Genomic DNA, 47,984 nt, shown 5'->3' with positions numbered 1-47,984 from the left:
GCGAGCTCACCGGCCTGGGCGATCCCTCCGATCCCGGTGACGGCGACCGGAAGGGTCCGGGTCAGTGCGTGACAGCCCCGGCTCGTGGTGGCCATCCGCTCCTGGCCTTCCCCGATCCGGGCCAGGGCTGCCACTGTCGCCGGGGCGCTACCGCGCCGCTCGGCCAGCGCGGGCACACCCGCGAGCCAGCCGTCCGGCCACGCCGCATTGCCGGGGGAAGCCCAGCGGCGCCGCATGGTCTCCCTCTCAATGCCCTGCAGGTACGCCCACCGGCTGTAGGCGTGCAGGACCACTCCCGGCGCGTAACAGATTCCTTTGTGGTTTCCGCGCACCTGTGCGCGGATGATGCCCTCGGCGGTGAAGCAGGCCAGTTGTGTGCTGACGCCGGCTCGCAGCGGACCGCCGGCCGGCAGCCTGCCCCTGGCCCCTCCCAGTGTGTCCCCGAGCGCCAGGCCGAGCATCATCCCGCGCACCCGGGATTCTCTTCTCAGGTGCTCCCTCCGGAGCTCCTTTTCGTGGGGCAAGGCAGCGCGCCTCTCGTCTCGGGAACAGCGGTGGGTGTGCGGGTGATGATGGTGTCGGGGCGGGCCCGTGGACGAGGGCGAGTCAGGACGCGAGCAGTACTGGAGCAGTACTGGTCGCGCTCGCCGACCACCGTAGCGTCAGTCTCGAAGCGGGCTGATGCGGTCTCACCTGCAGATCAGCTCCGCCGCATGAACCGCTCAGACAGCTGAGAGCTGTCGAAATTCGTGCTCGGCGAGCGGGAATCGCGAGGAGAATACGGCGGACTGTACCGCCCCCTCAAGCGCGGCGACCAGGAACTCGGTGCAGTTCATCGAGTAGTGCTCCCAGCGGTCGCCGCGGGCTTCGTTGACCATGACCGTCCATTCGCCGGGGCTCTGGTCGGCCCGAACGCGCCAGTAGAGGCACTCACCGTTGTCGGTGGTGGCCCAGGGGATCACTCGACTCCGCTCATCCGCCAGTTCATCCGGCTTCCTCTCGAACTCCCAGAGCCCGTCCAACGCTTCGGTCTGCTGGTCCGCCCACCCGATGAGGTCGTAGTTGTCGTTCGGGCAGCCCGGCTCAAGCAGGTAGAGGTAGTCGTCCCAGTTGCTTCCACCGAAGACGCGGATCAGTTCCTTGTAGTCAGCGGGGAGGACGACGCCGAGATGTCCTTCCGCCCTATCCCAGTCCGTGTTCGTGGGCTCGGGCAGCGGTGTGATCAACCGCTTGAGGCGCTCCAGAGCAGACTCCTGCAAGTCACTCCGCTCCTCGCGTGGCCTGCTCCCAGGCGTCACGGACTGCCGCGGGGATACGGCCTCGGAGGGGGACGTCGTAGCCGTTGGCGCGGGCCCACTCCCGGATGCTGTTGGTGTCGACCGATCGGCCGACGGGGACTGACAGAGGTGTTCCGCTGTCCCGGCGGGAGGGCGTGAATGTTGGCCCCCCGTACAGGACGTCCTGAGGAAAGAGGGGGACTTGGAGCTCGCCGCCGAGGACCGCAGTGAGGAAGTCGGTGAGGGTGCCGTCGAAGGTGTACCACTCATGACCGCGAGCCTCGTTGATGGCGATGCGCCAGGCGTCGGGCTCGGACTCGGGTTCTGTGATCCAGAAGAGGTAGTTCCCGTTGTCGGTGGCTCCCGCGATGAGGAGGTGCTGCGGGTCGTAGGGCACGGGATAGGTGCCCTGGTCCCAGTCGCGCTGGAGTTGCTCCTGGACGCTCGTGGCCAAGGGGCCGGTCAGGCTGCCTGATGGGTCGTAGACGTGGATGAAGTTGCAGAAGCTGCCAGGGCCGTATGCGGCCACGAGCTCTTTGTAGTCCTGCGGTAGCGAACGGCCCAGAGTGCTTTCCACTGCGGTCCAGTCCACTGCAGGAGGGGCTACGGGAGGCGGGGAGAGGCGGGTGAGGTCGTCGATGCTGCTCACAGAAGTCCTCGTCGGTGTCGCTGTTGCTGCTCGTGCGCTGGGTTGTCCAAGAGTCGATCCAGTGAGAAGCCCTTGTTGCCGTTGGCCTCTAGCTGAATGTACTTCGGTACCGAGTCTGCCTTGTCGTCGCTGTATTCGAGATAGACGTTGTAGGTGACGACTTCGCCGTTCTTCTTTACCGCGTCATATATGGCTTGCTCGTGATCCCGCATGTCGGGGCTGTTTGTGGGGTTTTGTGTGATCGTGAAGAGGTTTTCGAGTGTGTCGCCGGATCCTCCGAGCATCCGGGCCAGCATGTGTCCGCGGGCCTGGTTGTAGTCGCCTCCGAGGAAGCCGGGCGGTTGCAGCGAATTCCTCGCGTGTGTGCCTTCGTCAAGCATGTCCCGGGTGATGATCGCGTTCATTTCGTAGGGACGACCGTGTTCGTCGCGGGTGAACGTGACCCGTCCGCCCCAGGTCGGGTCGGCCGTGCACCCGGCGAGGCCGAGAGGGTCGGCCAGGGTGAAGGGGTTGGGGACGTAGGCGTAGTGGTTGACGGAAGGGGCGAGGCCCAGTGGGTCGGGGGTGGTGTAGCGGCCGAGTTCGGGATCGTAGTAGCGGTTGAGGTTGTAGTGCAGGCCCGTTTCCGGGTCGAAGTACTGGCCGGGATAGCGCAGCGGGGTGTATGCGGTGGCTGCCCGGTGTGACTGGGTGGCGCCCCAGGCGGTACTGCGGCCGTGCCAGGCGAAGGTCCCGTCGGGGGCGATGAGGTCGCTGGGGGCTCCGGTGAGATCGGTGGTGATCGCGAAGAACCGGCGGTCGATCTCTTTCTGGGTGTGATCGGCCTTGAATTCGCGTTGCGCGAGAGGGTGCAGCCCTGTGTAGTCCCAGACCAGGGTGACGCCGTTGCCGTGCTGTTCGGCGAGTTGGCCGCCGTCCCAGCAGTACGTCGTGACTTCCTCGATGCGGCCGTCGGCACTCAGCCGGTGCTTGGCTGTGCGGCGGCCGAGTGCGTCGTAGAGGTAACGCCAGGCGGCCTCGCCGGGGCCGTGAACGTGAGTGAGGCGGTCTTCGGCGTCCCAGGTGAACGTCCAGGTGAGGCTCTTGCCGCTGAGGGTGGTGACGCGTCGCTGGGTGAGACGGCCTTGGGCGTCGTACTCGTAGCGAGTGCGTCCGGCCTGGGTGACTCGGCTGCCCGAATAGGTGCGCTCTCCGGTGGTGTCCTGTCCCGGGGCGCTCGGCGGCAGGGCGCAGTGCGTCTGATCGCCTGCGGTGTTGTAGGCGTATCGCTCGCTCCATCCGTCCGCCGTGACGGCGGTGATACGGCTGGCCGCGTCGAGGGTGTAGGTGCGTCGACCGGTGTGGCTGTCCTCGATGGTGTGCGGCGTGCCGTCCGGGGTGTAGGCGAATGAGCGCTCGAACAAAGTGTTGTTCGGAGTCGTGAGTGCCTGGGCCACCACGCGGCCGACGGAGTCCCACCCCTGGGTGAGGGTGAGGCAGTCGTCGAGTGTTCGGCTGACTTCCCGCCCCAGGGCGTCGCGTTCGAAGCGAAAGGTCTGCTCGCCTGCTGCGTATGCGGTGAGTCCCCGCTCGTCGTACGTGAGGGTGCTGGTGGCGCCGGACGGGGTCTGCCGGTAGGTACGGCGTCCCAGCACGTCGTAGGTGCGAGTGAGGGCGTGGCCGTTCACCCTCTCGGTCACGACGCGTCCGGCGAGGTCGCGTTCAAGGTCGATCTGGGCGTGAGGATTGCTGATCTGGATGACTTGACCAGCGGAGTCGTAGGTGAAAGTGGAGGCAGTGCCGTCGTCGTGCTGCATGCGTACGACGCGGCCGAGCAGGTCACGCTCGTACGTCAGGGACTGTCCGGCTGCGTTGGTTCGGCGGGTCAAGCGGCCGAGCGCGTCGTGTTCGTAGGTCAGGGTGCGGCCGTCGAAGTCCGTCTCGGCTGTCAGACGGCCGGCTGCGTCGTACTGGTAGCTCCACTCCTGCCCCTGGGCATTCGCGACTGTGGTCAGCCGGAGTTCGGTGTCGTGGGTGAACCTGTAGTCGCCACCGTCGGTGGTGCGGGTGGCTTGACGTTGGTCGAAGTGTGTGGCCGTGTGTGAGGTCGTGCGCCCGGCGCGGTCGGTGTGGCTGAGCAGGTTGCCTTCGCCGTCCCAGGTCCATTCCTCGCGGGTGCCGTCGGGCAGCTCACGCCAGGTTGGCCGGCCTTCGATGGTCCAGCCCATGCGTACCGTTGCGCCGAGTGCGTCCGTGACCTCGGTGACGCGCCCGAAGTGGTCACGGACGAGGGTGGCGCGGGCGCCGTCCGGCGCTGTGATCTCCAGAGGCAGACCTGCCTCGTTGGTCTGTATTCGGGTGATGCCTCCGGCCGCGTTGCGGACAGCCGTCACGTGGCCGTGTTCGTCGACCTCGTACTCGGTACGGGCGCCGTCGGCTTCAATTACTGCGGTCCGATTGCCCCTTGCGTCGTACTCGAAATGACGCTGACGGCCGCCACGTTCGGTGACGGTCACGGGAAGATCCAGGTCGTTGAACTCTGCGGTGGTGCGGACCCCGTCAGCCGCGACGAAGCCGACGAGGTTGCCACGGTCATCGCGCTCGAAGCGGCTGGTGTTGCCCAGCGCGTCGGTCTGCTCGAGGATCCGGTCGCGTGCGTCGAACGCGTAGGTGGTGGTGTGTCCCAGTGGGTCGGTCTCCGCGACCACCTGCTGTCGGCTGTCCAGCTGGTAGACGGTCGTGGCGCCCGTCGAGTCGGTGTAGCGGGTGACCCGGTTCGCGGTGTCGTAGGTGAACGTGGACGAGAGGATCCCTGAGGGGCCGACGGTTTGAACTATGCGGCCGGCGGAGTCGTGTACGTAGCGGTACGTGGAGTCGTTCCGGTCGGTCCACGAGGTGATGCGGCTCTGCGCGTCGTAGGTGAAGCGCAGGGGCGATCCGGAGGAGTTGGTGACCTCGGTGAGGTTGCCTTCGCTGTCGTAGCCGAACTCGACGATGGCGACGGCGGCCTCGGCGCGCTCACCGGTGCGCAGGGCGAGTCCGGTGACTCGTCCGCGGTCCCGGTCGCCGGTGACCTTGACGTCGTAGCCCCCGCTGTGGCTGACGGCGAGGGGTTGTCCGGTGCCGTCGCGGTGGATGTCGATCTGGTTGCCGTTGCGGTCTTCTATCGCTGTCAGCCACAGCTGCCAGCCCTCGCCGCGCGGCTGGGCGAAGTAGCGTGTCCAGCCGGTCCGTGGATCGGTGGCCGCCAACTCCATGTGTTGGGCGCCCATTTCGGAGATGCGGCGGAGCGGGATGCGCGGGCCTTCCAGCGGCAGGATCTCGGGCACTTGCGGAGTGGGGAGCCGGTCGTAGACGAGGACCGTGCCGTCCTCGCGCGCCCACGTCGCCTGGTTGCGGATGTCGACCTCGATGCGCTCGTCCAGGGTCGAGGCCCATGAGCGGCCGAACCACGTGCCGTAGGTGTAGTCGGACAGGTGGGTGCGCTTGAGGATGAGCGGCAGCACACCTGGAAGGTCCAGGTCGGTCTGCTCCAGCAGCATCTGGCCGCTGGCCACGTCGACCGGGTCGGTGCGGCAGACACGTCTGTCCGGTTCGACACCGTGGTGGCGGGGGTCGTTGCGGGCGTTGTTCAGCAGGTCCGGTTTCTTGCCGTTCTGGCCGCCGTTCTTGCGGACGCCGGGCAGACGGGGGCCGTCCGACTCGTCCTTGGTGAGTGCTTTGAGCTTGTCGGAGAGGTCGCTCTCGTTGCGGCGGTGGTTGCGTGAGGTGTTGCGCAGTCCACCGGGCACGTTCTCCGTGAGGTGCTTGCCGACCTTCTTCAGGGCCTTCTCGGTGCCCTTGAGAGCGCCGTGCAGGACGGAGTCGAAAGCCTGGGTGAAGGGATCGCGACCCTTGGTGCGGCCGAAAGCACCCTGAGCCCGGCCCAGCGAGCCGAGGGAATCGGTGTGCATGTCCTCGCCGTGGCGGGACAGTTTGCTCGCACCGTTCTCGTACTCGTCGTGATCGATGAAGAAACGGCCGCTGCCGCCGCTGCCACCACTGCCTCCGGAACCCGAAGGGCCGTCGGCGGAGTCGAGATTCATGCCACCGGGGCCGCCCTTATGACCGCCTCCGCTGCTCCCACCGCTCCCTCCACCGCCTGCACTGCTGCCCCCACCACCGCCTGCGCCTCCGGTGCCGGGCGGGAGTTTGAAGAGGTCGTCGGCGATGTCCAGGACCGTGTCCTCGACCATCTTCTCCAGCTTGCCCGTGACCGGCTCCGTGACCCGCGCCAGGAGCTCATCGACGATGCGGTCGGCCGCCTCGTCGATGATGCGCTTGATCAGCTGGCGCATCGCGGCCGTTTCCGCAGCCCCGATGAGCGCCGACAGGCCGCCCGTGACGACCGCGAGGCCCATGCTGATGCCCAAGGAGGCGGCCATCACGCCCAGTTCGACCTCGGCCTTGGTCTTCATCCCCCAGATGATCTCGGCGACGACATCACAGGCGTCCGCGAAGAGGCGGGCGATCTCGGGCACCTTCTCCAGGTGCCCGGACTTCACCATGGCCCAGTGTTCTTGGAGGGTCTCGACCGCCGCGCCCTCGCTGGAGGCCAGGACGCGGGCGACTGCCGCGTGCGCCTCCGCGCCGTGCCCCTCGAACTTGTCGGCGAACTCCCGCATGGCATCGGCCATTTCGCGGTAGTCGTCCTCGTCCACGTTCGGCCAGTTGATCCCGATGAAGTCCAGGATCTCGTCCATCCAGCCAGGCAGGACGTAGCCCATCCCCCGTGAACTCCCCTCGAAACTGCGGTCAATTCGCGCGCATCAGTTCGATGCACGTGTTGCCATCACCCTAACCGCGGGAGTCACATTCGGATCATGGGCACGCCATGAGGGACACGAGGTCGTCGTGGGCGCCCTGAGCCTGATCGCCCGGTGGTGCAAGTGATTACGCCCTTCCCGCTCCGGTCCCTGGCTCACGACGATCTCTTCGGCGAGTGCTTCAGTACAGGCCCGCTTGAAGCCGGTGGTCGGGATGGCCGCACATGCACACGGAGCGCCCGTAGGCTCCGCCTCACTCGACGCTGACCAGTCCATCGATCAGCGTGGGATCAGTCCCGGAGCTCGGGGCTGTCCGACGTGACGGCGTCGGTTCCGCCCCCGATGCGGGTGAGGAGTGCGAGCTGCCGGTCATTTATCGGAGACCATCGGTGCATGTCGATCGTCGTACCGTCTGCGGTCTCCCCGGCACAAGCCCATCACGCGCTGGGACCGGTACACACCGAAGCGGCGTGCTGATGGTCTGGAGCTATGCGGCGTTCTCCGCCTGCACCACGTCAGCGATCTGCTGCGCGATCTCCTCGATGGAATAGTCGCTGGTGCTCACCGCGACTTTGTCTGCGAGGGAGGGGCTGTAGCGCCGGACGTCTTCTGCACTCAGGTTGTGCCAGATCGGCAGGAGTGATTGCTCCCCGGCCACGTTACGGGTGACGAGTCCGTCGAGTTCGTGGTTGGTCCAACCCTTGGCGAAGAAGGAGGCCGAGAGCACGACGATGCCGAAACGGCTCGCCCTGATCCCTTCATCGATCTTGCGGCGGAGGCTGTGGCCGATCCGCATCTGGGCTTCGTCGAGCCAGACAGTCACGCCCAGCCTGGTAAGCGCATCTCGAAGGGGGCGGGCAACAGCTTCCTTGTCCTCGGACGCGTGGGAGATGAAGACGTCCCAGGTTTGTCCGCCAAGCACGTCGCCCGCAGGCTCCTCGGGTTCATGGACCGCGACGGAGCGGGCCGGATTGCCCTGCGGGTCGCGGGCCGGAGGCAGGAAGCCCCGCGGAGGCGGCTCGACTTGGACAGACGCAGAGATACGGCCGGAATAGCCGCCAAGGTCAATGGCCACGACCCACTGTCCGTTACTGGGGATGGTGATTCGGTGAGGCGAGCGAGTGACGCTCCCGCCCAGGTACCGGTAGCTCTTCCCCGACTTGTATTTGCTGTACTCGCTGCGCGTCATCACCTGGACGTTGGCTTGGTTGCGCAGGGTGACGATGACCGTGGAACCTCTCTTGAGGTTGCCGAGGTCTTTGTAAACGTAGTCCACGGGTGCTCCTGGAGATGTGCGGTCAAGCACATCTCAGGGTAAGGACGGCCACTGACAATCGGGGTGGCCGATGACGTCTGAAGCGGGTAGAAGGAGCCCACGTTGGCTGGACGCTCATCTCTCGCCTGGCACGAGCGCTTCTTCACAGCACTCCTGGGAGCTGGCGGGGAGCCGCTACCCGTGGTCGGCTCCCAAATGGCTCCCAAAACAGGCCCGCAACGCAAATCAGGCCCGGTGCTGATCTCTCAGTACCGGGCCTGACCTGGTGTTTCTCTGTCGGGGTGGCGGGATTTGAACCCACGACCTCTTCGTCCCGAACGAAGCGCGCTGCCAAGCTGCGCTACACCCCGATATCGTCGCTTGTCCTGCTTGTCGCGGCGACGTCGTTTACTTTAGCCCACTGGTGGCTGGAGACGAAATCCGGTTTTCGCGCGGTGGCGGACGGGGTTCGGGCGGATGTGGTCGAGGGCGACCATGAGGACGGCGAGGCCGTAGAAGGCGAGGCCGAGGAGGAGGGCGTTGCCGAGGACGCTCTTGTAGCTGTGCCGGCCGACGTCCAGGAACGGGTAGAGATAGCGGCCCGGCGTGCCGGGGATGATCAGTTCTCCCCGGCCGAGGGAGAACGCCAGGTAGGCCAGGGGGTAGAGCAGCCAGGTCGGTGCCTGGCGGAGGTGGAGGCGGCCGGGGGCCGTCAGGAGCAGCCAGTCCAGCAGTGCGGCGACGGGGACTGCCGTATGCAGGATCTGGTTGCTGATCCACTGCCAGCCGGTCGGGGGTGTGGTTCCACCCGTCATGGAGAACGGGGTGGAGGCGCCGGTCAGGAGCAGGTGGTACACCAGCCCCGTGATGGTGATGTACAGCAGCGTCGCACCCGTCAGGGCGGAGGGGAGCGGGCGGCGGGCCGTCCAGGCGCGGCGGGCTGCGAGGGTGAAGACCAGGGCCAGCAGGATGTTGCTCTGGATCGTGAAGTAGCTCAGCACGTGGACCGGGCTGCCGAGGAGCAGGTCGATCGTCACGCCCGCCGCTGCTGCCAGGGCGACCAGCAGGCGGTATACGGCGGCGAGGGGGTGGTGTACGGGGGCCAGTACCGCGGAGGCGGGGACGGGTGAGGGCGCCAGTACGGGCCGACCGGGCAACGCGGGGATGTCCGGTATGTCCCTGGGTATGGGAGCGGTCATGCCCCCAAGTTAGGCAAAGGGGGCATATGCGGCGATGTGGGTGAGGCCGACCGGGTTACGCCCGAGGCGCCAGCGTCAGGAGTGTCGCCTCCGGCGGGCACGCGAACCGCACCGGTGTGTAGCGGTTGGTGCCGCAGCCCGCCGACACGTGCAGGTATGACGTACGGCCTTCCGCCGTGTGCCTGGACAGGCCCTTCACTCGCGCCGGGTCCAGGTCGCAGTTGGTGACCAGGGCACCGTAGAAGGGGATGCAGAGCTGGCCGCCGTGGGTGTGGCCGGCCAGGATCAGGGGGTAGTCGTCCGCCGTGAAGGAGTCCAGTACCCGCAGGTAGGGGGCGTGCACGACGCCCATCGAGAAGTCCGCGGCGGCGGACGGGCCGCCGGACACCTGTGTGTAGCGGTCGCGCTTGATGTGCGGGTCGTCCAGGCCCGTCAGCTCCAGGGTGACGCCCTCGATCTTCAGGGTGCCACGGGTGTTCGTGAGATTCAGCCAGCCGGCCGCGTCGAAGCCGTCCCGCAGGTCCTCCCACGGGTTGTGGACCGCGCCGACCACCGGAGGGTTGCCGTTCAGACCGTGGCGCCCCTGGACCTTCTCCAGCAGGTAGCGGGCGGGGTTGCGGGGCCGCGGGCCGTAGTAGTCGTTGGAGCCGAAGACGTACGCGCCCGGGAAGTCCATCAGGGGGCCGAGGGCGTCCAGGACCTCGGGTACGCCCTCAGGGTCGGACAGGTTGTCGCCCGTGTTGATCACGAAGTCGGGGCGCAGACCGGCCAGCGAACGCAGCCAGCGCTGCTTCTTGCGCTGCCCGCCGACCATGTGGATGTCGGAGACCTGGAGGACGCGCAGGGGACGCATGCCGGCGGGCAGGACGGGGACCGTCACCCGTCGCAGCCGGAAGGAGCGGGCCTCGAATCCCGCCGCGTACACCACACCGGCGGCACCGGCCGCCGCAATTCCCAGAGGTACTCCGTATCGAGCGCGCATGCATCCATCGTGTCAGACCGGGAAGACCCCTTGAGCCGCGCTGCCCCTTGGAGGCCCTGACCTCATCGCCCTTGAAATGGACGGGCGTCGGACGTTCCACACCTGCGACAATCAAATCCATGACCACCACGCTCAAGTCGAAGCTGCAGGAAGACCTCAACGCCGCGATCAAGGAGCGCAACGAGCTCCGCTCCTCGACGCTCCGGCTGACGCTCGCTGCGATCACCAAGGAGGAGGTCGCGGGCAAGGAGAAGCGCGAGCTCTCCGACGACGAGGTGCTGAAGGTGATCACCAAGGAGGCGAAGAAGCGCCGGGAGGCGGCCGATGCCTTCGCGCAGGGTGGCCGGGCCGAGAGCGCCGAGCGGGAGAAGGCGGAGGGCGAGGTGCTCGCCGAGTACCTGCCCAAGCAGCTCAGTGACGAGGAGCTGAACGACATCGTCGCCCAGGCCGTCGGCGAGGCCAGGGCCGCCGGCGCCGAGGGCCCGCGTGCCATGGGCGCCGTCATGAAGATCGTGAACCCGAAGGTCGCGGGCCTGGCCGAGGGCGGCCGGGTCGCCGCAGTGGTGAAGAAGCTGCTCGCGGGCTGAGCAGCGCGCGGCGCACCGGCGGGAAACGCGTTTCAGGCCCGGGCCCTCGTGGCCCGGGCCTTTGCGTCAGCCGTGCCGCCCCCCGTTCCCGTTGCCGTTGCTCTGGCCCTGGAACAGGTTGTCCGGGAAGGAGAAGGTGGGCGTCGGGAAGGCGCCGCCGTTCGTACCGCCGTCCGTGCCGCCGCCGGTCAGGCCGCCGATGAGGCCGCCGTCGGTGGTGCCGCCGTTGTCACCGTTCTTGCCGTCGCCGTTCCCCTTGTCCTTGGGGCTGCGGGGGAGGTCCACGAGGTTGAGGGGCTCCACCGGCTTGCCGTCCAGGGCGCCGGTCATCATGTCGCGCCAGATCGGGCCGGGGACCTTGCCGCCGTAGACCTTGTCGTACCAGGTGCCGCCGATGCTGATGTCCTTCATCTGGCGCTTGTGGGCCGGGTCGCCGACCCAGACCGCGCCCGCCATGTTCGGGGTGAAGCCCACGAACCAGGCCGCGTACCGGTTGTCCGTCGTACCGGTCTTGCCGGCGCTCGGGCGGTTGTCGAGGCCGGCTTCCTTGCCCGTACCGTCCTCGACCACGCCCTTGAGGAGGGTGGTCACGGTGTCGGCGGTCTTCTGCGACATCGCGCGCGAGCAGGCCGTCTTCGGCACCGCGAGGGACTTCTTCTGGCTGCCGACGGTCTGGGTGATGGACTGGATGGCGACCGGCGTGCAGTACATGCCGCGCGCGGCGAAGGTGGCGTACGCGTTCGCCATCGTCAGCGGGGACACCTCCTGGGTGCCGAGCGCGATGGACGGCGCCTGCTGGATCTTCTTGCCGTCGGCCCGCTCCACGCCCATCTTGTCCGCCATCGTCGTCACCGGGCAGATGCCGATGTCGCCGATCAGCTGCACGTAGTAGGTGTTGACCGACTTCGCGGTCGCTTCCTGCATGCTGTACGGCCCGTGCTCCTCCACGCTCTCGTTCGTGAGTTTGGTGGGGTTGTTCGGGTCGTCCCTCCACTGCTTGCCGTCACAGATCGGGACCGGGCTCGGATACGCCATCTCGTACGGCGACGGGTACGTCTGGTTCGCCGGCGTGCCGCCCTCTATGGCGGCCGCGGCCACGATCGGCTTGAACGTCGAACCGGGCTGGTAGCCCGCGCCGCCGCCCATGGACTGGTTCACGGACAGGTCGATCTGCGTCTCGTGCTTGCCGAAGCCGTACGGACGGGACTGGCCCATGGCGAGGATCTTGCCGGTGCCGGGCTGGACGATGGTGGCGGCGGTGGCCACGTCGTCGGTCTTGTTGACGTGCTCCTTGATGGACGCCTGGACCGAGGACTGGGCCTGCGGGTCGAGCGTCGTACGGATCGTCAGACCGCCCTGGTTCCAGACCTTCGCCCGGGCCTCCTTGGTCTTGCCGAACATCGGGTTGGTGAGGAACACCTCGCGGACGTAGTCGCAGAAGAAGCCGGCGCCCTTGACCGCGGTGATGCAGCCGTTCTTCGGCTGGCTGGGGTTGAGGCCCAGCGGCGTCTTCTTGGCCGTGTCCGCTTCCGCCTGGGAGATGTCGCCCATGTCGGCCATGCGCTGCAGGACGACGTTGCGGCGCCTGGTGGCCTCCGTCGAGTCGTTGACCGGGTCGTACCGGCTGGGCGACTGCACGATGCCGGCCAGCAGGGCGGCCTCCTGCACGTTCAGGTCCTTGGCGTGCTTGGAGAAGTAGCGCTGGGCCGCGGCCTCGACGCCGTAGGCCTGCTCGCCGAAGAACGTGATGTTCAGGTAGTTCTCGAGGATCCTCTTCTTGCCGAGTTCCTCCTCCACCTGGATCGCGTACTTCAGCTCCTTTATCTTGCGGCCGAGGGTCTGCTGGGTGGCCTGCGCGACCTTCGTGGGGTCGTCGCCCGCCTCCTCCACGAAGACGTTCTTCACGTACTGCTGGGTGAGCGTGGAGGCGCCCTGGGCCACCCCGCTGCTCTGCACGTTCTTGTTCAGCGCGCGCAGGATGCCCTTCAGGTCGACCGCGCCGTGCTGGTAGTAGCGCGAGTCCTCGATCGCGACGATCGCCTTCTGCATGTACGGCGAGATGTCCTTGAGGCCGACCACCGTGCGGTCGCGCGAGTAGACCGTGGCGATCTGGCCGCCGTCGGCGTCGAGGATCGTGGTGCGCTGGCTCAGGGGTGGTGTCTTGAGGGTGGCGGGGAGTTCGTCGAAACTCTCCACCGAGCCCTTGGCCGCAAGTCCCAGCGCGCCGACGGCAGGCAGCGCGATGCCGGCCAGGACGGCTCCCGCGAGCACACTGACACCGAGGAACTTGGCGGCCTGCTGCGTGGGGGACAGGCCACCGCCCGAGCGCTTCTTTGGCATGAGGGCAGCCTACGTTCTCATTCGCCGGACACACGTATATGCCTTGGCCTAAGCTGCTCTCAACTGTCACAGCAGTAGGGCCACGTATCAATACGTCCGGCGACCCCGAATCGTTCCGGAGGTTCCCCAACTTTTTTGATGGGGGCGTGTCCGAATCCGCCTTGTGTGTCACCTGGCGTCCGTTGTGACTCAACTGAACCGTCCCGTTTTGCCGGGAGGGTCACGTATGTCACCAGCTCACTCCCCCGGGTGATCTGCCGCTTACGCATAGTCCGTTCGGGCCATTCAAGATTGGGCCCGAAGGGGGTGTTGCGCTGTGCCCACCTTCCGTAACGTCCTCAACTGGCGGCGGTGAATATGCCGCTGCCGCCGTGGGGGAGCCTCGATTCGGGAGAGGACGGCGCCGGTATGGGCTGGGTAACCGACTGGAGTGCGCAGGCCGCCTGCCGCACTACCGATCCGGATGAACTGTTCGTTCAGGGAGCAGCGCAGAACAGGGCCAAGGCGGTGTGCACCGGATGTCCGGTACGCACGGAATGTCTGGCCGACGCGCTCGACAACCGCGTCGAGTTCGGCGTGTGGGGAGGTATGACGGAGCGGGAGCGCCGCGCACTGCTGCGCAGGCGACCCACCGTCACCTCCTGGCGTCGGCTGCTCGAGACGGCACGAGTGGAGTACGAACGCGGCGTGGGGATCCTGCCGCTCGACGACGACGAGGTGTACGAGAACTACGCGGCGGTGAGCTGAGGGGACCCCTCGGCTCAGTCGACGGCAGCCTCGGGCAGCTCCGGCCGGTTGGCCGCGAGCCGGTCCCCGATGTCCCTGAGACCCGCCAGGTCGTGCACATCGCCGGGCAGCGCGGCCACTTCGGCCACCGCCACCTCGGGGTGGAGCGCGGTGAAGCGGTCACGCGTGCGCTGCTCGCGGGAGAGCAGTTGCATACGTTCGGCGTGCAACCGGAGCAGGCCTGCGGTGAGCCGCTCGACGCTCTGGGCGCCCTCGTCCTCCTGATCCGGACCGGGGGAGTGGTTCTCGGACGCGGGAGGCTCGGCGGCCCCGTCGTCAGCAGGGGATTCGGAAGCGGGGGAGCCTGAACTGCCGTACGTGTCGGGAGAGTTACGAAGTCCAGCTTTCCCGCCGTCCTGATCCACAATGCGGGGCTCCACAAGATTTTCCGCGGCGGCGAGCGCACGCTCGGCCGACAGCCGGGCGGCGCCGCTGCCGTGGACCCGGTTGAGCACCAGACCGGCCAGGGGCATGTCCTCGGCGGCCAGCCGCTCCACGAAGTACGCGGCCTCCCGCAGCGCGTCCCGCTCCGGGGCCGCCACCACGAGGAACGCCGTCCCGGGCGCCTGCAGCAGCCGGTACGTCGCATCCGCGCGCGTGCGGAACCCGCCGAAGGTCGTGTCCATCGCGGCCACGAACGTCTGGACGTCCCTGAGGAGTTGACCGCCCAGCAGCTTGCCGAGGGTGCCGGTCATCATCGACATCCCGACGTTCAGGAACTTCATGCCCGCCCGCCCGCCCAGCTTGGCGGGGGCGGTGAGCAGCCGGATCAGCCGGCCGTCGAGGAACGAGCCGAGCCGCTTGGGCGCGTCCAGGAAGTCCAGCGCCGAGCGGGACGGCGGGGTGTCGACGACGATCAGGTCCCACTCGTCCCGCGCGCGCAGCTGCCCGAGCTTCTCCATCGCCATGTACTCCTGCGTGCCCGCGAAGCCCGCAGAAAGCGACTGGTAGAAGGGGTTGTTCAGGATCGCGGCGGCTCGCTCGCCGTCCGCGTGCGCCTCGACGATCTCGTCGAAGGTGCGCTTCATGTCGAGCATCATGGCGTGCAGTTCGCCGTCGCCGTCGACGCCCTTCACCCGGCGCGGGGTGTTGTCGAGCGAGTCGATTCCCATGGACTGGGCGAGCCGGCGCGCCGGATCGATCGTCAGTACGACCACCTTGCGCCCGCGCTCGGCGGCCCTGAGGCCCAGGGCGGCCGCGGTCGTGGTCTTGCCCACCCCGCCCGAGCCGCAGCACACCACGATCCGCGTCTTCGGGTCGTCGAGCAGCGGGTCGACGTCGAGCACGCGCGCGGGGGAGAGGCGGTGGCGGGCGGCGTCCTGTGTGTGGGCCGGCTCCGGGCTCATGACATCCCCTGCTTCCGCTGCTGACGACTCGTGCTTCGCTTGCCCCGACTCATGACAGGCCCTGCTCCCGCAGCTCGGTGGCCAGCTCGTACAGCCCCGCCAGATCCATGCCCTCGGCGAGCAGCGGCAGTTCGTGCAGCGGCAGGCCCTGCTCGGCCAGCACCGCCCGCTGTTCGTGCTCCAGCGCATACCGCTCGGCGTACTCGTCGGCCTGCTGCAGCAGCGGGTCCACCAGCTTCTCCGCGTTCCCACCGCGGCGCGCACCGCCGAGGCCCGCCGCCGACAGCGACCTGGCAACAGAAGAACGCGGCACGCTGCGTACGAGTTCCAGATCCTCCGCGTCCAACACCTCGGGCCGCACCATGTTCACGATGATCCGGCCCACCGGCAGCTTCGCGGTGCGCAGTTCGGCGATGCCGTCCGCGGTCTCCTGGACGGGCATCTCCTCCAGCAGTGTCACCAGGTGCACGGCCGTCTCGGGCGACTTCAGCACCCGCATCACGGCCTGCGCCTGATTGTGTATCGGGCCGATCTTGGCGAGGCCCGCCACCTCGTCGTTGACGTTCAGGAAGCGGGTGATACGGCCGGTGGGCGGCGCGTCCATGACGACGTAGTCGTATGCGAACCGCCCGGCCTTGTCCTTGCGCCGTACCGCCTCGCACGCCTTGCCGGTCAGGAGCACGTCCCTGAGGCCCGGTGCGATGGTGGTGGCGAAGTCGATCGCGCCGAGCTTCTTCAGGGCTCTGCCCGCACCCCCCAGCTTGTAGAACATCTGGAGGTAGTCCAGAAGGGCCAGTTCGGGGTCGATGGCGAGGGCGTACACCTCCCCGCCCCCTGGAGCGACGGCGATCTTCCGCTCCTCGTAGGGCAGCGCTTCCGTCTCGAAGAGCTGCGCGATGCCCTGGCGCCCCTCGACCTCGACGAGAAGCGTCCGCTTCCCCTCGGTCGCGAGGGCCAGCGCGAGGGCGGCGGCGACCGTCGTCTTTCCGGTCCCGCCCTTGCCGCTGACGACCTGGAGCCTGCTCACGTCTTCGAGCCTAACCAGTCTCTGTGCCAACCACGCCACAGCCTGTGGACAACGCGACGGCGGGCGGTGGGCGGGCAGCGGCTAAAGTCGGCCACATGACCAAGTGGGAATACGCGACTGTGCCACTGCTCGTCCACGCGACGAAGCAGATTCTGGACACCTGGGGCGAGGACGGCTGGGAGCTCGTCCAGGTCGTGCCCGGGCCGAACAACCCCGAGCAGCTGGTGGCCTACCTGAAGCGGGAGAAGGCATGAGCGCCGTGGAGGCGAAGCTGGCCGAGCTCGGCCTGACCCTGCCCGAGGTCGTGCCGCCGCTGGCCGCGTACCAGCCGGCCGTGCAGTCCGGCTCCTACGTCTACACGGCCGGACAGCTCCCGATGGTGGAGGGCAAGCTGCCCGTCACCGGCAAGGTCGGCGCGGAGGTCACGGCCGAGGAGGCCAAGGAGCTCGCCCGCACCTGCGCGCTGAACGCCCTGGCGGCCGTCAAGTCCGTCACCGGTGACCTGGACCGCATCGCGCGCGTGGTGAAGGTCGTGGGCTTCGTCGCCTCGGCCTCGGACTTCACCGGCCAGCCCGGCGTGGTGAACGGTGCCAGCGAACTGCTCGGCGAGGTCCTCGGCGACAAGGGCGTGCACGCGCGCAGTGCGGTCGGTGTGGCCGTGCTGCCGCTGGACGCACCGGTCGAGGTCGAGATCCAGGTCGAGCTCGTCCCGTAGCGGATCACTCGCCCTCGGGTCGGTGCTCTGACCTCGGGGACCTCTCGAACATTCGCGCACCACGGGATAGCCTCCGCCCATGGCGAATGGGCAGTGGTTTCCGCAGGACTGGCCGGAACGCATCCGCGGGCTCGCTGACGGCACGCTCACCCCGGTCGTCCCCAAGCGTGCGGCCACCGTCATGCTCCTGAAGGACACAGACCGCGGCCCCGCCGTGCACATGCTGCGCAGACGCGCCTCCATGGCCTTCGCCGGAGGCGCGTACGCATATCCGGGCGGCGGCGTCGACCCCCGCGACGACGAGCACCACGTCCGCTGGGCGGGCCCCACGCGCGCGTGGTGGGCCGAGCGGCTCGGCGTCGACGAGAGGGCGGCCCAGGCGATCGTCTGCGCGGCCGTCCGCGAGACGTACGAGGAGGCGGGCGTCCTGCTCGCCGGGCAGTCCGCGGACTCCGTGGTCGGTGACACCACGGGCGAGGACTGGGAGGCCGACCGTGCGGCCGTGGCCGCCCGTGCGTACTCCTTCGCCGAGTTCCTGGACCGCCGCGGCCTGGTCCTGCGATCGGATCTCCTCGGCGCCTGGACCCGCTGGATCACCCCGGAGTTCGAATCCCGGCGCTACGACACCTGGTTCTTCGTGGCAGCCCTCCCGCACGGCCAGCGCACCCGCAACGCCTCCACGGAGGCCGACCGCACGGTGTGGATCCGGCCCGTGGACGCGGCAGCCTCGTACGACAAGGGCGAGCTGACGATGATGCCGCCCACCATCGCGACCCTGCGCCAGCTGGCCTCCTGTGCCACGGCCGCCGACGCGCTCACCGCGGCCCCCGGCCGCGACCTCACCCCCGTCCTCGCGCAGGCCCGCCTGGAGGGCGGCGAGATCGTGCTGTCCTGGCCGGGCCACGACGAGTTCACGAAACACATCCCGACCGACCGTCCCACCGACAGTCCGACCGACCTTCCTACCGGTGGAGCCTCCGCATGACGGCCGCAGCAGACCTTCCGGGCCGGGCACTGCGGAGCGCTGCCCCGGCCTACGACCGACGACTCGACGGACCGACGACGCCGACGGAAGAGAACACCGCATGACCGACGCAGCAGCCCTTCCCGGCCAGCCGCGGGGCGGGGTTCTCACCGGCCCCGCCACCGCCCGGGCCGTCAACGTCCTGGCGCCCAACGCCTCGGTGATGACCCTCGACGGCACGAACACCTGGATCGTCTCCGAGCCCGACTCCGAGCTGGCCGTCGTCGTCGACCCCGGCCCCCTGGACGAAGGCCACCTGCGCAACGTCGTCGACACCGCCGAGAAGGCCGGCAAGCGCATCGCCCTGACCCTGCTGACCCACGGCCACCCGGACCACGCGGAGGGCGCCGCCCGCTTCGCCGGGCTGACCGGCACGAAGGTGCGGGCCCTGGACCCGGCGCTGCGGCTGGGCGACGAGGGGCTCGGCGCCGGAGACGTGGTCACGGTCGGCGGCCTGGAACTGAGGGTCGTACCGACCCCCGGCCACACCTCGGACTCCCTCTGCTTCCATCTCCCGGCCGACCGGGCCGTCCTGACCGGCGACACCGTCCTGGGGCGCGGCACGACCGTCGTGGCGCACCCCGACGGCCGCCTGGGCGACTACCTGGACTCGCTACGACGGCTGCGGTCGCTGACCGTCGACGACGGCGTCCACACGGTGCTGCCGGGCCACGGCCCCGTCCTGGAGGACGCCCAGGGAGCCGTCGAGTTCTACCTCGCCCACCGTGCCCACCGCCTCGCCCAGGTCGAGACGGCCGTAGAGGACGGCTACCGCACACCGCCCGAGGTCGTCGCGCATGTGTACGCGGACGTGGACCGGTCCCTGTGGCCGGCGGCGGAACTTTCGGTGCGGGCGCAGCTGGAGTACCTGGAGGAGCACGGGCTCATCTAGTCCTTCAGCGCGGGCACGGCGCCTTTCGGACGTGGGGTCACCAAACCAGCCCGTCCGGCGTTTGTGGACGAGGCCGTTCAGGCCGATCGGGCTTCTGGGGGCGAAGCCCCCAGAAGCACCGCCGGGACCAGGCGTCAGCGGGACCGCTTCGCCAGCCGCTCCACGTCCAGCAGGATGACCGCCCGCGCCTCCAGGCGGAGCCACCCGCGCTGCGCGAAGTCGGCCAGCGCCTTGTTGACCGTCTCGCGGGACGCGCCGACCAGCTGGGCCAGCTCCTCCTGCGTCAGGTCGTGGACGACGTGGATGCCCTCCTCGGACTGCACACCGAAGCGGCGCGAGAGGTCCAGCAGCGCGCGGGCGACGCGGCCCGGGACGTCGGAGAAGACCAGGTCGGACATCGCGTCGTTGGTCTTGCGCAGCCGGCGGGCGACGGCGCGCAGCAGGGCGCCGGCCACCTCGGGGCGGGCGCTCAGCCAGGGCTGCAGATCGCCGTGGCCGAGCCCGAGGAGCTTGACCTCGGTGAGGGCGGTGGCCGTGGCGGTGCGCGGGCCCGGGTCGAAGAGCGACAGCTCGCCGATCAGCTCGCTGGGGCCGACGACGGCGAGCATGTTCTCGCGGCCGTCGGGGGAGGTGCGGTGGAGCTTCACCTTGCCCTCGGTGACGACGTACAGCCGGTCACCGGGGTCGCCCTCGTGGAAGAGCGAGTCACCGCGCGCGAGGGTGACCTCACTCATGGAGGCGCGGAGCTCCGCGGCCTGCTCGTCGTCGAGCGCCGCGAAGAGCGGGTTCCGCCGCAGAACGTCGTCCACGAGTTCTCTCCTTGTCGACCTGCTCAGGGGATCTTGCTCCCCCTTGGTACCAGGGGACCGTGCTCCCCATTTTGCCGGACGGTCCAAACAGTGTGATCTGTCACAAGGATGCCGCACACATGTCCCGAGGTAAGCGGCAGGGGTCCAATTGGGGGCCGATCTCCTGGGTCCGGGGCGGATGTCAGTGCCGGGCTTTAGGCTGGCCGGGTGTCCAAAACGCCGGTGAGAGCACAGGCCAAGGGGGCTGGGCGGGTGGTTGTACGTCGTGATTCCGCTGTGGGCGAACAGAACTCCGGTGGCGGAAAGAAACCGGCAAAAGTGACGAAAAGCGCTCCGGTGAAGAAGGCTGCCGCAGCGACGAAGACCGCAGCGAAGAAGACCGCGGTGAAAAAGGCGGCCGTGAAAAAGACCGCGGCCGTCAAGAAAGCTGCCGTCGCGCCCAAGAAGGCCGCTGCCGCGGTCGAGGGCGCCCCGCCGGCGAAGTCCGTCGCCAGGCCGCCGAAGAACGAGTCGCGCACCGCCCTGGTCCGCCGTGCCCGCCGCATCGACCGCGAGCTCGCCGAGGTGTATCCGTACGCCCACCCGGAGCTGGACTTCGAGAACCCCTTCCAGCTCGTGGTCGCCACGGTGCTGTCCGCCCAGACCACCGACCTCAGGGTCAACCAGACGACGCCCGGGCTGTTCGCCAAGTACCCGACGCCGGAGGACCTGGCCGCCGCGAACCCCGAGGAGGTCGAGGAGATCCTCCGTCCGACGGGCTTCTTCCGGGCCAAGACCAAGTCGGTCATGGGGCTGTCGAAGGCGCTGGTGGAGCAGTTCGGCGGGGAGGTCCCCGGCCGCCTAGAGGACCTGGTCAAGCTGCCCGGTGTGGGCCGCAAGACCGCCTTCGTCGTGCTCGGGAACGCCTTCGGGCGGCCGGGCATCACCGTGGACACGCACTTCCAGCGGCTGGTGCGGCGCTGGCAGTGGACGGACGAGACCGACCCGGACAAGATCGAGGCCGCCGTCGGCGGGCTCTTCCCGAAGAGCGACTGGACGATGCTCTCGCACCACGTGATCTTCCACGGCCGCCGCATCTGCCACGCCCGCAAGCCCGCCTGCGGCGCCTGCCCCATCGCTCCGCTCTGCCCGGCGTACGGCGAGGGCGAGACGGATCCGGAGAAGGCGAAGAAGCTGCTCAAGTACGAGAAGGGCGGCTTCCCCGGCCAGCGCCTCAAGCCCCCGCAGTCGTACCTGGACGCGGGCGGCAAACCGGCGCCGCCGCTGGGGGCCGGATGACGGGCGACACGGCCGGGCTCCGGGCCGGGCGGGGCGGACTCAGGAACGATCTCGGGCCTTCGCGACGTTGGACTGGGCAGGACGGGGGTGGCGATGACGCGCGCGAGTAGGGCGAGCAATACGCAGGGTGGGCCGGTGGTGCTCAGCAAGGAGGGGCTGCCCGAGTGGCTGGACCCGGTGGTGCGGGCGGTGGAGACGGTGCAGCCGCTGCAGCTGAGCCGCTTCCTGCCGCCGGAGGACGGGGCGGGGCGGCAGTCCGCCGTACTGATCCTGTTCGGCGAGGGTGCGCGCGGTCCCGAGCTGCTGCTGATGGAGCGGGCGAGTTCGCTCAGGTCGCACGCCGGGCAGCCGTCCTTCCCGGGCGGTGCCCTCGACCCCGAGGACGGCGACCCGAAGGCCGACGGGCCGCTTCGGGCCGCTCTCCGCGAGGCCGAGGAGGAGACCGGGCTCGACCCCTCCGGCGTGCAGCTCTTCGGTGTGCTGCCCAGGCTGTACATCCCGGTCAGCGGCTTCGTGGTGACCCCCGTGATGGGCTGGTGGCGCGAGCCGAGCCCGGTCGGGGTCGTCGATCCGAACGAGACGGCCCGGGTCTTCACCGTCCCCGTGGCGGATCTCACGGACCCGGACAACCGGGCCACCACCGTCCATCCCAGCGGCCACCGAGGTCCGGCATTTCTGGTCGAATCGGCCCTGGTCTGGGGCTTCACGGCCGGAATCATCGACCGTCTGTTCCACTACGCGGGCTGGGAGCGGCCCTGGGACCGGGAGAAGCAGGTCCCGCTCGACTGGCGGTCATGACAGGGTGTCTGCCGTGCTGTGTCTTCCCGGGGGACACTGTGATCGGTTGCCGCTGCGCGGCGGGCCGGCCCCCGGCCGACCTGAGGTGACCGCAGAGTGATGAGGCGAGGCTCGAACCGGTGAACGTGCTGGACATCCTGTTGCTGGTCGCCGCCGTGTGGTTCGCGATCGTGGGTTACCGCCAGGGGTTCGTCGTCGGAATCCTGTCGGTGATCGGCTTCCTGGGCGGCGGTCTCGTCGCCGTCTACGTGCTGCCGGTCATCTGGGACGCTCTGACCGACAACGCCGAGGTGAGCACGACGGCCGCCGTCGTCGCGGTGGTCGTCGTCATCGTCTGCGCCTCCGTCGGCCAGGCCTTGACCACCCATCTCGGCAACAAGCTGCGCCGCTACATCACCTGGTCCCCGGCGCGCGCCCTGGACGCCACGGGCGGCGCCCTCGTCAACGTCGTGGCGATGCTCCTCGTGGCCTGGCTGATCGGCTCGGCCCTGGCGGGTACGACGCTGCCGACGCTCGGCAAGGAGGTCCGCGGCTCCAAGGTGCTCCTCGGCGTCGCCCGGGCCCTGCCCGACCAGGCCGACACCTGGTTCGCGGACTTCTCCTCGGTCCTCGCGCAGAACGGCTTCCCGCAGGTCTTCAGCCCGTTCTCGAACGAGCCGATCAACGACGTCCGTCCCCCCGACCCGGCCCTCGCGAACAGCCCCGTCGTCACGCGCGCGAAGCGCTCCATCGTCAAGGTCATGGGCACCGCGCAGAGCTGCGGCAAGGTCCTGGAGGGCAGCGGCTTCGTCTTCGGTGACCGCCGCGTCATGACCAACGCGCATGTGGTCGGAGGCGTCGACGAGCCCACCGTCCAGATAGGCGGCGAGGGCAGGAAGTACGACGCGACGGTCGTCCTCTACGACTGGCACCGCGACATTGCCGTACTCGACGTACCCGATCTCAAGGCGCCCGCCCTGAAGTTCACCACCACGGACGCCCGCAGCGGCGACGACGCGATCATCGCGGGCTTCCCGGAGAACGGGTCGTACGACGTACGGGCCGCACGCGTGCGTGGCCGCCTCCCGGCCAACGGCCCGGACATCTACCACCGCGGCACTGTCCGCCGGGACGTCTACTCGCTGTACACGACCGTCCGCCAGGGCAACTCCGGCGGGCCGTTGCTCACACCCAAGGGCCATGTGTACGGCGTGGTGTTCGCGAAGTCCCTCGACGACGCCAATACGGGGTACGCCCTCACCGCGGACGAGATCCAGGAGGACATCGCCAAGGGGCGTACCGCGAACCAGCAGGTGGACAGCGACAGCTGCGCGCTGTGAGCCGCCGTTCGGGGGAGTGCGGCGGGTCAGCCTCGGGGATGGCGCAGGCGTACCGAGACCCAGCGGGCCCGGCGGCGCAGAATGCGCGGAATGCCCACCCTGAGGTCCGTGCCCGCCATCTGCGGTGCACCGCCTCGCTGGTGGGAGCTCAGGCCACTGGCCGAGCGGCGAGTGCGTGCTGCGTCACTGTAGTCGTGCGTCCAGCCCATACCCCGACGTCTGCCCCCGCCCCAAGGTCGATAACCGCCCCCTGAGCCCCCAATTGGCCTATGCGCCGGGCAATTGGCCGTTCGTAGGACACACGTTCAGATCCGGATACCGGGCGCATCGGCTCGGTCACCGATCGGGCTCGGGGTCTTTCAGCCAATTGACCAGTTCTGTCGAGAAAGCGACCGGATCCTCCTCGTGCGGGAAGTGCCCCAGTCCGTCGAACAGCCGCCAGCGGTACGGCGCTTCGACGTACTCGCCGGATCCGGCCGCGCTGCGTGTGCGCATCACCGGGTCGAGCGAACCGTGCAGATGGAGGGTCGGCACCCGAAGGGGGCGCTTCATGCGGCGGTTGAACTGGATGCCGTCCGGGCGGGCCATGGAGCGGACCATCCAGCGGTACGGCTCGACCGAGCAGTGCGCCGTCGACGGGATGCACATCGCGCGGCGGTACGTCTGAACCGCCTCGTCGTCCGGCAGGTTCGGCCCGGACCACTCCCGGATCAGCTCGGCGACGAGCGCGCCGTCGTCCGCGGTGAGCTGCCGCTCGGGGATCCAGGGGCGCTGGAACCCCCAGATGTAGGAGCCGGCGCGGGTCTGCTTGACGTCCGAGAGCATCGCGGAGCGCCAGCGCCGGGGGTGCGGCATGGACGCGACAGCGAGCCGCCGTACGAGCTTGGGGCGCATCACGGCCGCCGTCCACGCCAGATATCCGCCCAGGTCATGGCCGACCAGGGCGGCGTCCGGCTCGCCCAGGGAGCGGATCACGCCGGTGATGTCGAGGGCGAGGTTCGCGGGGTCGTAGCCGCGCGGGGTGCGGTCGCTGCCGCCGACGCCGCGCAGGTCCATGGCGACGGCGCGGAAGCCCGCGTCGGCCAGTGCGGTCAGCTGGTGCCGCCAGGTCCACCAGAACTGCGGGAAGCCGTGCAGCAGCAGCACCAGCGGCCCGTCGCCGGCCTCGGCGATGTGGAAGCGGGCGCCGTTGGCGGCCACGTCCCGATGGGTCACCTTCGTCCCGTCGGGCAGGGCGTCCGGCCGTACGACCGAGGTGGATTGCGCCGAAGGTGATTGCCCCGCGGAGGGGGAGGAGCCCGTCATGAGGACGAGCGTGCCACAGCCTCGATGGCCGCGGGGGCCCGGTCCTCGAGCGCCGGGGTCTCCGGCTGCTCCGGCCGCGGGTGCGGCTTGGCCTTCTGCAGCACGCCCGCCGTCTCCTTCATCGACGCCGCGACCTTCTGCGGGCCCTTGCCCTTCTTCGCCTTCTTCGCGAAGACCACGCCGATCAGCGCGAGGACGACCGCGACCAGCACGTTCGCCGCGAAGGACAGCAGGAAGCAGATCGCGAGGTTCCAGTCGCTCCAGGTCCGAATGCCGTACGCCAGCGCGAAGTTCAGCATCGGCAGCGAGAACACCAGGACCGCGGCGGCCACCGTGAACGCGCCGCCGCTCGTCGCGCCGCGCTTGACGTCCTGCTTGAGCTGCGCCTTGGCCAGCGCGATCTCGTCGTGCACGAGCGCCGACATCTCGGCCGTCGCGGAGGCGAACAGCTGGCCGATGCTGCGTTCGGCGCCGACCGGGCTGCCGTCGGGTGCGCTCATCGCGGTCTCCCTCGTCCTACTGCTTGTGTACGGTCCTTTTGTACCGTCCCGTCAGATCATGCCGGACGGTCGTCGTCCTCGCCTGCCCCGCCCGGCACTTCGGCAAGCGCGCGTCGTTCGGCGGCCTTCCGTTCGGCGGTCCGGCGGTGCTCGGCGGCCTTCTTCTCGTAGATCGCGGCCATCCGCAGGTGGTACGCGGGATCGTCCTCCTCGTAGATGTCCGGGATGCCGTCGAGGTCCTCGTCGCGCTCCTCGGCCTCGCACAGCCTGCGGTACTTGGCGTTCCGGATCTTCAGCAGCGCCGTCGCCAGGGCCGCCGCGACGAGGGAGCCCATCAGTACGGCGGCCTTGACCTCGTCCGTCAGCACGGCGTCCCCGGCGAAGGCGAGTTCGCCGATCAGCAGCGACACGGTGAAGCCGATGCCGGCCAGCGTCGCCACCGCGAACACGTCGGCCCAGGCGAGGTCCTCGCTGAGCGAGGCCCGGGTGAAACGGGCTGTCAGCCACGTACCGCCGAAGATCCCGACCGCCTTGCCGACGACGAGCCCGAGGACGACGCCCAGTGTCTCCGGCTTGGTGAACACGTCGCCGAGCGCGCCGCCCGAGATGGCGACACCGGCACTGAACAGCGCGAAGAGGGGCACGGCGAGGCCCGCCGACAGCGGCCGTACGAGGTGCTCGATGTGCTCGCCCGGGGAGTGCTCCTCGCCCTCGTGGCGGTGGCAGCGCAGCATCAGGCCCATCGCCACGCCCGCGATCGTCGCGTGGACGCCGCTGTTGTACATCAGCGCCCAGATGACGAGCGCGAGTGGGATGTACACGTACCACCCGCGCACGCCCTTCCTCAGCAGCAGCCAGAAGACGGCGAGGCCCACGACGGCGCCGCCCAGCGCGGCGAAGTCGATGGTGTTCGTGAAGAAGACCGCGATGATCAGGATCGCGAAGAGGTCGTCCACGACCGCCAGGGTGAGCAGGAAGGCACGCAGCGCGCTCGGCAGCGACGTGCCGATGACGGCGAGCACCGCCAGCGCGAACGCGATGTCGGTGGCCGTGGGCACCGCCCAGCCCCGGAGCGAGCCGCCGCCGCTCAGGTTGGTGAGGGTGTAGACGAGCGCCGGTACGGCCATCCCGCACAGAGCCGCGACGACCGGCAGCGCGGCCGCCCTGGGGTCCCGGAGATCACCGGCGACCAGCTCACGCTTGAGCTCGATGCCGGCGACGAAGAAGAACACCGCGAGGAGCCCGTCGGCGGCCCAGTGCGCGACCGACAGATGCAGGCCGAGGGCCCCGGGGCCGAAGCGGAAGTGGCTGACGCTCTCGTAGCTGTCGTGCAGCGCGGGTATGTTCGCCCAGATCAGAGCCGTGATCGCGGCTATGAGCAGCAGTACACCGCCGACGGTCTCGGTGCGCAGCGCGTCCGCGACGAAGGTCCGCTCGGGCAGCGACAGACGTCCGAGAACCTTGCGGGGGGCGGTGGTGCGGGGCGCGGTCACGGGGAGACCTCCGGTCGGTGGGCAGGGGAGTGGTTCTCGCCGACCAGACTTCCCGGCACACCTTGAGGGTCACGCTGTTTTGCTTAGTTTACCTAAAAGGGGCGCCCGGCGCGTCCGCGCGCCGGGCGCCCCTTCGGGACCGAGGGACCAGGGGACTACGCGGGTCAGTCCTCGCTGGGCGCCGCCGGGAGCTTCTCCTGGATGAGGTCCATGACCGTCGAGTCCGTCAGCGTCGTCACATCGCCGAGCTGGCGGTTCTCGGCGACGTCCCGCAGCAGGCGCCGCATGATCTTGCCGGAGCGGGTCTTCGGCAGCTCCGCCACCGGCAGGATCCGCTTCGGCTTGGCGATGGGGCCGAGGGTGGCGCCGACGTGGCCCCGCAGCTCCGCGACGAGGTTCTCGTCCTCGGCGTTCGCCGTGCCGCGCAGGATCACGAAGGCGACGATCGCCTGACCCGTCGTCTCGTCCGCCGCGCCGACGACGGCCGCCTCGGCCACCGACGGGTGCGAGACGAGCGCGGACTCGACCTCGGTGGTGGAGATGTTGTGCCCGGAGACGAGCATGACGTCGTCCACGCGGCCCAGCAGCCAGATGTCGCCGTCGTCGTCCTTCTTCGCCCCGTCACCGGCGAAGTACTTGCCCTCGAACCGCGACCAGTACGTGTCGAGGAAGCGCTGGTCGTCTCCCCAGATGGTGCGCAGCATGGACGGCCACGGCTCGGTGAGGACCAGGTAGCCACCGCCGCCGTTGGGCACCTCGTTCGCCTCGTCGTCCACGACGGTCGCGGAGATACCGGGCAGCGGTGTCTGCGCGGAGCCCGGCTTGGTCGCGGTGACACCCGGCAGCGGCGAGATCATCATCGCGCCGGTCTCGGTCTGCCACCAGGTGTCCACGATCGGCGTCCGGTCGGCGCCGATGTTCTTCCGGTACCAGATCCAGGCCTCGGGGTTGATCGGCTCACCCACTGAGCCGAGGACACGGAGGGAGGAGAGGTCGAACTTCGCGGGGATGTCGTCGCCCCACTTCATGAACGTACGGATCGCCGTCGGCGCCGTGTACAGGATCGTCACCCCGTACTTCTGCACGATCTCCCAGAACCGGCCCTGGTGCGGGGTGTCCGGCGTGCCCTCGTACATGACCTGCGTCGCGCCGTTCGCGAGCGGACCGTAGACGATGTACGAGTGCCCGGTGACCCAGCCCACGTCGGCCGTGCACCAGTAGACGTCGGTCTCCGGCTTGAGGTCGAAGACGGCGTGGTGGGTGTACGCGGTCTGCGTGAGGTAGCCGCCGGAGGTGTGCAGGATGCCCTTCGGCTTACCCGTCGTACCGGACGTGTACAGGATGAACAGCGGGTGCTCCGCCTCGAACGCCTCCGGGGTGTGCTCGGCCGACTGCCGCTCGACGATCTCGTGCCACCACACGTCGCGGCCCTCGGTCCAGGCGACCTCCTGGCCGGTACGGCGGACCACGAGCACGTGCTCGACGTTGTCCACCTTGCCGATCGCCTCGTCGACGGCCGGCTTGAGCGCGGACGGCTTGCCGCGCCGGTAGCCGCCGTCGGAGGTGATGACGACCTTGGCGTCGGCGTCCTGGATGCGGGTGGCGAGGGCGTCGGCCGAGAAGCCGCCGAAGACGACGGAGTGCGCGGCGCCGATGCGGGCGCACGCCAGCATGGCGATCGCCGTCTCCGGGATCATCGGCATGTAGACGGCGACCCGGTCGCCCGCCTGGACACCCAGCTCCAGCAGGGCGTTGGCGGCCCTGCTCACCTCGTCCTTGAGCTCGGCATAGGTGAAGGCACGGCTGTCGCCGGGCTCGCCCTCGAAGTGGATGGCGACGCGGTCGCCGTTCCCCGCCTCGACATGCCGGTCCACGCAGTTGTACGCGACGTTGAGCTCGCCGTCCTTGAACCATTTGGCGAACGGCGGGTTCGACCAGTCCAGCGTCTCGGTCGGTTCCTTGGCCCAGGTCAGCCGCCGGGCCTGCTCGGCCCAGAAGCCGAGCCTGTCAGCCTTGGCCTGTTCGTACGCCTCCGCCGTGACGTTGGCGCCCGCAGCCAGGTCAGCCGGCGGCGCGAAGCGTCGCTCCTCCTTCAAGAGGTTGGCCAGGCTTTCGTTGCTCACGACATCTCCCTTTCTCAGGGTGTCCGTTGTGTCCCAGGCCACAGCTCATCAGACCCGGGGTGCCGATGACAAGGGCCGACCGGAAATTGGTTTAGACCTGTGGGCGGGGTGCTGAGGCGTCCGGAGCCATCTGTACCCACGGACGCCGACGGGGTGGAGTTCAGCACTTGTAATGGCTCTCACCTCCCAGTGCCCCGGTGCCGCGCGGAGACGGCCGTATCTTTCCCGGCGCGGGCGGGTCCGGACAGCCCGGTGCCGGACACACCACGGGTGCGCGACCCGTACCGAGCGGAGCCGCACACCCGTGGTCAACCGCCGTCGGTCAGGCGGACCGGTCCGACGCCTCCACGTGGTCGAACACCTTGCCCTCCTCCGCCTCCGTGAGCAGATACGCCTGTGCCTCGCCGACGTGGAAGTACATTCCGTGCAGTTCCAACGCGCCGTCCCGCAGTGCCCGCGACACCGACTCGTGGGCGTGCAGATGCTCCAACTGCTGGACCACATTGGTCAGACAGAGCTGCTCGACCGCGTCCGCCGGCGCCCGGCCCGCGAGCCGGGCCCAGGGTCGGCCCTTGTCGGCCATGCGCTCAAGGCTCGGCAGTCCGTGCCGGAGCCACCGCTTCAGCGGCGTCCGGGCGCCGCCGGGTTCGGTGTCGAGCAGGGCCTGCATGGCCCCGCACCCGGAGTGCCCGCACACCGTGATGGACCGCACCTGCAACACGTCCACCGCGTACTCGATCGCGGCCGCCACCGAGTCGTCGCCGCTCTCCTCGCCGGGGAGAGGAACGAGGTTCCCGACGTTGCGCACCACGAACAGGTCGCCCGGACCACTGGAGGTGATCATGGACGTGACGAGCCGCGAGTCGGCGCAGGTGAGGAAGAGCTGGGACGGCCGCTGCCCCTCCCTCGCGAGCCGGGCCAGCTCACTGCGCACGAGCGGTGCGGTGTTGCGCTGGAACGCGCTGATGCCGCGCGCCAGTTGGTGCCCGCTCCGGCCGCCGGGCCCCTGGATCCCACCCGGCCCACTCGGGCCACCTGGGGCATCGGGGTGACCGGTGTCCGGCGCGGACTGCGGGCGCTCGCACTGGTGGTTGCGCCAGGGTGTCCAGGGACGGCAGCGGCAGCCGACGGAGGACTCGCCTTGCTCCTCGCGGAGCGGGGTGGGTTCGGTCAGGCTTCGGGTACCGGTCCGGCGGCCGGTCACCTCGGCGGAGCCGCCCTGTGCGGTGTGTGTGTTCTGCCAGTCCTGCAGTGACTCGTATGCCGCGTGGTCCATGAACGACCCGTCCAACTCCACGACGGCGTGGGCGCCTTGGGGTACGAGATGCAGGGCCCGGCTGAGCCGCGGCACCGCGAGGAACGTCAACTGCCCTCGGACATGTACGTGATGGACTCCTTCCTTCTCCTCGTGGGTGATGCGGGTGCGGGCGAGGCGGTTCATGGCGACGGCGACGGCCACGGCGATCCCGAGGGCCACGCCCTCCAGGACGCCGAGGAACACCACGCCGAGTGTGGTGACGGCGTACACCAGCACCTCTCGGTGGCGGGTCACCGTGCGGATGTGGTGCAGGGACACCATCTGGATGCCGACGGCCATCACCAGGGCGGCGAGCGAGGCGAGCGGGATGAGCTCCAGGAGCGGGACCATCAGCAGCGCGGCGATCACTACGAGAACGCCGTGCAGCATCGTGGAGTTCCGGCTCACCGCGCCCGCGTTCACATTCGCCGAACTTCGCACGGCGACACCGGCGACCGGCAGTCCGCCGAGCGTGCCGGAGACGATGTTGGCGGCTCCCTGCCCCAGCAGTTCGCGGTCCAGGTCGGCGCGTCCGACGCGGGCGGTCAGGCCGGGTCTTGCGGCCATCAGCTTGTCCACGGCGACCGCGCCGAGCAGGGACTGCACGCTGCACACCAGCGTGGTGGTCAGCACGGCCGCGGTCAGGCCGAGGGCAGGACCCTCGGGAAACCCGGCCAGGGCATGGCTGCTCCAGGACGGCAGGTCGACCTTGGGCACGGCGACCCCCGAGAGCGAGGCGGCCGCGGTGGCGCCGGCCACGGCGACGAGCGCGGCGGGGATCCTGCGCAGCAGGTGTCCGGCCCGGCCGGGGATCCGCGGCCAGAGCAGCAGCAGGGTGAGGGTCAGGACGCTGACGGTCACGGCGGCGGGGTGCAGGTTCGCCAACTGGGCGGGCAGTGCCCGGAGGTTGGCGAGGACGGAGCTCTGCGGGGTGCCGCCGAGGACGATGTGCAGCTGGGCGACGGCGATGGTGACGCCGATTCCGGCGAGCATGCCGTGCACGATGGCGGGGCTCACGGCGAGCGCGGTGCGCGCCACGCGCAGGCAGCCGAGGCCCAGTTGGGCGAGGCCGGCGAGGACCGTGACCGCGCAGGTCGTACGCCAGCCGTAGCGGTGGATGAGGTCGGCGGTGACGACCGTGAGTCCTGCGGCGGGGCCGCTGACCTGCAGCGGACAGCCGCCGATCCGGCCGGCGACGAGCCCGCCGACCCCGGCCGCCACCAGGCCGGCCTGGAGCGGGGCGCCGGTGGCGAGGGCGATGCCCAGCGACAGCGGGAGGGCGATCAGGAAGACCGCGACGGCGGCCGAAAGGTCGGCGCCCGCGATGCGGAAGCGGCGGCGTGGGTTCGGCGGTGGGCTGTGGGGTTGGTGGTCGGCCTGGGGCCGATTCGGATCGGTGGCGCGGGTGGGGGCGCAGGCTGACATGTTTCCCGTCTCCTCCGGGCAGCGCGGTCGCGGATCAGGTCGTCCCCGTCGATGGGCGGGGGTCGGGACGCGGCCGTGGGTCACGGCGTGCAGCGGCGGGATGAATCAACTCTCGGTAAATGGATCGTAATTCAGAGTAAAGGCCAGGCATAGACTTTCCTGGCAAATGGGGTAATTACTCACTCCAATGAGTGAAGCGGTCATTTCATCGGCTTGTCGTACTAATTCCTTCTCGGCCCCGTGCGACCTTGGCGGCGCTGTCGGGCTGGCCCGGCATACCACCAGAAAACGCCCTCATCGGCGTTGGCCTGAGAGAAGGAAGAAGGTGAGCGGAACATGACCGCCACCCAGAGGATCGCCGTGGGCGTCGTGATCACCGCGTCCTGTGCCGCGTGGGTCGCCGGCTGTGCGATCGGCTCCAACGGTCACAAGGCGGGTGCCCTCGGTCCGCAGAAGGCCCGTCCGGTCCATGCGAAGGGGAGCGCGGTCCGCCTGATCGGCGACGGCTCCACCGCGTACACCGGAGCGCAGCCGCACCTGCCCAGACCCGAGCGCCTGCGGCCCGGACAGAAGCCCCCGCAGTTCGTCGTCTTCTCCTGGGACGGCGCCGGCGAGGACAGCCAGAAGCTGTTCTCCCACTTCCGCAAGCTCTCCAAGGCCAACCACGCGACCATGACGTACTTCCTCAGCGGCGTGTACATGCTGCCGGAGGAGAAACGCGACCTCTACAAGCCCCCGGAGCACTCGCCGGGCAGCTCGGACATCGGCTTCAACGACGAGCAGGGCATCGCCGACACCGTGAAGCAGCTGCGCCTGGCGTGGCTGGAGGGCAACGAGATCGGCACCCACTTCAACGGCCACTTCTGTGGGAGGAACGGCGGGGTCGGCGAGTGGTCGGTCGCGCAGTGGATGAGCGAGATCGCACAGGCCAAGAAGTTCGTGAAGAGCTGGAAGACCAACTCCGGCATGGAGAAGGCGGCCCCCCTGCCCTTCGACTACGACAAGGAACTCATCGGCGCGCGCACGCCCTGTCTGGAGGGCCAGAAGAACTTCGTGAAGGCGGCGAGCCGCCTGGGCTTCCGCTACGACACCAGCGGGGTCAACGACCAGGTCTGGCCGAAGAAGCGCGAAGGCCTGTGGGACCTGTCGATGCAGCTCGTGCCCTTCCCCGGGCATTCCTACGAGCAGCTCACCATGGACTACAACTTCATGGTCAACCAGTCCGGCACGCAGACCCAGGGCGACCCCGACAAGTTCGACTACTGGGGCGACCAGATGCGCGACGGCCTGCTCAAGGGCTTCCGCCGCGCCTACGAGGGCAACCGTGCGCCCCTGGTCATCGGCAACCACTTCGAGTCCTGGAACGGCGGCACCTATATGCGGGCCGTCGACGAGGTCGTCGAGAGCGTCTGCAACAAGCCCGACGTGCGCTGTGTGTCCTTCCACCAGCTGGCCGACTGGCTGGACGCCCAGGACCCGCAGACCCTGGCCAAGCTGCGCACCCTGAAGGTCGGCCAGGCGCCCAAGCAGGGCTGGGCGGCCTTCCTGTCGGGCCACCCGGCCCCGGCCCCGAAGGGGGCACCCGGGGCGCCGGCCGCCAAGCAGTAGCCGTCAGGCGGAGGCGGTGACGCCCTCACCGAGCACGAACCCGGGGTCGACCTGCGCGGCCAGGTCGGCCCCGGTGCGGGCATCGCCCCACGAGGCCGCGTTCTTCAGGTGGAAGTGCACCATCTGGCGCGTGTAGCGCTCCCAGTCGCGCAGCTCGTACGTCGCGTCCGTGGCGACCTGGAGGGCGCGCAGGGCACGGCGGTTGGCGTCCTCCAGGAACTCGAACGAGAGCGGCCGGCCCTTCTCCATGGCGCGCACCCAGTCCGAGTGCCCGACGGTCATCAGCAGGTCGTCCCCGACCTCGGCGCGGAGGAAGTCGAGGTCGTCCGGCCCGTGCACCTTGTTGCCGACGACCTTCAGGACGACGCCGTAGTCACGGGCGTACTCCTTGTACTGGCGATAGACGGAGACCCCCTTCCGGGTCGGCTCGGCGACGAGGAACGTGATGTCGAAGCGGGTGAACATGCCGGAGGCGAAGGAGTCCGAGCCCGCCGTCATGTCCACCACGACGTACTCGCCCTGCCCGTCCACCAGGTGGTTCAGGCACAGCTCCACCGCTCCCGTCTTGGAGTGGTAGCAGGCGACCCCCAGGTCGGCGTCGGTGAAGGGGCCGGTGACCATCAAACGGACGGCGCCGCCGTCGAGTTCCACCGGTCGTGCACAGGCCTCGTAGACCGGGTTGTCCTCGCACACCCGCAGCAGTCGCGAGCCCTCGCCGGGCGGGGTGGTCTTGATCATCGTCTCGGCGGAGGTGATCCGAGGGTTGCAGCCGCGCAGATGGTCCTTGATCAGCGGCAGCCTCTCGCCCATCGCGGGCAGCGCGGCGGCTTCCGCCTCGTCGAGGCCCAGCGCGGCGCCCAGGTGCTGGTTGATGTCCGCGTCCACGGCGAGGACCGGCGCTCCGGTGGCCGCGAGATGACGGATGAACAGGGAGGACAGGGTCGTCTTGCCGCTGCCGCCCTTCCCGACGAAAGCAATTTTCATGTTCACAAAGAGTAGTGGGGCGATAGCTGTATGTGGCAGGTGGGCGTGAAGAAGACCACTCAATCGTGGGGTGCGCCCCAGGGGTGGCTAGTGTCGTACTCATGAGTACGACAGGCGCGAACGCCGATCCGCTCGCGGCCCTGGGCTCGCTGCCCGGGGTGGCCGAGTCCGTGGAATCCGTGCGCAAGGCCGTGGACCGGGTCTACGGGCACCGGGTCATGCGGCGCCGCAGCAACGAGATCACCTCCGAGGCGGCGCTGCGCGGTGCCCGCGGTTCCGCGGCGCTGTCGGGCGCCGACTGGGCTCTTGAGGAGGTGCGCCGGCGCACCGACTTCAGCGGTGACGACGACGCGCGTGTGATGGGCGCGGCCCTCAGGCTGACCGCGGAGGCGGGCCAACTGCTGTCCGTCTGGCGGCAGTCGCCCCTGAGGGTGCTCGCCCGGCTGCACCTGGTGGCCGCCGCCACCAACGAGGACGAGGTCGGGCGGCCGCGGCTGGCGGGCGAGCCGGTCGACGAGCCGCTGATCGAGCTGCCGCTGCCGGGCGCCGACGAGGTGCACGGCCGACTGGAGGGTCTCGCGGAGCTGATCATCACCGGCAGCTCCGCGCCCGCCCTGGTGACGGCCGCCGTCGTCCACGGCGAACTCCTCGCACTGCGCCCCTTCGCGTCCCACAACGGCCTGGTCGCGCGCACCGCCGAGCGCATCGTCCTGGTGGGCAGCGGCCTCGACCCGAAGTCCGTCTGCCCGGCCGAGGTCGGGCACGCCGAACTGGGGCGCGCCGCCTATCTGGCGGCGCTGGAGGGGTACGTCTCCGGTACGCCGGACGGCATGGCCGCCTGGATCGCCCACTGCGGCAGGGCGGTCGAGCTGGGTGCACGCGAGTCGACGGCCGTGTGCGAGGCGCTGCAGCGAGGGGCGGCGTAGGAAGCCCCGCAGGGTGCGGAAAAGGGTTGCGGCGGTACGAGGATTCGTACCGCCGCTGGCATGTTCACCGAGTTACCAAGCGTCCTCGATATGTCGCCCATCAGGCCGGGAACTTTGCCCGTGACCTGGTGTGGCTGGCCCGTAATCGACGGGTCGACGTCGCGTGGGTGCCCGGTGTTCATGCTTCGGTCCGTGGGGCCAAATGCGTTATTAAGGTGATCCTTTCGGATGTCCTTGGTCTCGCGGGCCGTTAACCCCTTTGTACTCCAGGTCCGAAGCAAGCGGAACCCCTGGCTGTACTTCTTTACTTTTGGTCTCAAATAGGATGTAAACGGGCGCCGGGATGTCGAACAGATTCTTGCTGCCGGCGAACCGTCAGGTCAGACGATGGCTGCCCGGCGCCGACTGGCGTACCAGACAAGACCCGCGGTAGCCGCCGCGGCGCCTATTGCCGCGGCCGCGACGAGGGCCGGACGCGGCGGTACGGAGAATGCGGGGATCCGCTGCTTGAGCCGGACCGGCCGGTGGAAATCGAGAATCGGCCACCCGCGCGCGAGTGCCTCGCGGCGCAGCGCGCGGTCCGGGTTCACGGCGTGCGGAAGGCCGACCTCCCGCAGCATCGGAAGGTCGGTCACCGAGTCGCTGTAGGCGTAGCAGCGCTCGAGGTCGTACCCCTCGGACCGGGCCAGTTCCTTGATCGCCTCGGCCTTCGTCGGGCCGTACGCGTAGTACTCCACCTCGCCGGTGTAGCAGCCGTCCTCGCCCACGACCATGCGTGTCGCCACCACGCGGTCCGCGCCGAGCAGCTCGCCGATCGGCTCCACCACCTCGGCACCCGAGGTCGACACGATGACGACGTCGCGGCCGGCGGTGTGGTGCTCCTCGATGAGGGAGGCGGCCTCGTCGTAGATGATCGGGTCGATCAGGTCGTGCAGCGTCTCGGCGACTATCTCCTTGACCTGCTGGACGTTCCAGCCGCGGACGAGTGAGGACAGGTACTCGCGCGTCCGCTCCATCTGGTCGTGGTCCATGCCGCCGAGGAGGAAGACGAACTGGGCATATGCGGTACGCAAGGCGGCCCGGCGGTTGATCAGGCCGCCTTGGTAGAACGACTTGCTGAACGTGAGCGTGCTCGACTTCGCAATGACCGTCTTGTCCAGGTCAAAGAAGGCCGCTGTGCGGGGCAAGGAGTGGTTTTCCACGCCCCGAGCATAGGCGCAGCCCATTCGGCGTAAGCTGGGGCGCGTGGGTTTGCCTGAGAAGGGTCTCGGGTACACCATGGAAGTCACGGATCGTTCGCGACCGTGCTAACCCGGTCCGGCTCCTCCCCCCCCGAGTCGGCCGTGGAGACGACCCCCACTCTCCCCCCCGGTGGGGGTCGTCGCATGTCCGGACGGGTTTTCTCTCTTCTTCCTCTTGCCGGCGCGGCTGTACGGCCGTCACGAGGCGGCTGCGGCCGCCTCTTCCGCATGTTCATGATCCATCACTGTGTGTAGCCGTCAGGCTGCTCTGTGGAAGTCGCGCACGGGTGGGCGCAGGCGTCACCGGTATGGGTGATGGCGTTATTCACAACCACCGACTTGTCCACAGTTATCGACCATGATCCACAAGATTTCCGGGATCGCTGCACCGTGATTCAAACGCGTCCCGCTCGCGCCGAGTTCAAGACCGGTTCCGGTTTGTCGGGCGGGTTTGGCCGGTTCGTATCGGCCGCTCATATGGAGACCGGTTGCCGGTTCTTCACACGTTTGGGAATCGCGGGGCCGCAGGGGCTGCGCGAGAGATGCAGTGAAGGGGGACTCAGACCGTGGCCGGAGCTGTCACACATGAACCGCCGCCCGCCGCCTCGGGGCAGCAGGCCGGACCACTGATCGTCACGGAGGACGTCGAACTCCTCGACGACCTGCTGCGCCTGTGCGCCGCGGCAGGAGCGACACCCGAGGTCCACCACTCGGTGCCGGAGCGCGCGGGCGGCTGGGAGGCCGCACCGCTCGTCCTGGTCGGTGACGACGCCGCGCGGCGGCTGCGCGGAGCCGCCCGCAGACGAGGAGTGGTGCTGGTCGGCCGCGACCAGGACGACTCCGGGGTCTGGCGCCGGGCCGTGGAGATCGGCGCCGACCACGTGCTCGTGCTGCCGGACGGTGAACAGTGGCTGGTCGACCGCATCGCCGATGTGGCCGAGGGCGTGGGCCGGCCCGCGCTCACCGTCGGCGTCATCGGGGGCCGCGGCGGGGCCGGGGCGTCCACGCTCGCGTGCGCCCTCGCCGTCACCTCCGCCCGCGAGGGGCTGCGCACCCTGCTCGTGGACGCCGATCCGCTGGGTGGCGGACTCGACGTACTGCTCGGCGGTGAAAGCGCCGAGGGACTGCGCTGGCCCGCCTTCGCCGCCTCCCGCGGCCGGGTCGGCAGCGGGGCCCTGGAGGAGTCGCTGCCGCAGCTCCACTCCCTGCGGGTGCTCAGCTGGGACCGCGGCGACCGCATCGCCGTCCCGGCCCAGGCCGTACGGGCGGTGCTGGCCGCGGCCAGACGGCGGGGCGGCACCGTCGTCGTCGATCTGCCCCGCCGCATCGACGACGGGGTCGCCGAGGCCCTGGCCCAGCTCGACCTCGGCCTTCTGGTCGCCCCCGGCGAACTGCGCGCCGTCGCCGCAGCCGGGCGGGTGGCCTCCGCCGTCGGCATGGTCGTGCGCGACCTGCGGGTCGCGGTACGAGGGCCGTACGCGCCCGGACTGGACGACCGAGAGGTGGCCCGGCTGCTCGGACTGCCCCTGGCCGGCGAGCTGCCCGTGGAGTCGGGGCTGCTGCGCCCGGGGGAGGGCAGGACGCCGCCCGCGGCGGACGGTCGTGGCCCCCTGGCGCGCTTCTGCAAGGAGTTCTGGGAGCGGGCGCTGACGGAGGCGGGGAGCGCATGAGCACGAATGCGGGAGACGACGGGACGGGCGGCTCGATGGTCGCTTCGGTGCGGGCGGCTCCCAGAGCGGTGTGGCGGCCGGGCGACGGGCCGCGCGTGCCGTCGTGGGCCGGGCCGCGTCTGTCCTCGGAGACGGCCGGGCGGCTGGGCGAGATGCCGCGCCCCGGCTCGGCGGGGCAATGGCGGCCGGGCGGCGGTCCGGCATCCGCGGCCGTTGCCTCGGAGATGCCCTCCGGGCTCCTGGACGGCGTGCGACAGTGGCTGGTCGAGAGCGGGGCCGAGCCGACACCCGCGCGCGTGGCGCAAGCCCTGCGGGAGCAGGGGCGGGTCCTGGGGGATGCCGAAGTCCTCGGTGCGGCCGAGCAGTTGCGGTCCGAACTCGTCGGCAGCGGGCCCCTCGAACCACTGCTTGCCGATCCGTCGGTCACAGACGTGCTGGTGTCCGCCCCGGACCGGATCTGGGTCGACCGGGGCGGCGGACTGGAACTGACCTCGGTCTCCTTCCCGGACGCGGCCGCCGTACGACGTCTCGCGCAGCGCCTGGCCGCGGTGGCCGGGCGGCGGCTCGACGACGCACGGCCATGGGCCGATGCCCGGCTGCCCGACGGGACGCGGCTGCACGCGGTGCTGCCGCCGGTGGCTGTCGGCTGCACCTGTCTGTCGCTGCGCGTCGTACGGCCCCGGGCGTTCACGCTCGACGAGCTGGTCGCGGCGGGCACGGTACCGCCGGGCGGTGACCGCGTACTGCGGGCGCTGCTCGAGGCACGACTGTCCTTCCTCGTCAGCGGTGGAACAGGCAGCGGCAAGACGACTTTGCTGAGCGCGCTGCTCGGACTGGTCGGACGCGGCGAGCGGATCGTGCTCGCCGAGGACTCCGCGGAGCTGCGGCCGGACCATCCGCACGTCGTACGGCTGGAGACCAGACCCGCCAACCAGGAGGGTGCGGGCCTGGTCACGCTCCAGGACCTGGTGCGGCAGGCGCTGCGGATGCGGCCGGACCGGCTGGTGGTGGGCGAGGTGCGCGGGCCCGAAGTGGTGCATCTGCTGGCCGCGTTGAACACCGGCCACGAGGGCGGCTGCGGCACCGTCCACGCAAATGCCGCCTCCGGCGTACCGGCCCGGCTGGAGGCACTCGGTACGGCCGCCGGGCTCGACCGGGCCGCGTTGCACAGCCAGTTGGCGGCGGCGTTGTCGGTGGTCCTGCATCTGGTGCGGGACCGGACCGGACGGCGGCGGATCGCCGAGGTGCACGTACTGGAGCGGGATCCGTCGGGGCTGGTGCGGACGGTGCCGGCGCTGCGGTGGGGCGCGAAGGCGTTCGTGCACGAGCAGGGCTGGGAGCGGCTGCGGGAGCTGCTCCGGAGCGAGTCCGGCGAGACCTTCGAAGGGGGACGTCATGGGTGAGACGGCGATGGGGGCGGCCGTGCTGTGCGCCGGTGCGGCGGCCCTGCTGACGGGCGGGTGGCATTCCGGGGCGCGGCGGGCGCAGCTGTTGCTCGCGGGCGGCGGGGTGGTGAGTACCGGGCCGCCGTCCTGGAGGGAGGTCGCCGGAGGGCTGCGGCGGATCCGCGGGCGGCTGCGGCTCGAGTGGTGGGCGCTGGTGGCCGGTGTGGTGCTGGCGGTGCTGGGCGCGTCGGTGCTGCCGGTCGTCGCGGGGGCGGCCGGGGTGCCGTTGCTGCGGCGCATGCGGCTGGCCGGGGAGGCCCGGCGGGCCCGGGAGCGCCGCGGGGACGCGGTGATCGCGCTGTGCGGGGCGCTCGCCGGGGAGGTGCGGGCCGGGCGGCAGCCTGGAGATGCGCTGCCGCGTGCCGCGCGGGACTCCGGCGGGCTCGGGGGCGCTCAGGCTGCCGTGCTGGCGGCGGCGCGGTTCGGCGGCGACGTCCCGGACGCGCTCGCGGCGGCGGCACGGCAACCGGGCGCCGAGGGACTGCTGGGCCTTGCCGCGTGCTGGCGGGTGGCCGTGGACCAGGGCGCGGGCCTCGCCGCCGGGCTCGACAGGCTCGAAGGGGCGTTACGGGCCGAGCGGGACCAACGTGCCGACCTGCGTGCCCAGTTGGCGGGAGCGAAGTCCACGGCGGTGATGCTGGCGGGGCTGCCGGCTCTGGGCCTCGCCCTGGGGACCGCCCTCGGGGCCGACCCGCTGCACGTACTGCTGCACACCGGGGCCGGGCTGGGCTGCCTGCTGGTCGGCGGGCTGCTGGAGGGGCTCGGGATGTGGTGGGCGATGCGGATCGTGCGGCGAGCGGAGGAGGCGGCGTGAGTGCGGAAGTTGTCCACAGGCTGGGGGCGGCCGTGGGGATGCTGCTCGTCCTCGGGTGGCTGCTGCGCCGGCTGGAGGCCGTACGACGGAACCGGAGAGTGCGCAGGCGGCTGGCCGGGCTGGTGGCCGATGTCGAGGCGGTGCAGGACCGGCCGCGCATCGCGGCAACGGATGTCGCGCGACGGTGGCTGCCCGTGGTGGGGGTGGCGTGTGCCGGATGGGTCCTGGCCGGTGGCCTCGCCGGAGGCGCGGTGGGGCTGGCTGTCGCGGGCGGGCTGTGGCGGTGGCGTGGCCGGCAGGCGGCCGGGAGCCACGCGGAGGCGTACGACCCCGGGGAGGCGGCCCGTCAACTCCCGCTCTCGGCCGATCTGGTGGCTGCGTGCATCGCCGCCGGTGCCGGGCCCGTGCTCGCGGCGCAGGCCGTGGGCGAGGCCCTGGGCGGACCCGTCGGGGACGCGTTGGCGCGGGGCGCGGCCGAAGTACGGCTCGGCGGCGAACCGGCCGAGGCCTGGCGGCGGCTGGCCGCGCTGCCGGGCGCCGAAGCCCTGGCCCGGCTGCTGGAACGGGCCGGCGTGTCCGGACTGCCCGCCGCCACACCGGTTGCACGGCTCGCGGCGGACGTCCGCGCCGACCGGTCCCGTACCGCGACGGTGCGCGCCCGGCGGGCGGCCGTCATGGTCACCGCACCGGTCGGCCTGTGCTTCCTGCCCGCGTTCATCACGGTCGGCGTGGTGCCCGTGGTGATCGGGCTCGCGGGTGGGGTGCTGGGAGGGGGTGGTGGATGACGGGGCGGAGCGGACGGCGCTCGGACGCCGGCATCGAGCAGTGAATGGTCAACGGAACCGAACCTCACGGGGGTTGAGATGGGCAAGGCGGTACGGGCGCGGCTGCGCGCCCTGGTGTGCAGGGCGCGTGCGGCGCGCAGGGACGCGGGGATGGTCACCTCGGAGTACGCGATGGGGATCGTGGCGGCGGTGGCGTTCGCGGTGGTCCTCTACAAGGTGGTGACCAGCGGACAGGTCAGCGCGGAGCTGCAGGACATCGTGAAGCGGGCGCTCGATGCGCAGATGTGAGCGGGGCGGGGACAGGGGGTTCGTGACGGCGGAGTCGGCCATGGTGCTGCCCGTGCTGGTGATGTTCGCGATGGCGCTGGTGTGGGCGCTGCTGGTCGTGGCCGCGCAGATCCAGTGCGTGGACGCGGCGCGGACGGGGGCGCGTGCGGCGGCCCGCCAGGACCCGGGCGACAAGGTCGTCCAGGTGGCCCGTGCGGCGGCCCCGCGCGGCGCGAAGGTCACGGTCGACCGGGAGGGGGACCAGGTCCGCGTGGTCGTGGTGGCCAGGCCTCCGGTCCTGCGCGGGCTGCCCTTCGACGTACGGGAGGAGGCCGTGGCCGCGGCGGAGGAGACCGTGGCGGTGGGGCCGTGACGGTCTTCGAACGCCGGTGGGCCGTCGTCCGGGGCGGGGACCGCGGTTCCGCCACCGTCTGGAGCGTCGGTGCGATCACCGTGCTGTGCGTGGTGTTCGGGGTCGTGCTCGCCCTGGGGCAGGCCGTCGTGGTCCGGCACCGTGCGGCCGGCGGTGCGGACCTCGCGGCACTCGCGGCGGCGGACCACTGGGCGGACGGCACCGCGGCGGCCTGCGCCCGGGCCGAACGGGTGGCCCGGGCGCAGGGCATCCGGCTGGTGCGGTGCGTGATCGTCGGCGAGGTCTCGGACGTGACGGCGGCCTCGGGGCGGGGACCGTTCGCGGCGGAGGTCAGGGCACGGGCGGGACCTGCGGGGCCGCCGACGCCGACGGTGTCCCCGGACCCGGCTCCGCCACCGGTTCTTCCCCTGCCTTCTCCTCCGGCGCCCCCCGCAGCAGCACCGTGAGCAGCCGCACCGCCCCCCTCTTGTGCAGCGGATCGTTGCCGTTGCCGCACTTGGGGGACTGGATGCAGGACGGGCAGCCGGCCTCGCACTCGCAGGAGGCGATGGCCTGGCGGGTGGCGGTCAGCCAGGCGCGGGCCGTGTGGAAGGCGCGCTCGGCGAACCCCGCGCCGCCCGGGTGACCGTCGTAGACGAAGACCGTGGGGAGGAGGGTGTCGGGGTGCAGCGGGACGGAGACCCCGCCGATGTCCCAGCGGTCGCAGGTCGCGAAGAGGGGCAGCATGCCGATCGACGCGTGCTCGGCGGCGTGCAGGGCGCCGCCGAGGATCTCCGGGGCGATCCGGGCCTCGTCCAGCTGGTCCTCGGTGACCGTCCACCACACCGCGCGCGTGCGCAGCGTACGAGGAGGGAGGTCGAGTTTCGTCTCGCCGAGCACTTCACCGGTGATGAGCCGACGACGCAGGAAGGAGACCACTTGGTTGGTGACCTCGACGGAGCCGTAGCACAGGCGACCGTCGCCCCAGGGAATCTCGGTGTCCGTCTCCAGGACGGTGATGGACGTCGTGTCCCGGGCGACCGTCGAATACGACGGGCTCGCCTCCGTGACCAGGGCCACCGAGTCCTCCAGATCCAGGGACCGTACGAGGTACGTACGGCCCTGGTGGAGGTGGACCGCGCCCTCGTGGACGGTCGTGTGGGCGGCGCCCGCGTCGACCGTGCCGAGCAGGCGGCCCGTGCCGGACTCGACGATCTGGACCGGCCGGCCGCCCTCGCCGCGGATGTCGGTGAGGTCGGCGGCCCGTTCGCGGCGCGTCCAGTGCCAGGCCTTCGTACGGCGACGGAGCAGCTTTGCGGCCTCCAGCTGCGGCAGCAGCTCCTCGCAGGCGGGGCCGAAGAGCTCGAAGTCCTCGTCGGTCAGCGGTAGTTCGGCGGCAGCGGCGCACAGGTGCGGGGCCAGGACGTAGGGGTTGTCGGGGTCGAGGACCGTGGACTCCACTGGCTGGTCGAACAGGGCCTCGGGGTGGTGGACGAGAAAGGTGTCCAGCGGGTCGTCGCGGGCGACCAGGACGGCCAGGGCCCCCTGCCCGGCGCGTCCGGCGCGGCCCGCCTGCTGCCACAGCGACGCGCGCGTGCCCGGATATCCGGCGATCACCACGGCGTCCAGCCCCGAGACGTCGATGCCGAGTTCGAGCGCGGTGGTCGCGGCGAGGCCGAGGAGTTCGCCGGAGTGCAGGGCCTGTTCGAGGGCGCGGCGCTCCTCGGGGAGATAGCCGCCTCGGTATGCCGCGACACGCCGGGCGAGGGAGCGGTCGACCTCGGCGAGACGTTCCTGGGCGATCACCGAGATCAGCTCGGCGCCGCGCCGGGACCGCACGAAGGCGACCGACCGGACCCCCTGCACGGCGAGGTCGGTCAGCAGGTCGGCCGTCTCGGCGGTGGCGGTACGGCGGACGGGTGCGCCTTTCTCGCCCTGCATCTCGGTGAGCGGGGGCTCCCAGAGAGCGAACACCAGTTCACCGCGTGGTGAGGCGTCGTCGGCCACCTCGACCACCGGGAGGCCGGTCAGGCGGCGGGCGGCCACCGAGGGCTCCGCGGCGGTCGCGGAGGCCAGCAGGAAGACCGGGGAGGCGCCGTAGCGGGCGCACAGTCGGCGCAGTCGGCGCAGCACCTGGGCGACGTGCGAGCCGAAGACACCGCGGTAGGTGTGGACCTCGTCGATGACGACGTACTTCAGCGACTTCAGGAAGGAGGACCAGCGGGGGTGGGACGGGAGTATGCCGCGGTGCAGCATGTCCGGGTTGGTCAGGACGTAGTTGGCGTACTGCCGGACCCATTCACGTTCCTCGAAGGGCGTGTCCCCGTCGTACACCGCAGGACGTACGGCATTTCCCAGAGGTTGTGAAAGTTCCTTCACGGATCGGCACTGGTCCGCCGCAAGAGCCTTGGTGGGAGCCAGGTAGAGGGCGGTGGTTCCGCGCCCGTTCGGGGCCTCTGAGCCGTCCAGGAGCGCCGAGAGCACCGGGACGAGGTACGCCAGGGACTTGCCGGACGCCGTGCCCGTGGCGACGACCACCGAGTCGCCGTCCAGGGCGTGCTCGGCGGCGCGTGCCTGGTGGGCCCAGGGGTGCTCGATGCCGCAGGCCTGCACCGCCGCGATGACCTCCGAACGAATCCGGTCAGGCCAGACGGCATGGCGACCCTCGCGCGGGGGCAAGTGCTCCGTATGAGTGATGCGCGAAGCCCGGCTCGGTCCGGAGGCGAGCCGGCCCAGGATCGTGCCCGGTTCGAGCCGGGACACGCTCTCCGTCGGGGATCGATCGGATCGGTGATTCTTGGCCATCGGCACCGAGTGTGTCACTGGCGTGACGGACAATGGGACCAAGGCGTCGTGCACGTCTGCCGTAAGTGATTGAATGCCATCGCGGCTGGCGAACCGTTCCGGGGGCTCTGCCGAGGTGTCCCGAGGGGCGACCGCTCGAGTAGCAAGGTGCTGGAGGATCCGTGGACCTGTCCCTGTCGACCCGTACCGTCGGCGATCGTACGGTCGTCGAGGTCGGTGGCGAAATCGACGTATATACCGCGCCCAAGCTGCGCGAGCAGCTGGTCGAGCTGGTGAACGACGGGAGTTTCCACCTCGTCGTCGACATGGAGGGCGTGGACTTCCTCGACTCCACCGGGCTCGGCGTGCTGGTCGGCGGCCTGAAGCGGGTGCGTGCCCATGAGGGCTCGCTGCGCCTGGTCTGCAACCAGGAGCGCATTCTGAAGATCTTCCGCATCACCGGCCTCACCAAGGTGTTCCCGATTCACACCTCGGTCGAGGAAGCGGTGGCGGCCACCGACTGATCACCGCCCCACGGAGCGGGAAAGGACCGCTCCGAGGCGGAAGAAGTTCAATGAGGGGGTCCGGGCTTTCGGCAGCCCGGTCCCCCGACCGCACGCCCGTAGTTCCGAGGGGGATGCATGGCCACCGTTGAACTCCGCTTCAGCGCGCTGCCCGAGCACGTCAGGACCGCCCGACTGGTGGCGGCAGCGGTGGCGCGCAGGGCCGGGGTGGACGAGGCCGTCCTCGACGAGGTCAGGCTCGCCGTCGGCGAGGCATGCAGTCGTGCCGTCGGACTGCACCAGAGCGCCGGGATCACGGCGCCGGTGAAGGTGCAGCTGGTCGAGGAGGAGAAACAGTTCTCCATCGAGGTCGGCGACGAGGCACCACGCTCGTCCCCCGGAGACGGGGCGCCGGGCTCGGCGGGTGAGGACGTGGAGACCGAGGAGGACGAGATGGGCCTCGCGGTCATCAGCGGACTCGTCGACGACGTGGAAGTGTCCGCCGGCGCGCACGGCGGGCTGATTCGCATGACCTGGCCGACCACGCCACCGCCCACTGCGGTGCTCGCCTGACTCACCCTCGTAAGACGTCCAAGGGCCCTGCTGAGCAGGGCCCTTGGTGTTTTTCCGGCCGTTCCCGGGAATTCGTGAAGGAATTCACGATCAATCAGCCGATAATTTGATCAAGCGTCAATGCAGGCGTCAATGCCTTTGAGGCATTACCTCTTTCGGGTTCTGTGGCGTGACGTCGATCATTTGCTGAAGAGCATGTGAAGGCCAATTCCGTTTACCGCGGACTGTTTTGATCAGGTCGCGGTACCTACAATCCGTCCACATCTTGAGCTCAGCCCAAGCGTCAAGGAGGACGAATGGCGGGGCTTTCTACCCCTCATCAGTTTGACCATCCCACGACCCTCGCAGCCGCAGTACTGACGGACGACAATCGGATCATCGTGACGGCCATCGGGGCCGTCGCGCTGGCCGCGCTCGTGGTCGCAGGCATCCTGGTCCGCCAGGTGCTGGCGGCGGGCGAGGGCACCGACAGCATGAAAGAGATCGCAGGAGCGGTCCAGGAAGGTGCGAACGCCTATCTGGCCCGGCAGCTGCGCACGCTCGGCGTATTCGCCGTCGTCGTGTTCTTCCTGCTCATGCTGCTGCCCGCGGACGACTGGAATCAGCGCGCCGGACGATCGATCTTCTTTCTGATCGGCGCGGCGTTCTCGGCAGCCACCGGCTATATCGGTATGTGGCTCGCCGTGCGCAGCAATGTCCGTGTCGCCGCGGCGGCCCGGGAAGCGACCCCGGCGGAGGGTGAGCCGGAAAAGGATCTCACCGCCGTCTCGCACAAAGCCATGAAGATCGCTTTCCGTACGGGCGGCGTCGTCGGCATGTTCACAGTGGGGCTCGGTCTGCTGGGCGCCTCCTGCGTGGTGCTGGTGTACGCGGCCGACGCGCCGAAAGTGCTCGAAGGCTTCGGCCTCGGGGCCGCCCTGATCGCCATGTTCATGCGTGTCGGCGGCGGCATCTTCACCAAGGCCGCCGACGTCGGCGCCGACCTGGTCGGCAAGGTCGAGCAGGGCATTCCGGAGGACGACCCGCGCAATGCCGCGACCATCGCCGACAACGTGGGCGACAACGTCGGCGACTGCGCCGGTATGGCGGCCGACCTGTTCGAGTCGTACGCCGTGACCCTGGTCGCCGCGCTGATCCTCGGCAAGGCGGCCTTCGGCGACGCCGGACTCGCCTTCCCTCTGCTCGTGCCCGCGATCGGCGTGATCACGGCGATGATCGGCATCTTCGCCGTGGCCCCACGCCGGTCGGACCGCAGCGGCATGTCCGCGATCAACCGCGGTTTCTTCATCTCCGCGGTGATCTCGCTCGCGCTGGTCGCGGCGGCCGTCTTCGTCTATCTCCCGTCCACGTACGCGGACCTCGATGGCGTCACCGATGCCGCCATCAAGGCCAAGGACGGCGATCCGCGGATCCTCGCGGTGGTCGCGGTGGCGATCGGCATCCTGCTGGCCGCTGTCATCCAGCAGCTGACCGGCTACTTCACCGAGACCAACCGCCGTCCCGTCATGGACATCGGCAAGACCTCGCTCACCGGCCCGGCCACCGTCGTCCTCGCCGGTATCTCGGTCGGTCTCGAGTCGGCCGTCTACACCGCCCTGCTGATCGGCCTCGGCGTGTACGGGGCGTTCCTGCTCGGCGGTACGTCGATCATGCTCGCGCTGTTCGCGGTGGCGCTGGCCGGTACCGGCCTGCTCACCACGGTCGGCGTGATCGTCGCGATGGACACCTTCGGGCCCGTCTCCGACAACGCTCAGGGCATCGCCGAGATGTCCGGCGACGTCGAGGGCGCGGGCGCCCAGGTGCTCACCAACCTGGACGCGGTCGGCAACACCACCAAGGCCATCACCAAGGGCATCGCCATCGCCACCGCGGTCCTCGCGGCGTCGGCGCTCTTCGGGTCGTACCGTGACGCGATCACGACCGGCGCACAGGACGTCGGCGAGAAGCTCTCCGGAGCGGGCGCCCCGATGAGCCTGATGATGGACATCTCGCAACCCAACAACCTCGTCGGCCTGATCGCGGGCGCGGCGGTCGTCTTCCTCTTCTCGGGGCTGGCGATCAACGCGGTGTCCCGGTCGGCGGGTTCGGTGGTCTACGAGGTGCGGCGGCAGTTCCGCGAGCACCCCGGGATCATGGACTACACCGAGAAGCCCGAGTACGGGCGCGTCGTCGACATCTGCACCAAGGACGCCCTCAGGGAGTTGACGACGCCGGGTCTTCTGGCGGTCATGGCACCCATCGCCATCGGGTTCACGCTCGGTGTCGGCGCGCTCGGCGCGTACCTGGCCGGCGCGATCGGCACGGGCACGCTGATGGCGGTGTTCCTCGCCAACTCCGGCGGTGCATGGGACAACGCCAAGAAGCTCGTCGAGGACGGCCACCACGGCGGCAAGGGCAGCGAGGCCCATGCCGCGACGGTGATCGGTGACACGGTCGGCGACCCCTTCAAGGACACCGCGGGTCCCGCGATCAACCCGCTGCTGAAGGTGATGAACCTGGTGTCGCTGCTCATCGCACCCGCGGTGATCAAGTTCAGTTACGGCGACGACAAGAACCTCGGGGTACGGATCGCGATCGCGGTCCTCGCCCTGCTGGTCATCGTCGGGGCGGTCTACGTCTCCAAGCGGCGCGGGATCGCCGTGGGCGACGAGGGCGGCGCCGAGCGGGTGGCCAAGTCGGCCGATCCTGCGGTGGTTTCGTAGGCGGTCCCACGAGGTCCGGCTCAAGAGGCGGGCGGGCGGCGCGTGTTGACGCGCCGCACCCCGGTCGAGGACTGCGAGGATGACGAGCACGGCCACAGCGGCCACGACCACGGCCATGAC

The 47,984-nt window shown here is 69.9% G+C and carries 40 protein-coding genes, 1 tRNA gene and 1 pseudogene; 21 read left to right on the top strand and 21 right to left on the bottom strand.

The genetic code is table 11. The annotated features are described in order from the left end of the window. The 8 genes and pseudogenes from ACWDAG_RS44390 to ACWDAG_RS44355 all read right to left on the bottom strand — a co-directional run. Nucleotides 1-464 (bottom strand): annotated as a pseudogene (locus tag ACWDAG_RS44390) (ADP-ribosylglycohydrolase family protein); the annotation flags it as partial. Between the two features lie 258 nt (nucleotides 465-722). Beyond that, complete coding sequence (locus tag ACWDAG_RS44385) at nucleotides 723-1,259, bottom strand: SMI1/KNR4 family protein (RefSeq protein WP_450701260.1); 537 nt, start codon at nucleotides 1,257-1,259, stop codon at nucleotides 723-725. A 1-nt stretch (nucleotide 1,260) separates the two neighbouring features. After that, a complete protein-coding gene (locus ACWDAG_RS44380; protein ID WP_450701259.1) occupies nucleotides 1,261-1,926 on the bottom strand; it encodes an Lsr2 family DNA-binding protein in 666 nt (221 codons plus the stop codon). After that, entirely contained in the window at nucleotides 1,923-6,671 is a 4,749-nt protein-coding gene (locus tag ACWDAG_RS44375; protein ID WP_450701258.1) for an RHS repeat-associated core domain-containing protein, read from the bottom strand. The genes ACWDAG_RS44380 and ACWDAG_RS44375 overlap by 4 nt, the downstream gene beginning before the upstream one ends. Before the next feature lie 526 nt (nucleotides 6,672-7,197). Beyond that, nucleotides 7,198-7,986 carry a DUF1883 domain-containing protein gene (locus ACWDAG_RS44370; RefSeq protein ID WP_450701257.1) on the bottom strand — a complete coding sequence of 263 codons (789 nt, stop codon included), beginning with the start codon at nucleotides 7,984-7,986 and terminating at the stop codon, nucleotides 7,198-7,200. 276 nt (nucleotides 7,987-8,262) lie between these two features. Beyond that, nucleotides 8,263-8,336, bottom strand: a tRNA-Pro gene (locus tag ACWDAG_RS44365). A 42-nt stretch (nucleotides 8,337-8,378) separates the two neighbouring features. Continuing rightward, nucleotides 8,379-9,164, bottom strand: a complete 786-nt coding sequence (locus ACWDAG_RS44360) for a Pr6Pr family membrane protein (protein ID WP_450701256.1) — start codon at nucleotides 9,162-9,164, stop codon at nucleotides 8,379-8,381. 55 nt (nucleotides 9,165-9,219) lie between these two features. After that, nucleotides 9,220-10,146, bottom strand: coding sequence for a metallophosphoesterase (locus ACWDAG_RS44355; protein WP_450701255.1), 927 nt, complete (start codon nucleotides 10,144-10,146; stop codon nucleotides 9,220-9,222). 119 nt (nucleotides 10,147-10,265) lie between these two features. Between ACWDAG_RS44355 and ACWDAG_RS44350 the strand changes: the two genes are divergently transcribed. Next, nucleotides 10,266-10,733 carry a GatB/YqeY domain-containing protein gene (locus ACWDAG_RS44350; protein ID WP_115906774.1) on the top strand — a complete coding sequence of 156 codons (468 nt, stop codon included), beginning with the start codon at nucleotides 10,266-10,268 and terminating at the stop codon, nucleotides 10,731-10,733. A gap of 66 nt (nucleotides 10,734-10,799) precedes the next feature. Here the strand turns inward: ACWDAG_RS44350 and ACWDAG_RS44345 are convergent, their stop codons facing one another. Beyond that, nucleotides 10,800-13,073, bottom strand: coding sequence for a transglycosylase domain-containing protein (locus tag ACWDAG_RS44345; protein WP_450701254.1), 2,274 nt, complete (start codon nucleotides 13,071-13,073; stop codon nucleotides 10,800-10,802). Between the two features lie 408 nt (nucleotides 13,074-13,481). On the opposite strand from ACWDAG_RS44345, the gene wblA reads away from it, so the two are divergent. Further along, nucleotides 13,482-13,820 (top strand): transcriptional regulator WblA, encoded by a 339-nt coding sequence (gene wblA / locus ACWDAG_RS44340; RefSeq protein ID WP_058924101.1) that lies wholly within the window; start codon nucleotides 13,482-13,484, stop codon nucleotides 13,818-13,820. A 14-nt stretch (nucleotides 13,821-13,834) separates the two neighbouring features. On the opposite strand, the gene ACWDAG_RS44335 is transcribed toward wblA, so the two are convergent. Together ACWDAG_RS44335 and ACWDAG_RS44330 are read right to left on the bottom strand one after the other, a co-directional pair. Then, nucleotides 13,835-15,205, bottom strand: coding sequence for an ArsA family ATPase (locus tag ACWDAG_RS44335; protein WP_450701253.1), 1,371 nt, complete (start codon nucleotides 15,203-15,205; stop codon nucleotides 13,835-13,837). Nucleotides 15,206-15,254: 49 nt separating this feature from the next. Beyond that, entirely contained in the window at nucleotides 15,255-16,232 is a 978-nt protein-coding gene (locus ACWDAG_RS44330) for an ArsA family ATPase (protein ID WP_450701252.1), read from the bottom strand. A gap of 95 nt (nucleotides 16,233-16,327) precedes the next feature. On the opposite strand from ACWDAG_RS44330, the gene ACWDAG_RS44325 reads away from it, so the two are divergent. The 4 genes from ACWDAG_RS44325 to ACWDAG_RS44310 all read left to right on the top strand — a co-directional run bounded on the left by ACWDAG_RS44325 (nucleotide 16,328) and on the right by ACWDAG_RS44310 (nucleotide 18,863). After that, nucleotides 16,328-16,486, top strand: a complete 159-nt coding sequence (locus ACWDAG_RS44325; RefSeq protein WP_003967454.1) for a DUF4177 domain-containing protein — start codon at nucleotides 16,328-16,330, stop codon at nucleotides 16,484-16,486. After that, a complete protein-coding gene (locus ACWDAG_RS44320) occupies nucleotides 16,483-16,947 on the top strand; it encodes a RidA family protein (RefSeq protein WP_450701251.1) in 465 nt (154 codons plus the stop codon). Before ACWDAG_RS44325 ends, ACWDAG_RS44320 begins: the two co-directional genes overlap by 4 nt. 79 nt (nucleotides 16,948-17,026) lie before the next feature. After that, entirely contained in the window at nucleotides 17,027-17,932 is a 906-nt protein-coding gene (locus ACWDAG_RS44315; protein ID WP_450701250.1) for an NUDIX hydrolase, read from the top strand. Between the two features lie 100 nt (nucleotides 17,933-18,032). Continuing rightward, nucleotides 18,033-18,863: an MBL fold metallo-hydrolase gene (locus ACWDAG_RS44310; protein WP_450701249.1), complete on the top strand. Its 831-nt coding sequence runs from the start codon at nucleotides 18,033-18,035 to the stop codon at nucleotides 18,861-18,863. A gap of 134 nt (nucleotides 18,864-18,997) precedes the next feature. On the opposite strand, the gene ACWDAG_RS44305 is transcribed toward ACWDAG_RS44310, so the two are convergent. After that, nucleotides 18,998-19,672 carry a Crp/Fnr family transcriptional regulator gene (locus tag ACWDAG_RS44305; RefSeq protein ID WP_115906767.1) on the bottom strand — a complete coding sequence of 225 codons (675 nt, stop codon included), beginning with the start codon at nucleotides 19,670-19,672 and terminating at the stop codon, nucleotides 18,998-19,000. Nucleotides 19,673-19,990: 318 nt separating this feature from the next. Between ACWDAG_RS44305 and nth the strand changes: the two genes are divergently transcribed. The 3 genes from nth to ACWDAG_RS44290 all read left to right on the top strand — a co-directional run bounded on the left by nth (nucleotide 19,991) and on the right by ACWDAG_RS44290 (nucleotide 23,067). After that, on the top strand, nucleotides 19,991-20,950 hold the full coding sequence (gene nth, locus ACWDAG_RS44300) for an endonuclease III (protein ID WP_450701248.1): 960 nt from the start codon (nucleotides 19,991-19,993) through the stop codon (nucleotides 20,948-20,950). A 93-nt stretch (nucleotides 20,951-21,043) separates the two neighbouring features. Further along, nucleotides 21,044-21,748: an NUDIX hydrolase gene (locus ACWDAG_RS44295; RefSeq protein ID WP_450701247.1), complete on the top strand. Its 705-nt coding sequence runs from the start codon at nucleotides 21,044-21,046 to the stop codon at nucleotides 21,746-21,748. A gap of 119 nt (nucleotides 21,749-21,867) precedes the next feature. Continuing rightward, complete coding sequence (locus ACWDAG_RS44290; RefSeq protein WP_450701246.1) at nucleotides 21,868-23,067, top strand: MarP family serine protease; 1,200 nt, start codon at nucleotides 21,868-21,870, stop codon at nucleotides 23,065-23,067. 26 nt (nucleotides 23,068-23,093) lie between these two features. Here the strand turns inward: ACWDAG_RS44290 and ACWDAG_RS44285 are convergent, their stop codons facing one another. From ACWDAG_RS44285 to ACWDAG_RS44260, 6 genes are all read right to left on the bottom strand, one after another. Then, a complete protein-coding gene (locus ACWDAG_RS44285) occupies nucleotides 23,094-23,276 on the bottom strand; it encodes a hypothetical protein (RefSeq protein ID WP_450701245.1) in 183 nt (60 codons plus the stop codon). Between the two features lie 127 nt (nucleotides 23,277-23,403). After that, complete coding sequence (locus tag ACWDAG_RS44280; RefSeq protein ID WP_450701244.1) at nucleotides 23,404-24,372, bottom strand: alpha/beta fold hydrolase; 969 nt, start codon at nucleotides 24,370-24,372, stop codon at nucleotides 23,404-23,406. Further along, nucleotides 24,369-24,872, bottom strand: a complete 504-nt coding sequence (locus ACWDAG_RS44275) for a phage holin family protein (protein ID WP_450701243.1) — start codon at nucleotides 24,870-24,872, stop codon at nucleotides 24,369-24,371. The genes ACWDAG_RS44280 and ACWDAG_RS44275 overlap by 4 nt, the downstream gene beginning before the upstream one ends. 56 nt (nucleotides 24,873-24,928) lie before the next feature. After that, complete coding sequence (nhaA, locus tag ACWDAG_RS44270; RefSeq protein ID WP_450701242.1) at nucleotides 24,929-26,365, bottom strand: Na+/H+ antiporter NhaA; 1,437 nt, start codon at nucleotides 26,363-26,365, stop codon at nucleotides 24,929-24,931. A 164-nt stretch (nucleotides 26,366-26,529) separates the two neighbouring features. Then, nucleotides 26,530-28,530, bottom strand: coding sequence for an acetate--CoA ligase (gene acs / locus ACWDAG_RS44265; protein WP_450701241.1), 2,001 nt, complete (start codon nucleotides 28,528-28,530; stop codon nucleotides 26,530-26,532). A 280-nt stretch (nucleotides 28,531-28,810) separates the two neighbouring features. Further along, on the bottom strand, nucleotides 28,811-31,210 hold the full coding sequence (locus ACWDAG_RS44260) for a SulP family inorganic anion transporter (RefSeq protein ID WP_450701240.1): 2,400 nt from the start codon (nucleotides 31,208-31,210) through the stop codon (nucleotides 28,811-28,813). 336 nt (nucleotides 31,211-31,546) lie between these two features. Between ACWDAG_RS44260 and ACWDAG_RS44255 the strand changes: the two genes are divergently transcribed. After that, a complete protein-coding gene (locus tag ACWDAG_RS44255) occupies nucleotides 31,547-32,818 on the top strand; it encodes a hypothetical protein (RefSeq protein ID WP_450701239.1) in 1,272 nt (423 codons plus the stop codon). Between the two features lie 3 nt (nucleotides 32,819-32,821). Here ACWDAG_RS44255 and ACWDAG_RS44250 read toward each other — a convergent pair whose 3' ends face one another. After that, on the bottom strand, nucleotides 32,822-33,802 hold the full coding sequence (locus ACWDAG_RS44250) for an ATP-binding protein (protein ID WP_450701238.1): 981 nt from the start codon (nucleotides 33,800-33,802) through the stop codon (nucleotides 32,822-32,824). 101 nt (nucleotides 33,803-33,903) lie between these two features. On the opposite strand from ACWDAG_RS44250, the gene ACWDAG_RS44245 reads away from it, so the two are divergent. Beyond that, the gene (locus ACWDAG_RS44245) at nucleotides 33,904-34,728 is read left to right on the top strand and encodes an oxidoreductase (protein ID WP_450701237.1); all 825 of its coding nucleotides are present in this window, start codon (nucleotides 33,904-33,906) and stop codon (nucleotides 34,726-34,728) included. 380 nt (nucleotides 34,729-35,108) lie between these two features. On the opposite strand, the gene ACWDAG_RS44240 is transcribed toward ACWDAG_RS44245, so the two are convergent. Further along, on the bottom strand, nucleotides 35,109-35,954 hold the full coding sequence (locus tag ACWDAG_RS44240; protein WP_450701236.1) for an HAD family hydrolase: 846 nt from the start codon (nucleotides 35,952-35,954) through the stop codon (nucleotides 35,109-35,111). 581 nt (nucleotides 35,955-36,535) lie between these two features. Between ACWDAG_RS44240 and ssd the strand changes: the two genes are divergently transcribed. The 7 genes from ssd to ACWDAG_RS44205 all read left to right on the top strand — a co-directional run bounded on the left by ssd (nucleotide 36,536) and on the right by ACWDAG_RS44205 (nucleotide 41,769). Continuing rightward, a complete protein-coding gene (ssd, locus tag ACWDAG_RS44235) occupies nucleotides 36,536-37,639 on the top strand; it encodes a septum site-determining protein Ssd (RefSeq protein ID WP_450701235.1) in 1,104 nt (367 codons plus the stop codon). 224 nt (nucleotides 37,640-37,863) lie between these two features. After that, complete coding sequence (locus ACWDAG_RS44230; RefSeq protein WP_450701261.1) at nucleotides 37,864-39,042, top strand: TadA family conjugal transfer-associated ATPase; 1,179 nt, start codon at nucleotides 37,864-37,866, stop codon at nucleotides 39,040-39,042. Beyond that, nucleotides 39,035-39,898, top strand: a complete 864-nt coding sequence (locus ACWDAG_RS44225) for a type II secretion system F family protein (protein ID WP_450701234.1) — start codon at nucleotides 39,035-39,037, stop codon at nucleotides 39,896-39,898. The genes ACWDAG_RS44230 and ACWDAG_RS44225 overlap by 8 nt, the downstream gene beginning before the upstream one ends. Then, complete coding sequence (locus tag ACWDAG_RS44220; RefSeq protein WP_450701233.1) at nucleotides 39,895-40,683, top strand: type II secretion system F family protein; 789 nt, start codon at nucleotides 39,895-39,897, stop codon at nucleotides 40,681-40,683. Before ACWDAG_RS44225 ends, ACWDAG_RS44220 begins: the two co-directional genes overlap by 4 nt. A gap of 78 nt (nucleotides 40,684-40,761) precedes the next feature. Continuing rightward, on the top strand, nucleotides 40,762-40,971 hold the full coding sequence (locus tag ACWDAG_RS44215) for a DUF4244 domain-containing protein (protein ID WP_450701232.1): 210 nt from the start codon (nucleotides 40,762-40,764) through the stop codon (nucleotides 40,969-40,971). Then, entirely contained in the window at nucleotides 40,958-41,323 is a 366-nt protein-coding gene (locus ACWDAG_RS44210; protein WP_450701231.1) for a TadE family type IV pilus minor pilin, read from the top strand. The genes ACWDAG_RS44215 and ACWDAG_RS44210 overlap by 14 nt, the downstream gene beginning before the upstream one ends. Continuing rightward, nucleotides 41,320-41,769, top strand: coding sequence for an Rv3654c family TadE-like protein (locus ACWDAG_RS44205; RefSeq protein ID WP_450701230.1), 450 nt, complete (start codon nucleotides 41,320-41,322; stop codon nucleotides 41,767-41,769). The genes ACWDAG_RS44210 and ACWDAG_RS44205 overlap by 4 nt, the downstream gene beginning before the upstream one ends. Here ACWDAG_RS44205 and ACWDAG_RS44200 read toward each other — a convergent pair. Continuing rightward, nucleotides 41,654-44,107 (bottom strand): DEAD/DEAH box helicase, encoded by a 2,454-nt coding sequence (locus ACWDAG_RS44200; protein WP_450701229.1) that lies wholly within the window; start codon nucleotides 44,105-44,107, stop codon nucleotides 41,654-41,656. The genes ACWDAG_RS44205 and ACWDAG_RS44200 overlap by 116 nt on opposite strands. Before the next feature lie 161 nt (nucleotides 44,108-44,268). On the opposite strand from ACWDAG_RS44200, the gene bldG reads away from it, so the two are divergent. The 3 genes from bldG (at nucleotide 44,269) to ACWDAG_RS44185 (ending at nucleotide 47,864) form a co-directional block, all read left to right on the top strand. Beyond that, nucleotides 44,269-44,610 carry an anti-sigma factor antagonist BldG gene (gene bldG, locus ACWDAG_RS44195; RefSeq protein WP_003975386.1) on the top strand — a complete coding sequence of 114 codons (342 nt, stop codon included), beginning with the start codon at nucleotides 44,269-44,271 and terminating at the stop codon, nucleotides 44,608-44,610. 117 nt (nucleotides 44,611-44,727) lie between these two features. Beyond that, nucleotides 44,728-45,162, top strand: a complete 435-nt coding sequence (locus ACWDAG_RS44190; protein ID WP_344405921.1) for an ATP-binding protein — start codon at nucleotides 44,728-44,730, stop codon at nucleotides 45,160-45,162. Between the two features lie 296 nt (nucleotides 45,163-45,458). Beyond that, complete coding sequence (locus ACWDAG_RS44185) at nucleotides 45,459-47,864, top strand: sodium-translocating pyrophosphatase (protein ID WP_450701228.1); 2,406 nt, start codon at nucleotides 45,459-45,461, stop codon at nucleotides 47,862-47,864. The last annotated feature ends 120 nt before the right edge of the window (nucleotides 47,865-47,984 follow it).

The sequence above is a fragment of the Streptomyces sp. NPDC001157 genome, assembly GCF_053598255.1.
The sequence above is the reverse complement of the archived record's forward strand: the minus strand, read 5'-3'. Positions and strand labels throughout refer to the sequence as shown.

What these genes read in the sequence shown, in the direction of transcription:
- ACWDAG_RS44375 (WP_450701258.1), bottom strand. Translation starts at nt 6,671, where the DNA reads ATGGGCTACGTCCTGCCTGGCTGGATGGACGAGATCCTGGACTTCATC.
- ACWDAG_RS44360 (WP_450701256.1), bottom strand. Translation starts at nt 9,164, where the DNA reads ATGACCGCTCCCATACCCAGGGACATACCGGACATCCCCGCGTTGCCC.
- ACWDAG_RS44355 (WP_450701255.1), bottom strand. Translation starts at nt 10,146, where the DNA reads ATGCGCGCTCGATACGGAGTACCTCTGGGAATTGCGGCGGCCGGTGCC.
- ACWDAG_RS44350 (WP_115906774.1), top strand. Translation starts at nt 10,266, where the DNA reads ATGACCACCACGCTCAAGTCGAAGCTGCAGGAAGACCTCAACGCCGCG.
- ACWDAG_RS44345 (WP_450701254.1), bottom strand. Translation starts at nt 13,073, where the DNA reads ATGCCAAAGAAGCGCTCGGGCGGTGGCCTGTCCCCCACGCAGCAGGCC.
- wblA (WP_058924101.1), top strand. Translation starts at nt 13,482, where the DNA reads ATGGGCTGGGTAACCGACTGGAGTGCGCAGGCCGCCTGCCGCACTACC.
- ACWDAG_RS44335 (WP_450701253.1), bottom strand. Translation starts at nt 15,205, where the DNA reads ATGAGCCCGGAGCCGGCCCACACACAGGACGCCGCCCGCCACCGCCTC.
- ACWDAG_RS44325 (WP_003967454.1), top strand. Translation starts at nt 16,328, where the DNA reads ATGACCAAGTGGGAATACGCGACTGTGCCACTGCTCGTCCACGCGACG.
- ACWDAG_RS44320 (WP_450701251.1), top strand. Translation starts at nt 16,483, where the DNA reads ATGAGCGCCGTGGAGGCGAAGCTGGCCGAGCTCGGCCTGACCCTGCCC.
- ACWDAG_RS44315 (WP_450701250.1), top strand. Translation starts at nt 17,027, where the DNA reads ATGGCGAATGGGCAGTGGTTTCCGCAGGACTGGCCGGAACGCATCCGC.
- ACWDAG_RS44310 (WP_450701249.1), top strand. Translation starts at nt 18,033, where the DNA reads ATGACCGACGCAGCAGCCCTTCCCGGCCAGCCGCGGGGCGGGGTTCTC.
- ACWDAG_RS44295 (WP_450701247.1), top strand. Translation starts at nt 21,044, where the DNA reads ATGACGCGCGCGAGTAGGGCGAGCAATACGCAGGGTGGGCCGGTGGTG.
- ACWDAG_RS44285 (WP_450701245.1), bottom strand. Translation starts at nt 23,276, where the DNA reads ATGGGCTGGACGCACGACTACAGTGACGCAGCACGCACTCGCCGCTCG.
- ACWDAG_RS44280 (WP_450701244.1), bottom strand. Translation starts at nt 24,372, where the DNA reads ATGACGGGCTCCTCCCCCTCCGCGGGGCAATCACCTTCGGCGCAATCC.
- ACWDAG_RS44275 (WP_450701243.1), bottom strand. Translation starts at nt 24,872, where the DNA reads ATGAGCGCACCCGACGGCAGCCCGGTCGGCGCCGAACGCAGCATCGGC.
- ACWDAG_RS44260 (WP_450701240.1), bottom strand. Translation starts at nt 31,210, where the DNA reads ATGTCAGCCTGCGCCCCCACCCGCGCCACCGATCCGAATCGGCCCCAG.
- ACWDAG_RS44255 (WP_450701239.1), top strand. Translation starts at nt 31,547, where the DNA reads ATGACCGCCACCCAGAGGATCGCCGTGGGCGTCGTGATCACCGCGTCC.
- ACWDAG_RS44250 (WP_450701238.1), bottom strand. Translation starts at nt 33,802, where the DNA reads ATGAAAATTGCTTTCGTCGGGAAGGGCGGCAGCGGCAAGACGACCCTG.
- ACWDAG_RS44245 (WP_450701237.1), top strand. Translation starts at nt 33,904, where the DNA reads ATGAGTACGACAGGCGCGAACGCCGATCCGCTCGCGGCCCTGGGCTCG.
- ACWDAG_RS44240 (WP_450701236.1), bottom strand. Translation starts at nt 35,954, where the DNA reads ATGGGCTGCGCCTATGCTCGGGGCGTGGAAAACCACTCCTTGCCCCGC.
- ACWDAG_RS44230 (WP_450701261.1), top strand. Translation starts at nt 37,864, where the DNA reads ATGCCCTCCGGGCTCCTGGACGGCGTGCGACAGTGGCTGGTCGAGAGC.
- ACWDAG_RS44225 (WP_450701234.1), top strand. Translation starts at nt 39,035, where the DNA reads ATGGGTGAGACGGCGATGGGGGCGGCCGTGCTGTGCGCCGGTGCGGCG.
- ACWDAG_RS44215 (WP_450701232.1), top strand. Translation starts at nt 40,762, where the DNA reads ATGGGCAAGGCGGTACGGGCGCGGCTGCGCGCCCTGGTGTGCAGGGCG.
- ACWDAG_RS44210 (WP_450701231.1), top strand. Translation starts at nt 40,958, where the DNA reads ATGCGCAGATGTGAGCGGGGCGGGGACAGGGGGTTCGTGACGGCGGAG.
- ACWDAG_RS44200 (WP_450701229.1), bottom strand. Translation starts at nt 44,107, where the DNA reads ATGGCCAAGAATCACCGATCCGATCGATCCCCGACGGAGAGCGTGTCC.
- ACWDAG_RS44190 (WP_344405921.1), top strand. Translation starts at nt 44,728, where the DNA reads ATGGCCACCGTTGAACTCCGCTTCAGCGCGCTGCCCGAGCACGTCAGG.
- ACWDAG_RS44185 (WP_450701228.1), top strand. Translation starts at nt 45,459, where the DNA reads ATGGCGGGGCTTTCTACCCCTCATCAGTTTGACCATCCCACGACCCTC.